This window comes from Streptomyces sp. NPDC028928, from assembly GCF_055564915.1.
Window position 1 is genome coordinate 96351 of record NZ_JBVHVI010000016.1, and the last position, 55193, is coordinate 151543.

At 71.3% G+C, this 55193-nt stretch carries 54 protein-coding genes and 1 tRNA gene (1 of these 55 only partly in view); 26 read left to right on the plus strand and 29 right to left on the minus strand.

Features of this window, described 5'->3' with window-relative positions:
• Positions 1-143: 143 nt before the first annotated feature.
• Positions 144-527, minus strand: a complete 384-nt coding sequence (locus tag ACZ4U1_RS33105) for a peptidase inhibitor family I36 protein (protein ID WP_467907863.1) — start codon at positions 525-527, stop codon at positions 144-146.
• Between the two features lie 391 nt (positions 528-918).
• On the opposite strand from ACZ4U1_RS33105, the gene proP reads away from it, so the two are divergent.
• The 3 genes from proP (at position 919) to ACZ4U1_RS33120 (ending at position 4267) form a co-directional block, all read left to right on the plus strand.
• Positions 919-2292, plus strand: coding sequence for a glycine betaine/L-proline transporter ProP (proP, locus tag ACZ4U1_RS33110; RefSeq protein ID WP_467907864.1), 1374 nt, complete (start codon positions 919-921; stop codon positions 2290-2292).
• A gap of 216 nt (positions 2293-2508) precedes the next feature.
• Positions 2509-3555: a DUF2330 domain-containing protein gene (locus ACZ4U1_RS33115; RefSeq protein WP_467907931.1), complete on the plus strand. Its 1047-nt coding sequence runs from the start codon at positions 2509-2511 to the stop codon at positions 3553-3555.
• 40 nt (positions 3556-3595) lie between these two features.
• Positions 3596-4267, plus strand: a complete 672-nt coding sequence (locus ACZ4U1_RS33120) for an O-methyltransferase (protein ID WP_467907865.1) — start codon at positions 3596-3598, stop codon at positions 4265-4267.
• Between the two features lie 25 nt (positions 4268-4292).
• Here the strand turns inward: ACZ4U1_RS33120 and ACZ4U1_RS33125 are convergent, their stop codons facing one another.
• Positions 4293-4685 carry a hypothetical protein gene (locus ACZ4U1_RS33125; RefSeq protein ID WP_467907866.1) on the minus strand — a complete coding sequence of 131 codons (393 nt, stop codon included), beginning with the start codon at positions 4683-4685 and terminating at the stop codon, positions 4293-4295.
• Between the two features lie 112 nt (positions 4686-4797).
• Between ACZ4U1_RS33125 and ACZ4U1_RS33130 the strand changes: the two genes are divergently transcribed.
• Complete coding sequence (locus ACZ4U1_RS33130; protein WP_467907867.1) at positions 4798-5247, plus strand: DnaJ family domain-containing protein; 450 nt, start codon at positions 4798-4800, stop codon at positions 5245-5247.
• Here the strand turns inward: ACZ4U1_RS33130 and ACZ4U1_RS33135 are convergent.
• A complete protein-coding gene (locus ACZ4U1_RS33135) occupies positions 5236-6249 on the minus strand; it encodes a hypothetical protein (protein ID WP_467907868.1) in 1014 nt (337 codons plus the stop codon). The genes ACZ4U1_RS33130 and ACZ4U1_RS33135 overlap by 12 nt on opposite strands.
• Positions 6250-6254: 5 nt before the next feature.
• Complete coding sequence (locus ACZ4U1_RS33140; RefSeq protein ID WP_467907869.1) at positions 6255-6935, minus strand: hypothetical protein; 681 nt, start codon at positions 6933-6935, stop codon at positions 6255-6257.
• A gap of 145 nt (positions 6936-7080) precedes the next feature.
• Here ACZ4U1_RS33140 and ACZ4U1_RS33145 point away from each other — a divergent pair, with 145 nt between their 5' ends.
• On the plus strand, positions 7081-7590 hold the full coding sequence (locus ACZ4U1_RS33145) for a GNAT family N-acetyltransferase (protein WP_467907870.1): 510 nt from the start codon (positions 7081-7083) through the stop codon (positions 7588-7590).
• On the opposite strand, the gene ACZ4U1_RS33150 is transcribed toward ACZ4U1_RS33145, so the two are convergent.
• Positions 7583-9622, minus strand: a complete 2040-nt coding sequence (locus ACZ4U1_RS33150) for a DHA2 family efflux MFS transporter permease subunit (RefSeq protein ID WP_467907871.1) — start codon at positions 9620-9622, stop codon at positions 7583-7585. The genes ACZ4U1_RS33145 and ACZ4U1_RS33150 overlap by 8 nt on opposite strands.
• Before the next feature lie 130 nt (positions 9623-9752).
• Here ACZ4U1_RS33150 and ACZ4U1_RS33155 point away from each other — a divergent pair, with 130 nt between their 5' ends.
• Complete coding sequence (locus tag ACZ4U1_RS33155) at positions 9753-10625, plus strand: peptidoglycan-binding domain-containing protein (RefSeq protein WP_467907872.1); 873 nt, start codon at positions 9753-9755, stop codon at positions 10623-10625.
• Between the two features lie 29 nt (positions 10626-10654).
• On the opposite strand, the gene ACZ4U1_RS33160 is transcribed toward ACZ4U1_RS33155, so the two are convergent.
• Positions 10655-11323: an HAD family hydrolase gene (locus tag ACZ4U1_RS33160; RefSeq protein ID WP_467907873.1), complete on the minus strand. Its 669-nt coding sequence runs from the start codon at positions 11321-11323 to the stop codon at positions 10655-10657.
• Positions 11324-11493: 170 nt separating this feature from the next.
• Positions 11494-12075 carry a TMEM165/GDT1 family protein gene (locus tag ACZ4U1_RS33165; RefSeq protein WP_467907874.1) on the minus strand — a complete coding sequence of 194 codons (582 nt, stop codon included), beginning with the start codon at positions 12073-12075 and terminating at the stop codon, positions 11494-11496.
• Positions 12076-12453: 378 nt separating this feature from the next.
• Between ACZ4U1_RS33165 and ACZ4U1_RS33170 the strand changes: the two genes are divergently transcribed.
• On the plus strand, positions 12454-13098 hold the full coding sequence (locus tag ACZ4U1_RS33170) for an HNH endonuclease family protein (RefSeq protein WP_467907875.1): 645 nt from the start codon (positions 12454-12456) through the stop codon (positions 13096-13098).
• A 17-nt stretch (positions 13099-13115) separates the two neighbouring features.
• On the opposite strand, the gene ACZ4U1_RS33175 is transcribed toward ACZ4U1_RS33170, so the two are convergent.
• The 3 genes from ACZ4U1_RS33175 to ACZ4U1_RS33185 form a co-directional block, all read right to left on the minus strand.
• Positions 13116-13730, minus strand: a complete 615-nt coding sequence (locus tag ACZ4U1_RS33175) for a DedA family protein (protein WP_467907876.1) — start codon at positions 13728-13730, stop codon at positions 13116-13118.
• 158 nt (positions 13731-13888) lie between these two features.
• A complete protein-coding gene (locus tag ACZ4U1_RS33180) occupies positions 13889-14344 on the minus strand; it encodes a DoxX family protein (RefSeq protein WP_467907877.1) in 456 nt (151 codons plus the stop codon).
• A gap of 249 nt (positions 14345-14593) precedes the next feature.
• Complete coding sequence (locus ACZ4U1_RS33185) at positions 14594-14824, minus strand: DUF2277 domain-containing protein (protein WP_467907878.1); 231 nt, start codon at positions 14822-14824, stop codon at positions 14594-14596.
• A gap of 93 nt (positions 14825-14917) precedes the next feature.
• Here ACZ4U1_RS33185 and ACZ4U1_RS33190 point away from each other — a divergent pair, with 93 nt between their 5' ends.
• Together ACZ4U1_RS33190 and ACZ4U1_RS33195 are read left to right on the plus strand one after the other, a co-directional pair.
• Positions 14918-15817 (plus strand): ketopantoate reductase family protein, encoded by a 900-nt coding sequence (locus ACZ4U1_RS33190; RefSeq protein WP_467907879.1) that lies wholly within the window; start codon positions 14918-14920, stop codon positions 15815-15817.
• 85 nt (positions 15818-15902) lie between these two features.
• On the plus strand, positions 15903-16244 hold the full coding sequence (locus tag ACZ4U1_RS33195; RefSeq protein WP_467907880.1) for a hypothetical protein: 342 nt from the start codon (positions 15903-15905) through the stop codon (positions 16242-16244).
• Between the two features lie 45 nt (positions 16245-16289).
• Here the strand turns inward: ACZ4U1_RS33195 and ACZ4U1_RS33200 are convergent.
• Positions 16290-16361: transfer RNA gene (locus ACZ4U1_RS33200), tRNA-Val, on the minus strand.
• A 174-nt stretch (positions 16362-16535) separates the two neighbouring features.
• Between ACZ4U1_RS33200 and ACZ4U1_RS33205 the strand changes: the two genes are divergently transcribed.
• Positions 16536-17930, plus strand: coding sequence for a hypothetical protein (locus tag ACZ4U1_RS33205; RefSeq protein ID WP_467907881.1), 1395 nt, complete (start codon positions 16536-16538; stop codon positions 17928-17930).
• A gap of 88 nt (positions 17931-18018) precedes the next feature.
• Positions 18019-18630, plus strand: coding sequence for a DUF4383 domain-containing protein (locus ACZ4U1_RS33210; protein WP_467907882.1), 612 nt, complete (start codon positions 18019-18021; stop codon positions 18628-18630).
• Here ACZ4U1_RS33210 and ACZ4U1_RS33215 read toward each other — a convergent pair.
• The 3 genes from ACZ4U1_RS33215 to ACZ4U1_RS33225 form a co-directional block, all read right to left on the minus strand.
• Positions 18618-19754 (minus strand): amidase domain-containing protein, encoded by a 1137-nt coding sequence (locus ACZ4U1_RS33215; protein WP_467907883.1) that lies wholly within the window; start codon positions 19752-19754, stop codon positions 18618-18620. The two genes, ACZ4U1_RS33210 and ACZ4U1_RS33215, sit on opposite strands and share 13 nt — an antisense overlap.
• Before the next feature lie 154 nt (positions 19755-19908).
• Positions 19909-21201: a polysaccharide deacetylase family protein gene (locus tag ACZ4U1_RS33220; RefSeq protein WP_467907884.1), complete on the minus strand. Its 1293-nt coding sequence runs from the start codon at positions 21199-21201 to the stop codon at positions 19909-19911.
• Positions 21202-21244: 43 nt separating this feature from the next.
• The gene (locus tag ACZ4U1_RS33225) at positions 21245-23188 is read right to left on the minus strand and encodes a transglycosylase domain-containing protein (RefSeq protein WP_467907932.1); all 1944 of its coding nucleotides are present in this window, start codon (positions 23186-23188) and stop codon (positions 21245-21247) included.
• Positions 23189-23674: 486 nt separating this feature from the next.
• On the opposite strand from ACZ4U1_RS33225, the gene ACZ4U1_RS33230 reads away from it, so the two are divergent.
• Entirely contained in the window at positions 23675-23890 is a 216-nt protein-coding gene (locus ACZ4U1_RS33230) for an FmdB family zinc ribbon protein (protein ID WP_467907885.1), read from the plus strand.
• A gap of 18 nt (positions 23891-23908) precedes the next feature.
• On the opposite strand, the gene ACZ4U1_RS33235 is transcribed toward ACZ4U1_RS33230, so the two are convergent.
• From ACZ4U1_RS33235 to ACZ4U1_RS33245, 3 genes are read right to left on the minus strand one after another with little or no spacing between them, the layout of a single operon-like run.
• Positions 23909-24721, minus strand: a complete 813-nt coding sequence (locus ACZ4U1_RS33235; protein WP_467907886.1) for an HAD family hydrolase — start codon at positions 24719-24721, stop codon at positions 23909-23911.
• The gene (locus ACZ4U1_RS33240) at positions 24721-27198 is read right to left on the minus strand and encodes a phosphoribosyltransferase (protein ID WP_467907887.1); all 2478 of its coding nucleotides are present in this window, start codon (positions 27196-27198) and stop codon (positions 24721-24723) included. The genes ACZ4U1_RS33235 and ACZ4U1_RS33240 overlap by 1 nt, the downstream gene beginning before the upstream one ends.
• A 27-nt stretch (positions 27199-27225) precedes the next feature.
• On the minus strand, positions 27226-28392 hold the full coding sequence (locus tag ACZ4U1_RS33245) for an HpcH/HpaI aldolase/citrate lyase family protein (protein WP_467907888.1): 1167 nt from the start codon (positions 28390-28392) through the stop codon (positions 27226-27228).
• A 176-nt stretch (positions 28393-28568) separates the two neighbouring features.
• Between ACZ4U1_RS33245 and ACZ4U1_RS33250 the strand changes: the two genes are divergently transcribed.
• Positions 28569-29288: a TerD family protein gene (locus ACZ4U1_RS33250; RefSeq protein WP_467907889.1), complete on the plus strand. Its 720-nt coding sequence runs from the start codon at positions 28569-28571 to the stop codon at positions 29286-29288.
• Positions 29289-29306: 18 nt separating this feature from the next.
• Here the strand turns inward: ACZ4U1_RS33250 and ACZ4U1_RS33255 are convergent, their stop codons facing one another.
• From ACZ4U1_RS33255 to ACZ4U1_RS33280, 6 genes are all read right to left on the minus strand, one after another.
• Positions 29307-30044 (minus strand): TerD family protein, encoded by a 738-nt coding sequence (locus ACZ4U1_RS33255; RefSeq protein ID WP_467907890.1) that lies wholly within the window; start codon positions 30042-30044, stop codon positions 29307-29309.
• Between the two features lie 88 nt (positions 30045-30132).
• Positions 30133-31272: a DUF475 domain-containing protein gene (locus tag ACZ4U1_RS33260; RefSeq protein WP_467907891.1), complete on the minus strand. Its 1140-nt coding sequence runs from the start codon at positions 31270-31272 to the stop codon at positions 30133-30135.
• A gap of 50 nt (positions 31273-31322) precedes the next feature.
• Entirely contained in the window at positions 31323-31901 is a 579-nt protein-coding gene (locus ACZ4U1_RS33265; protein ID WP_189294074.1) for a TerD family protein, read from the minus strand.
• 110 nt (positions 31902-32011) lie between these two features.
• Positions 32012-32587, minus strand: a complete 576-nt coding sequence (locus tag ACZ4U1_RS33270) for a TerD family protein (RefSeq protein ID WP_014672465.1) — start codon at positions 32585-32587, stop codon at positions 32012-32014.
• 137 nt (positions 32588-32724) lie between these two features.
• Positions 32725-33183, minus strand: a complete 459-nt coding sequence (locus ACZ4U1_RS33275) for a peroxiredoxin (protein WP_467907892.1) — start codon at positions 33181-33183, stop codon at positions 32725-32727.
• A gap of 129 nt (positions 33184-33312) precedes the next feature.
• Positions 33313-33750 carry a DUF3052 domain-containing protein gene (locus ACZ4U1_RS33280; RefSeq protein WP_059249203.1) on the minus strand — a complete coding sequence of 146 codons (438 nt, stop codon included), beginning with the start codon at positions 33748-33750 and terminating at the stop codon, positions 33313-33315.
• A 381-nt stretch (positions 33751-34131) separates the two neighbouring features.
• Here ACZ4U1_RS33280 and aceE point away from each other — a divergent pair, with 381 nt between their 5' ends.
• Positions 34132-36879: a pyruvate dehydrogenase (acetyl-transferring), homodimeric type gene (aceE, locus tag ACZ4U1_RS33285; RefSeq protein WP_467907893.1), complete on the plus strand. Its 2748-nt coding sequence runs from the start codon at positions 34132-34134 to the stop codon at positions 36877-36879.
• A gap of 71 nt (positions 36880-36950) precedes the next feature.
• Positions 36951-37808 (plus strand): potassium channel family protein, encoded by an 858-nt coding sequence (locus ACZ4U1_RS33290; protein WP_467907894.1) that lies wholly within the window; start codon positions 36951-36953, stop codon positions 37806-37808.
• On the opposite strand, the gene ACZ4U1_RS33295 is transcribed toward ACZ4U1_RS33290, so the two are convergent.
• Together ACZ4U1_RS33295 and ACZ4U1_RS33300 are read right to left on the minus strand one after the other, a co-directional pair.
• Positions 37762-38067 carry a small hydrophobic protein gene (locus ACZ4U1_RS33295; protein WP_189294080.1) on the minus strand — a complete coding sequence of 102 codons (306 nt, stop codon included), beginning with the start codon at positions 38065-38067 and terminating at the stop codon, positions 37762-37764. The two genes, ACZ4U1_RS33290 and ACZ4U1_RS33295, sit on opposite strands and share 47 nt — an antisense overlap.
• 218 nt (positions 38068-38285) lie before the next feature.
• A complete protein-coding gene (locus ACZ4U1_RS33300) occupies positions 38286-39905 on the minus strand; it encodes an MFS transporter (protein ID WP_467907895.1) in 1620 nt (539 codons plus the stop codon).
• Between the two features lie 90 nt (positions 39906-39995).
• Between ACZ4U1_RS33300 and ACZ4U1_RS33305 the strand changes: the two genes are divergently transcribed.
• The 3 genes from ACZ4U1_RS33305 to ACZ4U1_RS33315 all read left to right on the plus strand — a co-directional run bounded on the left by ACZ4U1_RS33305 (position 39996) and on the right by ACZ4U1_RS33315 (position 42859).
• Positions 39996-40622, plus strand: a complete 627-nt coding sequence (locus tag ACZ4U1_RS33305; protein WP_467907896.1) for a TetR family transcriptional regulator — start codon at positions 39996-39998, stop codon at positions 40620-40622.
• 104 nt (positions 40623-40726) lie between these two features.
• Positions 40727-41944, plus strand: a complete 1218-nt coding sequence (locus tag ACZ4U1_RS33310; RefSeq protein WP_467907897.1) for an alpha/beta hydrolase — start codon at positions 40727-40729, stop codon at positions 41942-41944.
• Between the two features lie 66 nt (positions 41945-42010).
• On the plus strand, positions 42011-42859 hold the full coding sequence (locus tag ACZ4U1_RS33315) for a DUF4429 domain-containing protein (RefSeq protein ID WP_467907898.1): 849 nt from the start codon (positions 42011-42013) through the stop codon (positions 42857-42859).
• Positions 42860-42866: 7 nt separating this feature from the next.
• On the opposite strand, the gene ACZ4U1_RS33320 is transcribed toward ACZ4U1_RS33315, so the two are convergent.
• Positions 42867-43322 carry a MerR family transcriptional regulator gene (locus tag ACZ4U1_RS33320; RefSeq protein ID WP_467907899.1) on the minus strand — a complete coding sequence of 152 codons (456 nt, stop codon included), beginning with the start codon at positions 43320-43322 and terminating at the stop codon, positions 42867-42869.
• Positions 43323-43554: 232 nt separating this feature from the next.
• On the opposite strand from ACZ4U1_RS33320, the gene ACZ4U1_RS33325 reads away from it, so the two are divergent.
• A complete protein-coding gene (locus ACZ4U1_RS33325; RefSeq protein ID WP_467907900.1) occupies positions 43555-44376 on the plus strand; it encodes a serine hydrolase domain-containing protein in 822 nt (273 codons plus the stop codon).
• A 73-nt stretch (positions 44377-44449) separates the two neighbouring features.
• On the opposite strand, the gene ACZ4U1_RS33330 is transcribed toward ACZ4U1_RS33325, so the two are convergent.
• Positions 44450-45103 carry a pirin family protein gene (locus ACZ4U1_RS33330; protein WP_467907933.1) on the minus strand — a complete coding sequence of 218 codons (654 nt, stop codon included), beginning with the start codon at positions 45101-45103 and terminating at the stop codon, positions 44450-44452.
• Positions 45104-45177: 74 nt separating this feature from the next.
• On the opposite strand from ACZ4U1_RS33330, the gene ACZ4U1_RS33335 reads away from it, so the two are divergent.
• The 5 genes from ACZ4U1_RS33335 (at position 45178) to fabF (ending at position 50146) form a co-directional block, all read left to right on the plus strand.
• The gene (locus ACZ4U1_RS33335) at positions 45178-46383 is read left to right on the plus strand and encodes a PucR family transcriptional regulator (protein WP_467907901.1); all 1206 of its coding nucleotides are present in this window, start codon (positions 45178-45180) and stop codon (positions 46381-46383) included.
• Between the two features lie 89 nt (positions 46384-46472).
• Positions 46473-47399 (plus strand): ACP S-malonyltransferase, encoded by a 927-nt coding sequence (locus ACZ4U1_RS33340; protein ID WP_467907902.1) that lies wholly within the window; start codon positions 46473-46475, stop codon positions 47397-47399.
• Positions 47400-47412: 13 nt separating this feature from the next.
• Entirely contained in the window at positions 47413-48444 is a 1032-nt protein-coding gene (locus tag ACZ4U1_RS33345) for a beta-ketoacyl-ACP synthase 3 (protein ID WP_467907903.1), read from the plus strand.
• Between the two features lie 81 nt (positions 48445-48525).
• Positions 48526-48774 carry an acyl carrier protein gene (locus tag ACZ4U1_RS33350; protein WP_030341284.1) on the plus strand — a complete coding sequence of 83 codons (249 nt, stop codon included), beginning with the start codon at positions 48526-48528 and terminating at the stop codon, positions 48772-48774.
• A 109-nt stretch (positions 48775-48883) separates the two neighbouring features.
• On the plus strand, positions 48884-50146 hold the full coding sequence (gene fabF, locus ACZ4U1_RS33355) for a beta-ketoacyl-ACP synthase II (protein ID WP_467907904.1): 1263 nt from the start codon (positions 48884-48886) through the stop codon (positions 50144-50146).
• 66 nt (positions 50147-50212) lie between these two features.
• On the opposite strand, the gene ACZ4U1_RS33360 is transcribed toward fabF, so the two are convergent.
• Positions 50213-50707 carry a DUF3145 domain-containing protein gene (locus tag ACZ4U1_RS33360; protein WP_189294093.1) on the minus strand — a complete coding sequence of 165 codons (495 nt, stop codon included), beginning with the start codon at positions 50705-50707 and terminating at the stop codon, positions 50213-50215.
• 255 nt (positions 50708-50962) lie between these two features.
• Between ACZ4U1_RS33360 and ACZ4U1_RS33365 the strand changes: the two genes are divergently transcribed.
• Both ACZ4U1_RS33365 and ACZ4U1_RS33370 read left to right on the plus strand, forming a co-directional pair.
• Positions 50963-51847, plus strand: a complete 885-nt coding sequence (locus ACZ4U1_RS33365) for an SGNH/GDSL hydrolase family protein (RefSeq protein WP_467907905.1) — start codon at positions 50963-50965, stop codon at positions 51845-51847.
• Between the two features lie 15 nt (positions 51848-51862).
• The gene (locus tag ACZ4U1_RS33370; RefSeq protein ID WP_467907906.1) at positions 51863-52840 is read left to right on the plus strand and encodes an aldose epimerase family protein; all 978 of its coding nucleotides are present in this window, start codon (positions 51863-51865) and stop codon (positions 52838-52840) included.
• 1132 nt (positions 52841-53972) lie between these two features.
• Here ACZ4U1_RS33370 and ACZ4U1_RS33375 read toward each other — a convergent pair.
• Positions 53973-55193, minus strand: the 3' portion of a protein-coding gene (locus tag ACZ4U1_RS33375; protein WP_467907907.1) for a beta-glucosidase H. It continues 1221 nt past the right edge of the window; 1221 of the gene's 2442 nt are visible here — the last part of the coding sequence; the start codon falls outside the window, past its right edge; it ends in the stop codon at positions 53973-53975.

Here is a 55193-nt window from a genome sequence, read left to right on the forward strand (position 1 = left end):
GTTTCATAAACAGGTGGAGGAGAACAGAAGGTACGGGGTTCCCCGTGGGCTGTCGTTCCCCTCCCCCCCCCCGGCAAACCCTTCGTCGAACCCCTGGGGAAGGGGGGGGTGGGCCCGGGGAGCCCCCCCCCACCCCGAGGGCGTCAGAGGAAGACGACGCAGCTGGCGTCGTTGTCGAAGCCGTTGTTGCTGAAGTCGCTGTCGACGCTGTGCGGCTTGGCGTTGTAGTTGTCGCCCGTGCACGAGGTGCCCTTGTCCCACAGGCCGACGTACGAACCGGTGTTGTTGCGCATCGAGCTGGCGCCGTTGTTCATGACCTGGTGGGTGCCGGCCCAGTACTTGTTGTTCAGCTCCTTGTCGGTGCCGGAGAACTCGGCGTAGTTACCGGCGTAGTTGTCGTGCTGGTAGAGAACGAAGACGGCGGCCTGCGCCCCCGTCTCCGCCGCCGACGCCGTGGGCGCGAGACCGATCCCGGCACCCGCGCACAGGGCCAGGGCACCGAGCGTGACAGCGAGCTTGCGCTTCATTTCCGTCCTCCCGTTTCGACAGTCCGGCGGGGGTCGATCCGCCACCGACAGTCCATACGAGTCCGGACGCGACGAACAGGTGTTTCGACAAGGCTCGAATACGACCCGCGGAAGGCAGGAGAAGGCGGGCCGGACGGGCCGCCCCGCGTGCGCGGATGCGCGTCGAACGGGGGGTGCGGACGCGACAAGGATCACAGTGAGCAGCAGGAATGGCCGTGTGTGAGCGGGCAGACGTACCTGCGTATCCACCCTTTAGCTGCACTCTGCAGCTAAGTGCATACACCACGTAAGGGGCAGAAGTCCCCCTATGGTCGTTTTTCGGCCCGTCGTACGTCACCGCCGCCGTCCGGGTCCCGTACCTGTCCCCGTCGAAAGGTAGGCGAGCCCCGTTTTGGCGACCGCCACAGCCGTCATCCCGCATCAGAAGACCCGGCGGGCCACCAAGGCCCACGACGTCACCGTCACCGACCCCGCGCTCGTCAGGCGCGCCGTGAAGGCGGCGGCGCTCGGCAACGCGATGGAGTGGTTCGACTTCGGTGTCTACAGCTACATCGCGGTCACCCTGGGCAAGGTCTTCTTCCCGTCCGGCAACCCGACCGCGCAGCTGCTGTCCACCTTCGGCGCCTTCGCGGCGGCCTTCCTGGTCCGCCCGCTCGGCGGCCTCGTCTTCGGCCCGCTCGGCGACCGGGTGGGCCGGCAGAAGGTCCTCGCCCTGACCATGATCATGATGGCGGCGGGTACGTTCGCGATCGGTCTGATCCCGTCCTACGCCACGATCGGCGTCGGCGCGCCGCTGATGCTGCTGGCCGCCCGGCTGGTGCAGGGCTTCTCGACCGGCGGTGAGTACGCGGGTGCGTCCACGTTCATCGCCGAGTACGCGCCGGACAAGAAGCGCGGCTTCTTCGGCAGCTGGCTGGAGTTCGGCACGCTCGCCGGCTACATCGGCGGCGCGGGCCTGGTCACCCTGATGACGGCCCTGCTGTCGACGGACGACCTCACCTCCTGGGGCTGGCGCATCCCGTTCCTGATCGCCGGTCCGATGGGCATCATCGGCCTGTACCTGCGGATGCGGCTGGAGGAGACCCCGGCGTTCGCGGCGGAGGTCGAGAAGGCCGAGGCCGCCCGGCCGAAGGTGCCGCTGCGCGAGATGGTCACCGGCCAGTGGAAGTCCCTGCTGCTGTGCATGGGCCTGGTGCTGGTCTTCAACGTCACCGACTACATGCTGCTGTCGTACATGCCGAGCTACCTCACCAGTGAGCTGAAGTACGACGAGACGCACGGGCTGCTGGTCGTGCTCGCCGTGATGGTCCTGATGATGATCGTCCAGCCGTTCGCCGGCGCGCTGACCGACCGGGTCGGCCGGCGTCCGGTGATCGCGGCGGGCTGCGCGGGGTTCCTGTTCCTGTCCGTCCCGGCGCTGCTGCTGATCCGCGACGGCAGCCTGCTGGCCGTCGGGCTGGGCATGGGCGCGCTGGGTCTGCTCCTGGTCTGCTTCACGGCCGCCATGCCGGCCGCCCTGCCCGCGCTCTTCCCGACCCGGGTCCGCTACGGCTCCCTGTCCATCGGGTTCAACGTCTCGGTGTCCCTGTTCGGCGGGACGACTCCGCTGGTCGTGACCGCGCTGATCGGGGCGACGGGGAACATGATGATGCCCGCGTACTACATGATGGCCGCGGCTGTCGTGGGCGGTGTCGCGGTGTGGCGGATGTCGGAGTCGGCGGGGCTCCCGCTCCCCGGCTCCGCGCCGTCCGTGGAAGGCCGGTAAGCGCCCAAGGGGTGCGGGCCGGGTGCCGGGTGCGGGCGCGCGGGGGCTGATCGCGCAGCTCCCCGCGCCGCTTCGGGGCGCTCCTGGCTGCGGGCCGCCCCCGGCCGGCACCGGGACCGGAACCATGTACACGCCGGCACCGTCTGTAGCCCCGTGAAACGCGCCCGGATACTCACCGTCGTCCTCGCACTGCTCGGTATACAGCTCGGCTGGCTGATGGCCCCGGCCTACGCCTGCGGGTGCGGTGCCATGGTTCCCGACCCCGCGACCCGTATCGCCGTCTCCGACGAGCAGTCGGTGCTGCGCTGGGACGGCCGGCGGGAGCAGATCGTGATGCGGCTGACGGTGAACGGCGACGCCGAGCACGCCGCGTGGATCATGCCGGTCCCGCACCGGGCGACCGTCCGCCTCGGCGACCCGGCCCTCTTCGACCAGCTGGCCGAGGCCGTCGCCCCGGTCCACCGCACCCGGTACCACTTCTGGCCGCGCAACGGCGAGTGGCCCTTCGACGACCGCACCCTGGCCGGCGACGGCGCCCCGCCCCCGGCCGCCGGCGGCACCGGCGTCGGTGTCGTCGGCCGCCAGCGGCTCGGCCCCTTCGACGTGGCCCGGCTGACCGCCACCGACCCGGCCGCCCTGCGGGACTGGCTCCGCGACCACGGCTTCGCCCTGCCCGGCCGGCTGAAGACCGCCCTCCAGCCGTACGTCGACCGGCACTGGGAGTACGTCGCCGTCCGCCTCGCCCCGGACACTCGCGGCACTCCGCTGCACGGCGCCCTCGACCCGCTCCACCTCACCTTCGCCGCCGACCGCCCGGTCTACCCGATGCGCCTGTCCCGGCTGGCGAGCACCCCTCAGTCGCTCGGCCTGTACGTCCTCGCCGCGCACCGCATGGAGACGCGGTCGACGATCGGCGGCACGCCGCCCGACGTGCTGTTCGCCGGGCGGGTCCGCACCCGGCGGGGCGCCCTGGGCGAGCTGGCCGACGGCACCCCGTACCTGACGGCGCTCACCCAGGTCTTCCCGGAGCCCGCCCTCATCTCCGGCGACCACGAGCTGCGCCGGGCCGCCGCCGACACACCGGTGCAGCCGGTGATCTACGAGGACGAGCTGCGCCGGGTCGCCGGGATCCCCGCCTGGGCGCTGACGGTCGGCGGCACGCTGGCGGTACTCGTCGCGGCGGCCGCCCTGATCGTCGTACGCCGCTCACGCCGGCCGGTGACTCCGCCGCCGCCGGTCTCCCCGCCCGCGCCGCTCGGCTGAGATCATCGAGACAGGACACTCGGGAAAGGCAGCAGACGCTATGAGCGGGCAGCAGCACTGGGACGACGTCGACGACTACTTCATCAGCAACCTCTCCCCGGACGACGAGGCGCTGCGCGCGGCCCTGCGGGACAGTGATGCCGCCGGGCTGCCCCCCATCGCCGTCACCGCGGCGCAGGGCAAGTTCCTCCAGCTGCTCGCCCAGTTGCAGGGGGCCCGGAACATCCTGGAGATCGGCACGCTCGCCGGGTACAGCACGATCTGGCTGGCCCGTGCCCTGCCCGAGGACGGCAGGCTGATCTCGCTGGAGTACAGCGCCAAGCACGCCGAGGTGGCCGTGCGGAACATCGCCCGCGCGGGCCTGGACCGGGTCGCGGAGGTGCGGGTGGGACCGGCCCTGGAGTCGCTGCCCAAGCTCGCCGACGAGAACCCGGCCCCCTTCGACCTGGTCTTCATCGACGCGGACAAGGTCAACAACCCGCACTACGTGGAGTGGGCGCTCAGGCTCACCCGGGCGGGCAGCGTGATCGTCCTGGACAACGTGGTGCGCGGCGGCCGGGTGGCCGACCCGGGCAACACCGAGCCGGACGTGGTCGGCACCCGGGCCGCGATCGAACTGATCGCCACCCACCCGCGGTTGACCGGTACGGCGCTGCAGACGGTCGGCAGCAAGGGCTACGACGGGTTCGCGCTGGCCCGGGTGCTCGGCTGAGGCCGTGCCCGGCGGGGGAACCGGCTCAGAGTTCGTGGTAGAAGCCGACGTTGACGCTGCGCGGCGCGGTGCGGTCCTGGATGACGATCTCGCCGGACCCGCCGTGCGGCAGCGCGACGGTCGCGCCGTAGCCGACGGGCTGCACGTGCGGTCCGACGGTGAGCCGGACCTCGGACGCCGGGTCGGGCTGGGAGCCGCGCAGCCAGGTCAGCTGCCAGGTGCCGTCCGGGCCGCACACGAACTCCAGGTGGACGCGCGAGACGAACAGCCAGTCGTCGGGGGTGGCCAGCCGGCACATCCCCCCGTCGCGGCCGACCCGCAGGACGGCTCCGGGCTCGCTGGGAGCCTCGGCCATCGTCATGCCGGCGGTGGCGCCCGTGTCGGCCCCGGAGACGGCGGCCATGGTGAGTTCGAGCACGAGCGTTCCCCCTGAAACGTCCTGGTGCGGTGGGTGGGTCGCGGCGGCGGGGTGCCGTACCGACGCCGCATGATAAAACGCCCGGCGGGGCCGCGTCCGGCACAATGGGTTCATGACCGAGCGAAAGCCACCGGGTGTGCCGTTCGAGTCCTGGGTGGACAAGCAGATCCGCGACGCGCAGGGGCGCGGGGAGTTCGACCGGCTGCCGGGGGCGGGGGCGCCGCTGCCGGCGGACGTGGAGTCCACGTACGACGAACTGTGGTGGGTCAAGCGGAAGTTGGCGCGAGAGGGGCTGGCCGTGCTGCCGCCCGCGCTGGCGCTGCGCAAGGAGGCGGAGGACGCGCTGGAGGCGGCGTACGCGGCGCCCTCGGAGCGGATCGCCCGGAAGATCATCGAGGACGTCAACGTCCGGATCAAGGACATGATGTTCAAGCCGCCGCCCGGTCCGCCGCTGGGGAAGAAGCCGTACGACGTCGAGCAGGTCGTACGGGAATGGCGGCAGCGCAGGGCTGCCGCCAGGGGTGCCAAGAGTGACGGGGGCGCGGCGGGGTCAGCCGTGTAGCAGACGCCCGGCCAGCTCCCGGTAGTCCCGCAGGGCCAGCCGCAGCTGTTCGGTGTCGGCCTCGGCGGCGGGCCCGCGTCCCTCGGTGCCCTCCCAGGACATCCGCAGGGTACGGCGGCGGCGGGTGACGGCCTCGGTGAACCGCCTGGCGATCTCCTCCACCGTCCGGTCGGCCTGCTCGACGGCCTCCCTGGGCTGCTCCACGAACCCGGCGGTCACCTCGCGCAGCCGCCGCTCCCACCGGTCCGTCTCCTCGTGCGGCAGCAGCGGGGCGCCGGTGCCGGAGGGGGCGGTGGTGGTCTCCCCGACGGTGCCGGGTGCGGCCGGGCTGCCCGGCGCCGTCGGCCATGCGTCCGGCGCCCGCCCCTCGGTCGTACGGGCCTCACGCCAGCTGACCCCGCCGACCGCCGGAGCCCCGAGGCCGTTGTCGGGCATCTGCCCGTCCTCCTCCCACTCCTCCCGCTCCTCCACCGGAGCCTGCCGCCCGGCCGCGCCCGTGCTATGCGGCCTGTTGTCCTCCGCACCGGGCGTCTGCGATCCCAGGTCCTCGGTACCGGGCCGCAGTCCCTCGGAACCGTGCTGCGGGCCCGGAGCCGGCTCGGCCCGGCCGGCCGCTGCGGACTCGGTCACCCCTGCCGGACCCGGCGGCGGCTGCGGGCTGTCCTCCGGCGTACGGTCGTCCCCCGTCAGCCCTTCCCGCCCGGGACCGACCGCCCCCGGACGCCGAGCCCGCGCGTCCTCGCCCCGAGGCCGGTCGCCGGCGCCCTCGCCCGGGAGCCGACCGCCCGTACCCTCCCTGTGCGGGCGCTCGCCCGGTGCGGGTTCGCCCGGCAGGCGTTCCTCCGGCCGGGGTTTCCTCGGCACCCGGCGACCCGGGGCCGCGTCGCCGGGGGCCCACTCGTCTCTCTCCACCGACTCCTGCTCCGGCGTCCACTCGTCCCCGCGGGAGAGGCGTTCCGTGCGGTGGCGGTCGCCGCCGGGGCCGCTCGTCCTGTCCGTCATGGCGTTCAGCTCTCCTTCGGTCGGCTCCGGTGCGGAGCCCACGGCGCGTGGGAGCGGGCGTGGGAGCGGCTCGGGGTGGCCGGTGCCGGCCGGTCCGTGCCGGCGGCGGCCCGGTGCCGGCCGGGCTCGGTGCTGGTCAGGTCCTCGAAGAGGGCGCGGGCGCCGAGCAGCGCCGACCGCAGTTCCTCGGTCCCCGCACCGGTCTCGCTCGTCCCGCCGGCGCCCGCGCGGGCCAGCCGGTGCACGTGCCGGTAGCCGTCGACGTGGTCGGCGTGGTGCACGGACAGCGCGGCGAGCTGTTCCTCGTACCGCCCGCCGTCCGGGTAGCCGCGCCGCGCCGCGAGTTCCCCGAGCAGCCGGTCGGCCTCGGCCACCGCCTCCCGGGGCGATTCGACGAAGTGTTCCTGCACGGCCGTCCAGCGGTCCGCGTACCCCTGCCGCTCGGTGCCGTCCAGTGGCCGTTCCTGCAGGTCACCGTGGCGTTCGAGGCGTTCGGCGAGTTCGCGTTCGGCGGCCTTGGTGTCCCCGTCGTGCAGGGCGACGGCCCGCTCGTACTCGGGCCCGAAGCGCCGCTTCAGGCTGGGCCCGCCGCGCCTGCCGCGCCCGCGCACGACCAGGGCTGCGGCTGCGCCGAGGACCACGACCGCCGCGATCACGATCAACAGAATGATCAGGCCTGTGGACATGCTTGCCCTCCGGTCCGACCGGCCCCGCTGGCCGGTTCACCGTCCGGGTGACCCGGAAGCCCGTCCACAAACGGCGCCCGGTCCCGCGGCAGGCCCGCCAAATCGGGTTGCGCAAGGTGGCGTGCGGCTCCGGACAATGGCCGGCATGACGTGGACGATCGCTCCGGAACCGTACGACTCCCCGGCCGCCGCCGCCCTGTGGCGGGCGTACTACACGGAGGTCAGCGACCGCTGGTACCTGCTGCACGAGGGGCACCCCACCGACCCGGAGGAGCTGGAGCGGGAGATCGCCGCGCACTCGGGCGCCGACCTCGCGCCGCCGGGCGGCCGGTTGCTCGTCGGCCGGTACGACGGCACGCCGGCCGGTTCGGCGGGCGTACGGCTGCTGGACGCGGACACCGCCGAGCTGACCCGGGTGTTCGTGCTGCCGGGGATGCGTGGCCGGGGCGGGGCCGCGCTGCTGGTGGCCGCCGCCGAGGAGGCCGCGCGAGCGCTGGGCGCCCGGCGGCTCGTCCTGGACACCCGCAGCGACCTGGTCGAGGCCCGCGCCCTGTACACCCGCCTCGGCTACACGGAGACCGGCCCGCACAACAGCGACCCGTACGCCGAACACTGGTTCCGCAAGGAGCTGGTGCCGGCCAAGGCCGTCAACTGACCTTGGCGACCGTGCCGTTGTGCGGACGTTCGCGTTCGGCGCCGCAGAGTTCGCCGGTGAGGTCGTGGACCAGGCGCATGAGGTCGGTGGAGCGGCCGGGCTGCCACCAGTCGCCGAGCAGTTCGGCCAGGGACTCCTCGCGGGCCGTGGCGAGCCGTTCGGCGACCTCGCGCCCGGCGTCGGTCAGGACGAGGTCCAGGCCCTGGCGTTCGGCGAGCCGCCGTTCCTCGACCTGACGGGCGGCGGCCATGACGGCCTGGAGCGGGACGGGGCTGCGCTCGGCGAGCACCGCCGGTTCGACGGAGCCGTAGCGGCGGATGCGCAGCAGCATCCAGCTGGCGGCGGGCAGCAGGTCGTACCCGGCCCGTTCGGTGATCTTCCGGTAGATCTCGCGGCGGCCCTCGCGGGTGCCGAGGACGGACAGGGCGCGGCACACCTCGTCGTAGGAGGAGCGCTCGACGGGGTTGGGCGGGATGGTCTCGGAGGCGTCCGGTGCGGTGACCGAGCCGCGCAGCCGGTCCTCCTTCAGGAACCAGGCCAGCAGGAAGCCGAGGAGGGCGACGGGCGCGGCGTAGAGGAAGACGTCGGTGATGGCGGACGCGTACGCGTGCAGGGCCGCCGGGCGCAGTGCGGGCGGCAGGGCGGCGATGCCCCGCGGGTCGGCCTTCAGCGCGTCGGTGGTGGCGCCGGGCGGCAGGCGTACGCCGCGGAAGGCGTCGGCGAGTTCGTCGCCGAGGCGGCTCGTGAAGACGGTGCCGAAGACGGCCACGCCGAAGGAGGCGCCGATGGAGCGGAAGAAGGTGGCGCCGGAGGTGGCGACGCCGAGGTCCTCGTAGGAGACGGCGTTCTGCACGATGAGCACCAGGACCTGCATGACCAGGCCGAGGCCGAGGCCGAACACGAAGAAGTAGGCGCTCATCACGGCGGTCGCGCTGTGCTCGTCGAGGCGGTGCAGGAGCAGCAGGCCGAGGGCGGTGACGGCGGTCCCGGTGACGGGGAAGACCTTCCAGCGGCCGGTGCGGCTGACGATCTGCCCGGAGACCGTGGAGGACAGCAGCAGGCCGGCCACCATCGGCAGCATGTGCACGCCGGACAGGGTCGGGGAGATGCCGTGCACGACCTGCAGGAAGGTCGGCAGGTAGGTCAGCGCGCCGAACATGGCGAAGCCGACGATGAAGCTGATGACGGCGGCCAGGGTGAAGGTGCGGATGCCGAACAGCCTGAGCGGCAGGACCGGTTCGGCGGCCCGGCGCTCGACGGCGACGAACGCCACGGCGAGCAGGACGCCGAGCACGGCGAGCCCGATGATCTGCGTCGAGTCCCAGGCCCAGGTGGTGCCGCCGAGCGAGGCGACCAGCACCAGGCAGGTGGCGACGGCGGCGATCAGGAAGGTGCCGAGGTAGTCGATGACGTGCCGGGCGGTGTGGCGCGGGATGTGCAGGGCGGCGGCGATCACGGCGAGCGCGACGACACCGACGGGCAGGTTGACGTAGAACACCCAGCGCCAGCTGAGGTGCTCGGTGAACAGCCCGCCGAGCAGCGGTCCGAGCACACTGGTCGCGCCGAACACGGCCCCGAACAGGCCCTGGTAGCGGCCGCGTTCACGGGGCGGCACGAGATCGCCGACGATCGCCATGGACAGCACCATCAGCCCGCCGCCGCCGAGGCCCTGCAGGGCCCGGAAGGCGATGAGCTGGGGCATGTCCTGCGCCATGCCGCACAGCGCCGAGCCGATCAGGAAGATCACGATGGCCGTCTGGAACAACCTCTTCCGCCCGTACTGGTCGCCGAGCTTGCCCCACAGCGGGGTCGCGGCGGTCGAGGCCAGCAGATAGGCGGTGACGACCCAGGAGAGGTGCTCCAGGCCGCCGAGGTCGCTGACGATCGTCGGCAGCGCGGTCGACACGATGGTCTGGTCGAGGGCGGCGAGCAGGAGTCCGAGCAGCAGCGCGCCGATCGGCACCAGCACACTGCCCGGAACGTGTTCGCCGCTGCCCACGTCCTTCGCCGCGCCGTGCGTGTCCAGGGCCATGGAGACCTCCCGGGGCTCGGGTGCACCTCTTCCATCGTGATCGGTGTCACCACTTATGGCCTGTTGAGTCCTGCGGATGTGAAGGGGATCCGCATAATCTCTGAAGTTCCCGAGGGGAGGGGACACGGGCGTGACGGAAGAGCGGGGCACCACGTGCCCGGAGTGCGGTGCGCCGAGGGGGCCGGACAACACCCCGTCCTGCGACTGCACCGAGCGGGCCTCGAAGGCACTGCGCGAGGCCCGTACGGCCGAGGCGGCAGCGGCGGAGGACTTCGATCCACTGCGGATACGACCGTATGTGGAGGTTTCCGACACGGGTACGGCACCGGCCGCGCCGCTCCCCCCGGTTACCGGCCCGGACGGTCCCCGCCCGGCACCGCCGGCCCCGCCCGCCGAGGACCTTCCGCCCGCACCCGAGGCCGCCCCACCCCGGCACCGCTCCCGCCGCACCCTGCCGCTGGCCGCCGCGGGCGCGGGGCTGACGATCCTCACGGCGGCCGCTTTCGCCCTGCTCTCCTACCAGACACCGGCCCGGGAGCGGGCGGTCCAGGAGGTCAGGGAGAGCATCCCGGAAGCGACGACCCGGACACCCGCCACACCGCCGGCACCGGCACCCCCGGTCCGCCCCCGCCCACCGGCTCCCTCCCCCTCGGCAACGGCCGGCCCGAGCCCTTCCGCCGGCTCGGCTTCCCCGTCGCCGACCCCCACGGCCTCCGCCAGCGCCTCCCCGACCCCGTCCGCAACGGCATCCGCCACCCCGCAGACCACCCCCGCCCTGGCCCCGGTACTGCGACGCGGCGACACCGGCCCGGAGGTCACCGAACTCCAGCAGCGGCTACGCCGGCTGAACCTCTACGGCGACCGGATCGACGGCGTCTTCACCCGCCCTGTGGAGGACGCGGTGCGCAACTACCAGCTGGCGCGGGGCATCGGGGGCGACGAGCCGGGGACGTACGGCCCGGCCACGAGGAGAAGCCTGGAGGCGGAGACACCGCAACCGTAGGGCGCCGGGGAGCGGGCCGGACCGCCCCGTCAGCCGATGTGCAGCCGGATCCCGCCGTCGGCCAGTGCCTCGACCTTCACGTGGGTGAGGTCCGGTACGACGACATCGGGCCCGTGGGAACGGGCCCGCGCCCCCACCCCCACGACCCGCATCCCCGCGGAGCGCCCCGCCGCGATTCCCGCCCCGGAGTCCTCGAAGACCACACAGTCGGCCGGGTCGACGCCCAGTTCGGCGGCGCCCTTGAGGAACCCCTCGGGATCCGGCTTGCTCGCGCCGACCGACTCGGCGGTGACACGGACGGCCGGCAGGGGCAGCCCCGCCGCGTTCATGCGGGCGGTGGACAGGGCGACGTCGGCGGAGGTGACCAGGGCGTGCGGGAGCCCGGCCAGCGCGGCAAGGAAGGCACTCGCGCCGGGGATCTCCACGACGCCGTCCGTGTCGGCGGTCTCCTCGGCGAGCATGCGGGCGTTGTCGGCGAGGTTCTGCTCGACGGGGCGGCCGGGCAGCAGAACGGCCATGGAGGCGTGGCCCTGCCGGCCGTGCACGACCTTCATCACCTCGTCGCCGTCCAGCCCGTGCCGCTCGGCCCAGCGCCGCCAGATGCGCTCGACCACGGCGTCGGAGTTGACGAGGGTGCCGTCCATGTCGAGCAGGAGGGCGCGGGCGGTGAGGACGGTGGGCGTGACGGTGGCCGGCATCGGCAGCTCCAGGAACGAAAAGACCCCGTGTCGGGTGGGACGTCGGGAGGGACAAGGCGGCCCCGCCCGCCGGTCAGGGAAAACGGGCGGGAGCCACTTTGTTTCTCCACGGTACAAAACCCGGCCGTGATTGCGCCACCACCCCCGGCGGGCATTCACCCGCCGTTCGCTCAGCCGCTCACGGCCTCCCACAGGCTCCACACGCCGAGCGCCAGCATCAGCAGCGCCGCGACCTGCGTGATCAGCCGCAGCGGTACGCGCTTCATCAGGGCCTTTCCGCCGACGATGCCGAGTCCGGCGACGGCCCACAGGCCGAGGACCGCGCCGAGGCCGACGGAGACCGGGTCGTCGTAGCGGGCGGCCAGGTTGGCGGTCATGATCTGGGTGAGATCGCCGAACTCGGCGACGAGGATGAGCATGAAGCCCGTACCCGCGACCCTCCAGAAGGACTGGTCGGCGGGCTTCTCGATCTCCTCTTCGTCCTCGTCCCTCTTCAGCAGCAGCATCGCGGCCCCACCGAGGAAGAGGACGCCGGTGAGGGCGTGCACGATCTGCCGCGGGAGCAGGGTGAGCACGCTGCCGGCCGCGACGGCGAGCACGACGTGCAGCAGGAAGGCGGCGGCGACGCCCGCGAAGACGTACGAGGCGCGGTAGCGGGTGCCGAGGACGAGGCCGGCGAGCGCGGTCTTGTCCGGCAGCTCGGCGAGGAAGACGACGCCGAAGACGAGCGCCGTCACGGTGATGCTGATCAAGGTTCCTCAATCGGTCGGGGCTGCCCCGCCGAGAGTGCGGTACGTCACGCGATGACACCTCGGCACGGCAGCGCACTCGGCGCCCGCGCCAGGGGGCACGGGCGTGCACTGCTTGCCGAAGGTCTCGCTGGCGGCCTCCGCAAGGTCCGCCTCCGGGCGCCGGCTCAGGCTCGCTGAGCAGTATGTCGACGGTCCGGCGAAGAGCTACTCCCCTTCTGCGCTCCCCATCGTACGGGATGTGAAGGTTCCGCCGTAAACCTTGTCGTGACATGTGCACGTCACTAACTTCTTACCGAGCGCTCACCCCCCGGCAACACCACACCGCGAGCATTCCCTCGCTCGCGCACCAACACCCCGACCCCACAAGGGAGTTCACGCATGTCGAAGTTCTACGCGCGTCGACGTACGAGCATACTCGCGGCGCTCACCGGCCTGATAGCCTCCGTCGCCCTGTTCAACTCCCCGAACGCCTCCGCCGCCCTCCCCACGCCGGTCAGCGCCGGCACCGCCCGCACCTACCTCTCCCAGCTCACCGTGGCCACCGAGAACCGCACCGGCTACAGCCGCGACCTCTTCCCGCACTGGATCACCATCAGCGGCGCCTGCAACACCCGGGAGACGGTCCTCAAGCGGGACGGCACGAACGTCGTCACCGACTCCTCCTGCGCCGCCACCAGCGGCAGCTGGTACTCCCCGTACGACGGCGCCACCTGGACCGCCGCGTCCGACCTCGACATCGACCACCTCGTCCCGCTGGCCGAGGCCTGGGACTCCGGCGCGAGCAAGTGGACCACCGCACAGCGGCAGGCCTTCGCCAACGACCTGACCCGGCCGCAGCTGATCGCCGTGACCGACGACGTCAACCAGGCCAAGGGCGACCAGGACCCGGCGACGTGGGTGCCGTCGCGGTCGGCGTACCTGTGCACGTACGTGCGGGCGTGGGTGCAGGTGAAGTACTACTACAACCTGTCGGTGGACTCGGCGGAGAAGAGCGCGCTGACGAACTACCTGGCCGGCTGCTGAGTCTTCCGGACAGCCGGTCAGGAAGCCGGGCGGCGGCGCACCAGGAAGCCCGCCGCCGCTCCCGCGCCGAACAGCGCGGCCACCGAGACCCCGGTCGCCAGCCAGGTCGCGCCCAGCCACTGCGCGCCGTAGTAGCCGAGGGCCACGCTGTACGCGGCCCAGGACAGGCCGGCCAGGGCGGACCAGGGCAGGAAGTCGCGGGCGCGGCGGTGGGCGGCACCCGCGCAGAAGGAGACGACCGAGCGGCCGGCGGGAGCGAAGCGGGCGAGGACGACCAGCGCGCCGCCGCCCCGGGCGAGGGCCTCGCCGAGACGTTCCTGCGCGGTGGTCAGCCGCCGGGAGCGGGCTATCGCCCGGTCCAGCCGCTCCCCGCCCCGCCAGGCGAGGCGGTAGGCCACCAGGTCACCGAGGACGGAAGCGGTCGCGGCGGACAGGATCAGGGCCAGGATGTCCGGCACGTCGTGCGGGACCCCGCCCGCCGCCGCGCCGGTGCCGGCCGCCGCCGCGGTGGCGGCGGTGATGACGAGCACCCCGCTCGGCAGGACCGGCAGGAACACGTCGAGCAGCACCGAGAGGGCCACGACGGCATAGATCCACGGTCCGGCCGCCAGCGACCCCACGCTCTCCAACACGACGACTCCTGTCACTCCCCCATTGACAGCCATACAGCGTACGCGGGGGGTGTGACAGGAGGTTCGCGGGGGTTAGGCGGGTTGCACGGGTTCAGCGGGTTGCACGGGTTCGTCGGGTTGAGCGGATTCCGCGGGTTCGCCGGCTTCCCGGGCCGGGGTCAGACCGCCAGCGGCTGCTTCTCCCCCGTGGGCTCGCCGTCCGCCGCGGTGCGCCGGCCGAAGAGCCGGTCCAGACCGAAGGCGCCGGAGCCGGTGAAGACCAGCAGGAAGAAGCCCCAGCAGAACAGCACCGACAGCTCGCCGCCGTTCTGTATGGGCCACAGGGCGGCCTGCTGGTGGACGTCGAAGTAGGCGTACGCCATCGAGCCGGAGGCGATCAGCGCGGCTCCGCGGGTGCCGAGGCCGAGCAGCACCAGACCGCCGGCGACCAGCTGGATCACGGCCGCGTACCAGCCGGGCCAGGTGCCGGCCGCGATCGTGCCGCCGTTGGTACCGGCGGCGCCACCGAGGACACCGAACAGGGAGGCGGCACCGTGCACCGCGAAGAGCAGGCCGAGGACGACGCGGAAGAGCCCGATGACATAGGGCTGAGCGGAATTGAGACGTGCGGACATGAGGGGATTTCTCCTCTTCGGTGTCGGTCGGGCCGGCCGGGGACTGAGCAGGCCGGTCGTGGGGGCGGCGGTACCGAATGGGAGACCAGGTTAGGCGAACCTAATCATTGCTTGCAAGTTCAACATCTAAGCCTCGGCGCATGCCACGACCGCCCGGCACGCCCGCACGGGGGCACACCGGACGCGAACAACCTTGCGGACGACTCTCACTTGACGGAATGTCAGACGACCCGGGCGATACGCAGGGCCCTACCCCGCGCGCCTCACCGACCGCCCCCGCACCTCCAAGTCCCCGAGCAGCTCGGCCGTCGCCTCCGCCACCGCGGCCACCGCCCGGTCGAAGGCCTCGCGGTTGTGGGCGGCGGGGGCGCGGAAGCCCGAGATCTTGCGGACGTACTGCAGCGCGGCCGCGTGGATGTCCTCGTCCGTGGCCTCACCGGGCAGCGCGGGCGGGCGCAGGGTCTTGATGCTTCGGCACATGAGACAAGTCTGGCGCGGGAAGGCGGCGCGCTGCCATGATCGTCTCGAAGGCGGCCACCGACACCCGGGGCCGACCGTCGGAAGGACAACTCCATGACGCACCCCCTCACCGTGGCCGTCCTCGGCCCCGGCGGCACCGGCGGCCTGCTCGCCGCCCTGCTGTCCCGCTCCGGTCACCGCGTGATCTGCCTGGCCGGGGAAACCACGGCCGACACCCTGCGCCGTACCGGCATCACCGTCCGCAGCCGGCAGTTCGGCGACTTCACAGCCGCCGTGGACGCGGACACCGAGCTGCGCGAACCGGTGGACGCCTGCCTGGTCACCGTGAAGCACACCACGCTCGACGCCGCCCTCACCCGGATCCCGCCCGCCGCCCTCGGCGACGCCCTGATCGTGCCGCTGCTGAACGGCGTCGAACACCCCGCCGCCCTCCGCTCCCGCTACCGCCCCGAACTGGTGGCCCCGGCCGTGATCCGGGTGGAGTCGACGCGGATCGCCCCGGGCGTGATCGAACACGGAAGCCCGTTCACCGAGATCGACCTCGCCGGGGACGCCGTACCCCGCGCCCGCCTCGACGAGCTCGCCGGCCACCTCTCGGCCTCGGGTACGACCGCCCGGGTGGCCGGGGACGAGACGGCGGCGCTGTGGGCGAAGATGGCGTTCCTCGCCCCGTTCGCCCTGCTCACCACCCGCCACGGCGTCCCGCTCGGCACGGCCCGCACCCGGCACCGGGACGAGCTGGAGGCGCTGGTCGCCGAGACGGCCGCGGTCAGCCGAGCCTGCGGCGCCCCCGCCGACCCGGCCCAGGCCCTGGCCCGGTACGACGCCTTCCCGGCCGCGACCAAGTCGTCCATGCAGCGGGACGCCGGGGCGGGCCGTCCGCTCGAACTCGACGCCATCGGCGGGGCGTTGCTGCGCGCGGCCGAGCGGCACGGCGTTCCGGTGCCGGTGACGGAACGGCTGGTGCGGGAGCTGAGGGCCGCCGGCCACTGACCCCCGGCCACTCGTTCGACTGAACCTCCGCCCCACCCCTCATCCGACCTCGCACCTGAAAATCGAACAGGCGTAGCATTGCCGCGTGGCTACGACCTATGAATTCCCCAGTGACCTCCTCGCCGGTCAGGAGGAGCTGCATCAGGTCCGGGCCGAGCTGTCGGCCCTGCTCAAGCGGCTGCCCTGGTCGGTCGAGCCGATGGACGGCTTCAGCGACGACACCGGCTGGCGCAAGGTGGAGCGGCCCGCGTCCCCGGGCTGGACGGAGGACGAACAGGCCGAGGTGGAGAAGCTGCGCCGACGCGAGCACGAACTCGCGGTCTTCGTCAGCACCCACCGCTTCTGGGCCGAGGTCGCGGCAGCGGACCGCACGGAGGCCCGCTCCCGGCTGAAGCACGCCCACGAGCGGGCGGCGGAAGAGGAGTAAGAACACGAACGGCCCCTCGGAGAACTCTCCGAGGGGCCGGACCGGTGGGCGCGGACGGTTTCGAACCGCCGACATCCTGCTTGTAAGGCAGGCGCTCTACCCCTGAGCTACGCACCCGGACAGGTCGACAGCCTACATTGCCCGAGCGGCTGCGCTGCAAACCAGACTCCCGGGTTCCCCGCACACCGCCGATCCGACGCCCCCCACGGCGAACTGACCGCCCCGTGTGTTCGTCCTACCCGGGTGGGAGAATGTCACCACCCAGCGCGAAGCACAGCACGGGAGAGGGATGTGACGGCGACACCGGGCACGCCAGCGAGACAGCCGTACCCGCCGTCGTCCGCCGCAGGTGCCCGGCGTGGGGTCTCGCCGCTGTGGGACGCCGTGGTGCTGATGGGCCTGCCGGTGCTGGCCGTGCTCGCGGTGCCCGCCGCGTTCGCCGGTGGTGGTACCCGGCGCTGGTTCGGCGGGCGGGCGGAGAGTCAGCGGGCCGAGGCGCAGGCCGCGAAGGACGCGGCGGCGACGGCGTTCTACGAACTCGACACCGCGCAGCGGGACCTGCGGATCTCGATCGAGACGATCTCGGCGGTGGACGACTCCCCCGCCGCCCGGCGTGCCGTCGCGGACTTCGCGGCGCTCGGGCAGCGGATCGACGAGGCCAGCCGGCAGTACATCCAGGCCGTGGACGCGCATGATCTGGACCGGCACGATCTGGAGGCCTCCGCGGCGGTCCGGGCGCGGACGGAGCTGACGGCGGCCAAGGACGAGCTGGTGCGGGTCCGGCAGGAGCTGGACCGGTTCGGCGGTTCGCTCGGTCCGTTGCTCGGCAAGGCGGAGACGCAGCTGGCCCGGCTGGCGCCCGCCGTGGAGCGGGCCCGGCAGTCGCTGCTGGCCGCGAGCAACGCGCTGGACGCCGTACGGGAGAAGGGTCTGCGGGCGGAGGAGCCGGCGGCGCGGCTGGCGGCCCTGGCGCCGGAGCTGACCCGGCTGAACCAGGGTGCGGGGCAGCACGGGGTGCAGGCGACGCTGGAGCGGGCCGAGCGGGTGCAGCGGGAGGCCGGGGCGATCCGGGCGGAGGCCGAGCGGCTGCCGGAGCGGGCGGCCGAGATCGATCACCGGTTGGTGAGCCTGCGTACCCGGGCGCAGGCGCTGACCACGCGGGCGGGGCAGGTGGAGCCGGTGCTGAGCGAGCTGCGGCGCCGGTTCGCCGCGGCCTGCTGGCAGGATCTGCAACAGGTGCCCGCGCTGGCGGCGGAGAATGTGCGGCAGGCGGAGCTGAAGCTGCGGGAGGCGCAGGCGGCGCGGGACGCGCAGCGCTGGCCGGACGCCGTCTCGCTGCTGTCGACGGTGCGGGCGCTGCTGAACGCCACGGACGACGCGGTGTCGGCGGCCGGTGACCGGCTGGGCCGGCTGAACGCGGTGCAGAAGGATCCGCAGGCGGAGATCGAGCGGACCCGGTTCGCGATCCGGGACGCGCAGCGGCTGGCGATGACGGGCCGTACGACTCCTGATCCGCGGCACGCCCGGCCGCTGGACGACGCGGTGGCGCGGCTGGAGCGGGCGGTCGGCACGCTGGAGGGGCGGCATCCGGACTACTGGCACTTCCTGACCGAGACGGAGGGGGTGCGGCAGACGGTGGCGGGGGTGGTGGCGCAGATCCGTGAGGAGCGCGGTGCCGGGCACTGAGCCGTGGCCTGTGTGTGTTGCCGGGGGTGCGGGGCAAGCGGATATTGAAGAGGACGGATGGCCTCCGCTAGCGCCCGAGGAGGCGGACATGGCCACACACGCAGTGCATTCGAGGAAGGCCGAGGAGCGGCGGCGTCCCCGGCTGGACGACCATCTGCCGGTGGATCACCGGCTGAACACGGTCTACCGGATCGGCGCGGGCCTGATCGGCACGTTCCTGGTCGTCTTCGGCGTTCTCGGCGTGATCGACCACATCGGCTTCTTCAACACCGGCGGTGACACGGTCGCCGGGCTGAACACCAACGGCGCGCTCAGTGTGCTGTCGATCTGCATCGGCGCGATCCTGCTGGCCGGCATGGTGATCGGCGGGAACTTCGCGTCGACGCTGAACATGGTGCTCGGGGTGCTGTTCCTGCTGAACGGCTTCCTGTTCCTCGGCCTGCTGGACACCGACAGCAACTTCCTGGCCTTCAGGATCCAGAACGTCTTCTTCAGCTTCATCGTGGGTCTGTTGCTGATGACGTTCGGCATGTACGGCCGGGTCGGCCATGCCCTGCCGCACGACAACCCGTACTGGCGGGCCCGCCACCCGGAGGCCTCCCCGCAGGAGCGGCGGATGCGGCAGGAGCAGCAGCCGGGGCCGGGGGAGGTCGAGGGGCGGCAGGGCCCGCGTCAGCCGGGACGGGGTCAGGTCCTGTAGGCGTGGAACGCCGCGTTCGAGTACGAGGCGACGAGGCTGGCCACCGACCGGTTGTAGGTGTTGGTGGAGTGGTAGCTCACGTACGGCACGCCCCGGCGGTCCCGGTAGGTGACGATCATCGAGTGGTCCTTGGACCCGTCGCGGTTGAAGTCCATCTGCAGCACGTCGCCGAGGTCCATCTGGTAGACGTTGGCGAGGCTGGTGGCCCGCTTGGAGGACAGGGCGAACCAGGAGAACTCGTTGACGCCGACGAAAGAGTCGGACTGGATCTCGGAGTTCCCGAACCACTTGTGGAAGTCGTACGTGTAGCCGGGTACGTGCTTCCAGCCGCCGGCCTTCAGGGCCTGGCTGACGAAGTTGGTGCAGTCGCCGCCGGCGCCCTGCCCGTTGAAGTCGGGGTAGGCGGGGTTGTAGTTGTTCCAGTACTTCTGGGCGTACGCCACCATGGCCTTGTAGTCGTAGCCGGTCGCGGAGAAGTTCTTCGCGTTGGCGGGTGCGGGCCAGGTGGTGGCGGCGCGGGCCGCGGAGGGCGGGCCGTCGTCGTCGCCGGCGGTCTTGACCTTGGCGACGGTGGGCTTGGCGACCTGGTTGACGGCGAGGTAGCCGTCGTCGGTGTCGCGGATGCCGGTGAGCTGCCAGGTGCCGTGCCGGTCGGCCTGGAAGGTCAGCTCGTGGTGGGCCTGGAACCCGGTGGTCTTCGGGCTCTTGCCGGTGGTCTTGTCGTAGGTCAGCGTCGTGGTCTCGGTGACGGCGACCTTGGCGTGGCGGCCCTTGACCTGGGTGGCGTCGAGCGTGACCTTGGTGCTGCCCGCGCGGTACGTCTCGCCCAGGCGGGCGAGGCGGCTGCGGCGGTCGCGCAGCGCGTCGAGCGCGGACTTCTCCTCGCGGGTCTGCCCGCCGGACAGGCGCACGGAGCCGGAGAAGCCGGACGTGTGCCGGGTCTGCTGCTTGCCGGCGCCCTCCACGAGGGCCTGCGTGCGGTCGGTGAAGACCGCGTCGGCCAGCCGCTGGAAGGTCGCCTTGGTGGCCGCGTCCACCGTCGGGTCGTCGGTCACGGCCGCGCCCGCGCTCCAGTTGGGCACCAGGGCCACGCCGGCGACCACGGAGGCAGCCGCGGCGGTCACTATGGCCGTACGGCGCCGCCCACGGCTCAGTCTTCTAGATTTCAATGATGTTCCCCTCTACGCCGGTACACCTACCGGGCGAGGGGCATCTTGCCATGACGGATGCGGCGGTTGTGAAGGGGGTTGCACAAGTGGAATGCCCTGCCCGTACTTGTCACTTGACGACCGCGGACCAGTCCGGCGACTGGGCGGGGTCCAGGCTGCGCAGGGCGGCCAGGGTCTGCGGCTTCTGCACGTCGAGCCAGTCGGCCAGTTCCTTGAAGGAGACGCACTTGACGCCCTTCTTGGTGCAGACGTTCTTGACGACCTGGTCGACGGATTTCATGTAGATGCCGCCGTTCCAGTCCTCGAAGTGGTTGCCGATGAACAGCGGGGCCCGGCTGCCGTAGTAGACGCGGTTGAAGCCCTTCATGTACGAGTCGACGGTCATCTGCTCCCACTCGGCGAACTTGGCGGGGTCGCCCTGGGTCTCGCCGTCGGACTGGTTGTAGAGGAAGTTGAAGTCCATGGACAGGGCCTGGACGTCGTCCGTGTACGGCAGCAGCTGCAGCGGGAAGTCCCAGATGCCGTTCTTCTTGCTGGGCCATATCTGGAAGTCGCCCGGGGAACTGGCGTCGTAGCGCCAGCCGTAGCTCTTGATGGCCTTCAGCAGGTTGGGCTGGCCCTCCAGGCAGGGCGCGCGGCCGCCGACGACCTCCTTCTTGAAGTCGAAGGGCAGCGCGGGTACGTCCTTCCAGCCGGTGTTGGTCTTCCAGTGCTCCACGAAGGAGTAGAACTGGTCGATCTCGCTCTTCCACTCCTGCACGCTCCAGTCGCCGCCGCCCTTGGCGCCGCAGAAGTGGCCGTTGAAGTGGGTGCCGATCTCGTTGCCGTCCTCGTAGGCCTTGCCCAGTTGCTCCAGTGTGGTGCGGATGTGGTCGTCGGTGGCGTAGTCGATCGCGGCGTCGCCCGGGGAGTGCATGGGGCCGTGGTACTGGGCCTTCTTGCTCTTGGGCAGCAGGTAGATGCCGGTGAGGAAGAAGGTCATGTGGGCGTTGTACTCCTTGGCCAGCTCCCGGTAGTGCGAGAACAGCTGGTCGCTGCCCTGCAGCGCGCCGTCCCAGGAGAAGACCACGAACTGCGGGGGCTTCTCGCCGGGCTTGAGCGGCTTCGGCTTCAGCTGCCCCTTCTGGGGCCCGGTGTAGGAGGTGGAGCCGTCGCCGAGGATCTTCGTCTTGCCGTCCCATTCCGGGGTCGGGGAGGCCTTCGGCGCGGTCGTGGGCTTCTTGCCGGCCGCGGCGGCCGGGGTGCTGCTGCTGTCCGTGCCGGACAGCGCCAGGAACCCGGCCACGAGCGAGGCCACGACGAGGAGGGCGGCCAGCGTCAGGACCTGCGGCCGGGTGGCGCGGGGCGCACCGCGGCGGCGAGGGGCTCGACGGCGGCCTGACGACGACATCTTGCGGGGCATGCGCGGCTCATTCTGCGGAAGGGGAGGGTGCACGGGTCCCGGCTCAGCCGAGGCCCGTCGCTGCCGACCAGAGGGCATACGGGACGCTGTTGGCGGATGTGCCGGCCAGGCCCTTGAGCGGCAGTGGCTCCAGGGACTTGGCCAGGTCGATCCGGTAGACGACGATCGCGGTGGACACGGAGTCGGCCGTGCCGACGTACCAGGCGGCGGTGTCCTTCTCGGTGGTGCCGGCCTTTCCGGAGACCCCGGGGCGGCCGGCCGCCGCCTCGGGGTGGGCGGTGCGGAAGGAGTCGGTGAGCGCCTCGGTGACCTCCTCGGCCACCTGGGCCCCGACGGCGCGCTTGGGGTGCGGGGTGGCCAGCGGGACCGGGGAGCCGTTGCGGGTGATGCGGCGCACCGAGTACGGCTCGGTGTGGTTGCCTTGGGCGGCGAAGGTGGCGTAGCCGCTGGCCATCCGGATCGCGCTGGGCGTGGAGTTGCCCATCGACAGGGCGGGCACCTGGGGGCCCATGCTGGAGGACAGCAGTCCGGAGGCCACGGCGGTCTGGCGCACCTGGTCCAGGCCGGTGTCCATGCCGAGCTGCATGAACGGGGTGTTCACCGATTTCGCCATCGCCTCGCGCAGGGTGATCTGTCCGTAGGACTTGCCGCCGTCGTTGTGCGCGGCGACCTTCTTGCCGCTGCGGTCCCAGTACGGCCCCTCGGGGGTGGTGACGGGCACGCCGTCGTCGCCGTTGTAGACGCTGTCCGGGGTGACCGGGGTTGCGGGTCCCACGCGTGTCTTGTGCACACCGTGTTCGAGTCCGGCGGCGTAGACGAACGGCGTGAACGCGGTGCCGGCCGGGACGGTGGTCGCGTTGGACTCGTTGTAGCCCTGCTTACGGTGGTCCGGGCCGCCGTAGACGGCGAGGATCCGGCCGTCCGCGGTCACCGAGGCGGCGCCGTAGTGGCCGTTCTTCGCCGCCTGCGGATCGTCCTTCTTCGCCTGCTTGCGGGCCTTGGTGACGGCGTCGGTGAGGGCCTTCTCCCGCTTGCGGTCGAAGGTCGTGTAGATCTGGTAGCCGCCGAGGTCGAACTGCTTGTCCGTCAGGTGCGCGGCCTTCTTGGCGTACTGCGACGCCAGCTCCACCAGGTAGTCGCTCTGCGCACCCGTGTTGTACAGCGGGTTGCTTCTCAGCGGCTCGGGGAACGTGGTGTACTCGGCCCGCTCCTGCGGCGACAGCTTGCCGATGGTGACCATGCGGTCCAGGATCCAGGACCAGCGCTCCACGGCCCGCGCGTGGTTGGCCTTGTTGAGGGTGGGGTCGTACAGGCCGGCGCCCTTGAGCAGGGAGGCGAGCATGGCCGCCTCGGAGGCGTTGAGCTTGCCGACGTCCTTGCCGTAGTAGGCCTGGGCGGCGCGCTGGATGCCGTAGCTGCCACGGCCGAACCAGCTGGTGTTGAGATAGCCCTCCAGGATCTGGTCCTTGCTCATCTTGTTGTCGAGCTTGAGGGCGATCATCGCCTCGGTGAATTTACGGCTGATCGTCTGGTTCTGTGTCAGGTAGACGTTTTTCACGTACTGCTGGGTGATGGTCGATCCGCCCTCGGTGTCCCCCTGCCCCAGCGTGCGGAACACCGCCCGGGTGATGCCTTTGGCGGATATGCCCGGGTCCGAGTAGAAACTCTCGTTCTCCGCCGCGAGCACCGCCCAGCGGACGTCCGGGGGTATGTCCTTCAGCGGCATCGCCTGCCGCTGCACCCAGCCCGTACGGGCCATGGGGGTGCCGTCGGACCAGAAGTAGACGTTGTCCTGCTGTGTCGCGTACGAGTTGAGGTTGTCCGGTATGTCCGTCATCGCGTACGCGGTGACGAGGAACGCGCTGAGCAGACCGAACGAGGTCAGGGTGGCGCCGAGCCACTGGCGCCAGGAGGGTATCCAGCGCCGCCAGCCGGTGCGGCCGGGGCGCGGATAGACCGGCTTCAGCCGGCGGGCGTACGGGGCCATGCGGCGCGCGTACGGGGCCAGCGGCCCGAGCAGGCGGCCGAGCGGCCCGAGCACGCGGCCGAGCGCGGCCGTGACCGCGTCCGCCGCCGCGGTGCGCTCCCGTCCGGCGGAGCGCGCGCCGCGGCGGCGCTCGGCCCGGCCGCCGCCCGGAGCGGCTGGCTCCGGTGGCGGGGGAACGCGCAACTGCATGGTCTCGTCCGCCCTGAGGGCGTCGACTCTCAGATGCAGGGTCTCGTCGGCTCCCGACGGCTTCTTCTCGCCACGGCCACCCCCCATGGGGCCGCCCTCCCCCTGCGACGCATCGGTCACGCCTGCGTCTCCCTCCGCACTCGGTCTTGCTCGCGCGGGTGAGCTGAGCATCCTCGCAACGGCGTTCACAAATTATCAGTAACGTTTTCGAATGACCTGCACATATGCCGGATGAAAAGCAACACTCAGGAAACATTGAGATGCCCCCGGCCAGGCCTTGACGGCTAACCTGGGCCCATGCCTCGTTACGAGTACCGCTGCCGGACCTGCGGCGACACGTTCGAACTCAACCGGCCCATGGCTCAGTCGGCCGCCCCCGCGACGTGCCCCGCCGGGCACGACGACACGGTCAAGCTTTTGTCGACGGTTGCCGTGGGCGGCGTGTCGCAGGCCTCCACGCCCGCTCCGGCCCCGCGGGCGGGCGGGTGCTGCGGCGGAGGGTGCTGCGGGTAGCCGCCTACGGGGCGTCCCCTACGTCGGCTGCCGCACCGCTCTCAGGAACTCCCGCAGGATCCGCTCCCCCGCCAGGACCCCCCTTTCCGGCAGTGCGCTGATCTCCGGGGCCGTCCAGCCCGTGTCCGCCAGTTCGCCGTGGCCCGGGCGCCAGCCCCTGTCGGCGGCCAGGAGCAGGTCGGCGTCGAGGAGGGAGTCGCCGGCGGCCAGCGTCAGCTCCGCGCCGGTGCGCCGGGCGACCTCGCGGACGGCCGCGCTCTTGGTGAGCGGCTTCGGGACGGCGTAGATCTTGCGGCCCTGCAGGGACACCGTCCAGCCGCGGTTCTCCGCCCACACCGCCAGCTCCTTCACCCAGTCCGCGGGCAGCAGCTCGCGCTCCACCACCAGATAGGCGAACAGGTCCTCGGCGATCCGGTGCTTGCGCACCCACACCGGGTCGGCGGACCGCAGCAGGTGCTCGCTGACCTCTTCCAGCGGCGCGCACTCGTCCGCGAGCCGCGCCAGTACGCGCGCGTGCCAGTCGGCGTCCGTGACCCCGTCCACCAGCAGGTGCCCGCCGTTGGCGCAGATCGCGTAGGCGGGCGGCGGGCCCGGCAGGTTGATGCGCTGGTACTGCTTGCGCGTCCGGGTCGTCGTCGGCACGAACACGGCCGTGTCCCCGAGGTCGGTCAGCAGCTGGGCCGCGGTCTCCGTCATGTAGGAGAGCGGCTTGGCTTCGTGCACCTCCACGCACAGCAGCCGGGGCGCCCGCGCATCGGGCATGGTCAGCGCCAGGGCCGCCGAGGAGTAGATCAGCGTACGGTCGAGGTCGCTCGCCACCAGCACCGGCATCAGACGTTCACCGCCTTGCCGTCGGCGCCCGTCGCGCCCCGCGTGTACTTGGGGTGGATGAGGCCGACGCAGGTGTACGGCAGGTCACCGACCTCCTCGACCGGCACCCCGCGCTGCTCGGCGAGCAGCCGCACATGGTCCAGGTCGGCGCCGGCGCCCTCACGCGCGAGGATCTTCCACGGCACCCGGCGCAGCAGCACCCGGGTGGTCTCGCCGACGCCCGGCTTGACCAGGTTGACGTCGTGGATGCCGTACTCCTCGCTGATCCGCTCCACCGCCCGCCAGCCCGCCCAGGTGGGGGTGCGGTCGGCGGCCAGCAGCTCCTTGACCGCGCCCTCTACGGCGTCGGCGACCTCCGGGAAGCGGGCGGAGACGGCGTCGAGGAAGGCCACGGAGACGTCGGCGCCGGCCAGTTCCCGGTAGAACTTGGCGCCGTGGAAGTCGTGCGGGCCGACCAGGTCGGCGCGCAGCACCGTACGGGAGATCAGCCCGGAGACGGTCGAGTTCAGGCAGGCGGAGGGGATGAGGAAGTCCTCGCGGGTGCCGTAGGTGCGCACGCAGGAGCCGGGGTCGGCGAGGACGGCGATCTCCGGGTCGAACCCGGTGACCCCCTCGGCGGCCTCGAACGCCTCGACGGCCTGGGCGAGTTCCCGGGTGATCGCGCCCTTGCCGGTCCAGCCGTCGACGAAGACGACGTCCCGGGGGTCGTGACGGTCGGCGAGCCAGCGCAGGGCGTTGGCGTCGATGCCCCGGCCGCGCACGATCGACACGGCGTAGTGCGGAAGGTCCAGGCCGTGCCGGAACTGCGCCCACCGGCGCATCAGGATCCCGACCGGGGTGCCCGCGCGGGCCAGGGAGACCAGCACCGGCCGGGGCGACCGCTCGGTGATGACGGTCTCGGTCACCACACCGACGGCCTGCGCGATCCGGGCCGCCGACGCGTCGAGCGCCGCGTGGAACAGCTCCTGGTACTGCGCGCTGGGCTGGTACTCCACCGGCAGCGACTCGGCGTAGTGCGCACCGCCGCTCTGGATGGCCTCCTCCCGCTCCTCGGTCGGCGCCTCCAGGGTCACGGCGGACAGGTCCTGGAGCAGCCAGCCGACCTCCTCCGGCGCGTACGAGGAGAATGCGGGGCCGCGGAGGGGCTCGGGCAGCATGACCGGCCTTTCGGGAGCGTGCGGGACGTACGAGGGTACGACCGCGAGCAGGACGTGCGGGACGTGCGCGGCGAGGGCGGCCAGCAGGCCGTCGGGCGCGTGCAGGGCGGGGGTGTCGGCGACGGAGTCGACCACGGTGACGACGGCGTCGAAACCGGCGCCGGCCACGTTGTAGGCGTACCGCTCGCCGGGCCCGTCGGCCGGGTCGTCGTGGGCCGGGAAGACCAGCCGGGTACGGATCGCATAGCCCGGGTCGTCCACCGCGAGCACGGGTGACCGCGTGGTGGTGGAGAACCGCACCTCGGCGTCCATGTCCCGCTCCAGCTCACGGGCGAGCCGCAGCGGGGCGTACATCAGCTCCTCGGAGCCGAGGACGAGCACGCGCCGGGCGCCGGCGGGGAGGGCGTCGCGCAGGCGGGCGGCCATGCCGGGCAGGGCGGCTTCGAGACGGGCGCGGTGGGCGGGGGTGAACCCGTGCCGACCGCCGTCGGGGAGGCCGGAAGGCCAGTGCAGGTCGACCCTTACGACCTGGTCCGACTGAGGCGCCCTTCCAGGGGCGCGGGGAACCGCGCGACCAGCCACAACGGTCCCGCACCCGGCGGACTCACATTCCGCGACCAGTCGCCGCCCCTTCTCCAGCACACCCTCCGGCAGCCGCACGACCCCGGACGCGGCGGCAACCAGATCCACCCGCGCCCCGATCTCCTCCGCGAACCGCTCCAACCGGCCGGAATCCTCGGCCGAGCGCATATCGACCAGAGCGACCACCACATACCGCTTCCGCGGATACCGCACATGCAGGTCACGAATGGTGTTCAACACGGTGTTACCGGTGGAGAACTCATCGTCCACCAGCACCAGCGGCCCGTCCCCGGCCAGTAGACCGGGGTCCTCCGGCAGCAGCAGATGCGACGTGGCGTGCGAGTGCGACTCCTCGAACCCGCCCGCCAGGGCGACCCCGGCCACCGGCCGCCGCGTGGAGTGCAGATACGGCGCTGAACCGAGCCCGTCAGCCACCGCATGGCCGAGCCCGGTCGCGGTCTCCGCATAACCGAGGACTACAGCAGCCGCCGCCTCAGCCTCGCCGAGCAGCGCAGCGACCCGTCGGCCCAGCCGGACCCCGTACTCGTACACCACGGCCGGCGACTGCGGCACGTGCTTGCCGAGGACGTTCGAGACCAGCAGGTGGGCCCGCTTGGGGTTGCGCCGCAGGGCCAGTCCGAGCAGCGCCGGAAGCTCGTCGTCGCCCACGAGTCCGACCCCGAGCCGCTCGGCGACCCAGCTGCCGGACCAGACCCCGTCGTTCACTGCGTTGTTCATGCGTTCCTTGGAGAGGTGGAGAAAGGTTCAGCCGGGTATGCCGGCGGCGAGCAGTTCCACGAAGCCGACGTCCTCGTTGGCGACGCCGAACACCTCGGCGCGCAGCAGGGTCCGCTCGGCCCAGGCGCGGTGCGGTTTCACTTCGTTCATCTTGTTCGTGTAGGCCGACCGGAGTACACCCCCGCCGCCGCGTTCCGGCCGCAGGATGTCCTGGGCGTCGCTGAACTCCTCGTGGCTGACCACGGAGAGTGCGTGGACGGGCAGGACGTGCGAGGGGTGGATGCAGGTCTTGCCGAGCAGGCCGTTGGCCTGGTCGAGGGAGATCTCCCGGAGCAGTCCGTCCATGGCGTGTTCGATCAGCTTCGCGCGCAGCTCGGCGGCCTGCACCTCCACGAAGGGGCTCTGCCTCAGCTGCGGCTTGAACATGCGTTCGGAAACGCGGAAGTACTCCCAGACCGGGCCGGTGACGGTGAAGCCGGTGCCGTCGGCGCGGCCGAGCATGTTCACGACGTCGGCGATCACGGAGGCGACGATCTGCACGTCGTAGGCCGTCATGTCGGGGGCGCGGCGCAGGCCGTAGGAGGAGCAGAAATCGGTCACGCCGAGGCGGAGGGCCAGCACCCGGTTGCGGTACTTGTCGACCGCGCGGAAGATCCCCTCCAGGGTCTCCACGCGGGACTCGCGGTAGAGCAGCTCCGGGGACTCCAGGACGGGCATGGCGAAGAGCCGCCGGCCGCAGGCCTTCTCGGCCGTGGTGAGGGCCTCCAGGAAGGGGATGCCGCGTTCCTCGGTGAACTTGGGCAGCACGAACCCGGACAGCAGGGGCACGGACGGGCCGAGGCGGCGGACCAGGTCCGGTATCTGCTCGGGGGCGCGGACCCGGATGAACAGCAGGGGCGGCTCCACGCCGGGCCGGGCGGCCAGCTCGGCGAACTGCCGGACCAGGTTCTCCTCCCCCGCGCCGACGTCCGCGTCGTCGATCGAGTCCTCCAGGCACAGCACCATCGAGACCACGCCGTTGCCGGCCTGTTTGACGATGTCGTCGGCGAGCCGGGGCCGGGTGGCCGGGCTGTACAGCGTGGCGCCCAGGGCCGCGGAGAGCAGCCGGGCCGGGGAGTCGGCGGTGAACGCGCACGGCTCCTGATGGAAGAGGCGCTGTCGCACCTCGGGGGCGATGTGCCCGAAATGACGCATAGGACTCCCTCAGGGTGCGGGTCAGGCCTGTGGGTTCGGCAAAGGGTGGCCGGTAATAGTACGTAGGGATCCATGTCGGGGGTTCCCGGCGGGCATGAATTTCCGGTAACTCGCCCATGTCGGCGCCGCCACCCCCCGCATTGTCGTGACCAGGACCGAGAGGGCAGGATGACCGCATGACGCACGCGATGCTGAAGGGGTCGAACGTCCCGCTGGAGGCCACCACGGTGCGCGCCGTGCTGCGCTGGACGCCCGGGCAGGGCGTACCGGACGTGGATGTGTCGGCGCTGCTGCTGGGCCCCGACGGCCGTGTGCGCTCCGACGAGGACTTCGTCTTCTACAACCAGCCCCGGCACCCCTCCGGGAAGGTGTGGCGGCTCGGCAAGAAGCGGATCGCCGAGGGGCTCACGGACACGATCCAGACAGACCTCTCCGGTGTGGAGCCGGGTGTCGGCCGGATCGTGCTGGTGGCCTCCGCGGACGGGGTCGCCTTCGACCAGGTGCCGGCGCTGTGCATCCTGCTGTACGACGCGGCGGTGGCCGACGGGGAGCCGCTGGCCCGCTTCGAGATCAAGCCGGAGACCGGCGCGGAGACGGCGCTGATCTGCGGTGAGCTGTACCGGCGCGGGGAGGGCTGGAAGTTCCGGGCGCTGGGCGAGGGCTACTCGAACGGGCTGAAGGGGCTCGCCACGGACTTCGGTATCTCGGTGGACGAGTCCGAGATGGAGGAGGAGCCGGCCTCGTCCCAGCCGTTGCCTCCGGAGCAGCCGACGGCCGCGGTTCCGGCGCAGCCGCCCGCCTATGGCTACCCCCAGCCGATGCCGGCGCCGGCGGCTGTGGCGGGGGACGGTTACTTCCGGCTGCCTCCGCAGGGGCCGCAGTTCATCGGGCGGTAGTGCGCGGGTTCAGCGCGTTCACCTGTCCACCTTCGTCTTGTAACCCCTGCCCCACTGCAGCCCCCACCCGTACAGGCGGTCCAGTTCGCCCTGGAAGCCGTAGACGAACTTGACCTCGCGGCGGACCATCAGTTCGCCCTTGATGTTCTCGATCATGACCACGGCGCAGGAGCGGGCCTGGGGGTGGCGTTCGTCGAGGCCTATCTCGATGCGGGGGCCGTTGCTCGGGTAGAGGGTGACGACGGCGTGGGTACGGTCGAAGGCGGGCGTCTGGTCGTAGATGTAGACGAAGACCAGCAGGCGTTTGAGGGCGTCGCGGTGGTCGAGGTTGACGTACATGGTCTCGCCGGACGCCGAGCCGAACCGGTCGTCGCCGCTGAGTTTGATGTACGGCGGTGCGTTGACGTCGCCCAGGTAGCCGCCGAGCGGCTGTACGACGCCCTTGGTGCCGTCGGCCAGCTCGTAGAGGCAGCCGAGGTCGAGGTCGACGTTGACCATGCTCTGCCCGTGGCCCAGGACCTCCGGCGGCTTCAGCGCCTTGAAGGGGTGCCGGAACAGGCTGGTCCGCTGGATCCCGTCGAAGTCCGAGGTGCGCATCCGCCAGGAGAGGTTGATGCGCAGGTGGCCGGTGGCCGCTTCCTGCTTGGTGAGGGACACCGTCTGGTGCCGTTTGGTCAGTTCGATGGCGTTGCTCGAGGCGTTGCCCGAGTCGAAGTCGGCCGCGCGCCCGCCCAGCAGTCCGTCGAAGAAACCCATTCCCGCCCCCAGGTACCTGTTGTGACGCCGACGGGGCGGCCGACCGTGTCGGCCGCCCCGCTCAGAGCGTTCCTCACCCGCCGGGGTGTCACACCCCGGAGGAGACCTCGGCCTTGTCGTCGCTGCCCTCGCCGGCCGCGGCCAGGGCGCGGTTGCGGCGGACGGAGGAGAAGAAGGACCAGGCGATCAGGACGACACCGACCAGGCCGGTGATGACCTCGTTGATCTCGTACTGGATGGTGATCATGAGGATCACGGCGAGGGCGCCGATGGCGTAGTGGGCGCCGTGCTCCAGGTAGACGTACTCGTCGAGGGTGCCCTGGCGGACCAGGTAGACCGTGAGCGACCGGACGTACATCGCGCCGATGCCCAGGCCGAGGGCCATCAGGACGATGTCGTTGGTGATGGCGAAGGCGCCGATCACACCGTCGAAGGAGAAGGACGCGTCCAGGACCTCCAGGTAGAGGAACATGAAGAACGCGGCCTGGCCGGCCAGGACGATCGCGGGCTTCTGCTTGCCGGTGCGGGCGGCCTCTTCCTCCTCCTCGTGCTCGCGCTCCTCCTCTTCCTCCAGCTTGTCCTCGAAGTAGCCGGAGAGACCGCCGACGACCATGTAGGTGATCAGACCGGCGATACCGGCGATCAGGACCGTCTGCGCCTTGTCGACGTGCGCGCCGCCGTGCTGGTGGGCGTGGGTGGCGAAGGTGAAGGAGGTGATCAGCAGGACGATCAGGGCGATGCAGACCGACAGCATGTCGACCTTGCCGAGCTTGGCCAGGGGCCGCTCGATCCAGCGCAGCCACTGGATGTCCCGGTCCTCGAAGATGAAGTCGAGGAAGATCATCAGCAGGAACATGCCACCGAACGCGGCGATCGCCGGGTGGGCGTCGGTGACCAGCTCCTGGTAGCGGTCCTTGTTGTTGAGCGCGAGGTCGACCGCCTCGATCGGGCCCAGCTTGGCGCTGATCGCGACGATGACGACGGGGAAGACCAGCCGCATGCCGAAGACGGCGATGAGGACACCGACCGTGAGGAAGATCTTCTGCCAGAAGGCGTTCATCTTCTTCAGGATTCCGGCGTTGACCACCGCGTTGTCGAAGGACAGCGAGATCTCCAGGATGGCCAGGATCGCCACGAGCCCGAAGGCGGTCCACCCCCCGTAGAACGCCGCCGCGACCAGACCGAGCGCGGTGACCGCGAACGACCAGCCGAAGGTTTTCAGAAGCACTGGCTACCCCATCGTGGTGTGTACGGGTCTCCCCCGAGCCGTACCGAGTTTTACGAAACGTTGACTCCGAAGTCTAGAGCGATCCCCCTGAGCCCCGACGCGTACCCCTGACCGACTGCACGGAATTTCCACTCACCCTGGTAGCGGTACAGCTCGCCGAAGATCATCGCGGTCTCGGTGGAGGCGTCCTCGCTGAGGTCGTAGCGGGCCAGTTCCTGGCCGTCGGCCTGGTTGACCACGCGGATGAAGGCGTTGGAGACCTGGCCGAAGGTCTGGCCGCGCTCGTCCGCCATGTGGATGGAGACGGGGAAGATGATCTTCTCGCACTGGGGCGGCACCTTGGCGAGGTCCACCAGGACGGACTCGTCGTCGCCCTCGCCCTCACCGGTGAGGTTGTCACCGGTGTGCTCCACGGAGCCGTCGGGGCTCTTGAGCTGGTTGTAGAAGACGAACCACTCGTCGCCCAGCACCCGGTTGCCGGCCCCGCACAGCAGCGCGCTGGCGTCCAGGTCGAAGGGGGCGCCGGTGGTGGACCGCGCGTCCCAGCCGAGCCCGATCATGACGTTGGTGAGGTTCGGTGCGGCCTTCGAGAGGGAGACGTTGCCCCCCTTGGCGAGTGTGACGCCCATGATGCTGGTCCTCCCCTGGTGGTGCTTCCCTGGTTGTCCTGCGCGTCCGGCGCCGCCCCTAAACGGAGCGGCGCCGGTCTCAAGGGCTTTCGGTCCTCACACGCCTGTCGTCAGACGTTGACGCCGAAGTCCTGCGCGATACCACGAAGACCCGAGGCGTAGCCCTGGCCGATCGCGCGGAACTTCCACTCCGCGCCGTGCCGGTACAGCTCACCGAAGACCATGGCGGTCTCGGTGGAGGCGTCCTCGCTCAGGTCGTAGCGGGCGATCTCCTGGCCGCCGGCCTGGTTCACGACGCGGATGAACGCGTTGCGGACCTGGCCGAAGGACTGCTGGCGGTTCTCGGCGTCGTAGATCGACACCGGGAACACGATCTTGTCGACGTCGGCCGGCACGCCGGCCAGGTTGACCTTGATCTGCTCGTCGTCGCCCTCGCCCTCACCGGTGAGGTTGTCACCGGTGTGCTCGACCGAGCCGTCGGGGCTCTTGAGGTTGTTGAAGAAGACGAAGTGCTGGTCGCTGATGACCTTGCCGGAGTTGTTCAGCAGCAGCGCGCTGGCGTCGAGGTCGAAGTCCGTGCCGGTCGTGGTGCGCACGTCCCACCCCAGGCCGACGATGACGGCGGTCAGGCCCGGGGCCTCCTTCGTCAGCGATACGTTGCCGCCCTTGCTGAGGCTGACTCCCACGGGTCCTCCATGTGGTGTCCAGGGGCGGGGAGCCCCGTCGTGCTTCGGATATGGGATCAACGTGCCGATCCTAGTGACGGGTTCCCGCCCCCCGCAGACCCTGGAGCCGAACCGTCACAGGTGTCGGCCCGCACGGCTCACAGAGTGTCGAGCGCCTTCACGTAGTCGTCGAGGTCACGGGCGTCCGGCAGGCCGTTGACCACGGTCCACCGCACGACGCCCTCCTTGTCGATGATGAAGGTGCCCCGGACGGCGCAGCCCTTGTCCTCGTCGAAGACGCCGTACGCGCGCGAGACGTTGCCGTGCGGCCAGAAGTCGCTCAGCAGGGGGTACTCGAGGCCCTCCTGCTCGGCGAAGACGCGCAGGGTGTGGATGGAGTCGTTGGAGACGGCGAGCAGCTGGGTGTCGCGGTCCGCGAACTTCGGCAGGTTGTCGCGCAGCTCGCACAGCTCGCCGGTGCACACGCCGGTGAAGGCGAAGGGGTAGAAGAGCAGGACCACGTTCTTCTCGCCGCGGAAGTCCGAGAGCTTCACGCTCCGGCCGTGGTTGTCCTTCAGTTCGAAGTCGGGCGCCTTGTCGCCGACCTGGATCGCCATCGTCGTGTATCCCTTCGGTGGGCTGATCGGGTGAGAGCACAGCAAACGCTGGACCCCACCCTACGCAGCGATCACCGGGGACCGCGGACGGGCCGATTCGGGGCCGGCCCGTCCGGGGGCGGACTCAGGTCACTTCTTGGGCTTGGTCGCCTTCGGCGTCGCCAGCCGCGAGCCGCTCCAGTCCTTGCCCACGCTGACGCTCTTGGCGGCCGTCAGACCGGCCGTCTTGGCGGCGTCCTGGATGTCGCTCGGCTCCACGTACCCCGCACGTCCGGTCTTCGGCGTGAGGAGCAGGATCGAGCCGCCCTCTTCGATGTACGTGGTGGCATCGACCAGCGCATCCGTCAGGTCGCCGTCGTCGTCACGGAACCACAGCACAACGGCGTCGGCCACGTCGTCGTAGTCCTCATCCATCAGGTCGCCTTCGACGGCTTCCTCGATGGCCTCGCGGAGCTCCTGATCGACGTCGTCGTCGTAGCCGATCTCCTGGACCACCTGCCCGGGCTGGAACCCCAGCCTGGCGGCAGGGTTCGTCCGCTCCTCCGCGTGGTCCGCGGTCGCGCTCACGGGTTGCCTCCTGATCATGTCTTGGTAAGTATCTCAGCCACGCGCGTGCGCGAAGCATTGGCCGTAGTCCACACGGGCGGGACGGATCGCGCAAGTACCCGGCCGTCGGGACCGTCGAAACGGTGACGATCCCGGCCGTGTCGCCGCAACTCCTGGCAGCGTATCCCGGTTCCACGCCAGCCACATCACACCGATGTGCCCGGTTTGCGCGGTTCGGAATCATCCGGGGTTACGTCGCTCGAACAACTTTGCCAAGCACGTCACACCCCGGGCGTATCGTTGCGTTTTGACCGGTACAGATGACGTACGCCGTCCCGAGGTACACGATGGGGAACGGTGTAGGCAGGTGCAGAACTGGCCCTCTGACAGGTAAGGAACAGCGTGGCTTCCGGATCCGATCGCAACCCGATCATCATTGGCGGCCTTCCGAGTCAGGTTCCTGACTTCGATCCCGAAGAAACCCAGGAGTGGCTCGACTCCCTGGACGCCGCCGTCGACGAGCGCGGCCGGGAGCGGGCCCGCTATCTCATGCTGCGCCTCATCGAGCGGGCCCGCGAGAAGCGCGTGGCCGTGCCCGAGATGCGCAGCACGGACTACGTCAACACGATCCCCACCAAGAGCGAGCCGTTCTTCCCGGGCAACGAGGAGATCGAGCGCAGGATCCTGAACGCGACCCGCTGGAACGCGGCCGTGATGGTCTCGCGCGCCCAGCGCCCGGGCATCGGCGTCGGCGGCCACATCGCCACCTTCGCCTCCTCCGCCTCGCTCTACGACGTCGGCTTCAACCACTTCTTCCGCGGCAAGGACGAGGGCGACGGCGGCGACCAGGTCTTCTTCCAGGGCCACGCCTCCCCTGGCATCTACGCGCGCGCGTACCTGCTCGACCGGCTCACCGAGCAGCAGCTCGACGGCTTCCGCCAGGAGAAGTCGAAGTACCCGAACGCCCTGTCCAGCTACCCGCACCCGCGCTCGATGCCGGACTTCTGGGAGTTCCCGACGGTCTCCATGGGCCTCGGCCCGCTCGGCGCGATCTACCAGGCGCGGATGAACCGCTACATGCAGGCGCGCGGCATCGCCGACACCTCGAAGTCGCACGTGTGGGCCTTCCTCGGCGACGGCGAGATGGACGAGCCGGAGTCGCTCGGCCAGCTCACCCTGGCCGCCCGTGAGGGCCTGGACAACCTGACCTTCGTGGTCAACTGCAACCTCCAGCGGCTGGACGGCCCGGTGCGCGGCAACGGCAAGATCATCCAGGAGCTGGAGTCGGTCTTCCGGGGCGCCGGCTGGAACGTGATCAAGCTGATCTGGGACCGCACCTGGGACCCGCTGCTCGCGCAGGACCGGGACGGGATCCTGGTCAACAAGATGAACATCACGCCGGACGGCCAGTTCCAGACGTACGCCACCGAGACCGGCGCGTACATCCGCGAGCACTTCTTCGGCGACGACCACCGGCTGCGCGCGATGGTCGAGAACATGACCGACGACCAGATCCTGCACCTGGGCCGCGGCGGCCACGACCACCGCAAGATCTACGCGGCGTTCAAGGCGGCCAAGGAGCACAAGGGACAGCCGACGGTCATCCTGGCCAAGACGATCAAGGGCTGGACGCTGGGCCCGAACTTCGAGGGCCGCAACGCCACGCACCAGATGAAGAAGCTGACGGTCGACGACCTGAAGCGCTTCCGGGACCGCCTGCACCTGCCGATCTCCGACAAGGAGCTGGAGTCCGGCCTGCCGCCGTACTACCACCCGGGCCGGAACTCGGAGGAGATCCAGTACATGCACGACCGCCGCAAGTCGCTCGGCGGTTACGTCCCGACCCGCGTCGTCCGCGCGAAGCCGCTCGCCCTGCCGGACGACAAGGCGTACGCGACCGTGAAGAAGGGCACGGGCCAGCAGTCCATCGCGACGACCATGGCCTTTGTGCGCCTCCTCAAGGACCTCATGCGGGACAAGGAGATCGGCAAGCGGTTCGTGCTGATCGCGCCGGACGAGTACCGCACGTTCGGCATGGACTCCTTCTTCCCGAGCGCGAAGATCTACAACCCGCTCGGCCAGCAGTACGAGGCGGTGGACCGCGATCTGCTGCTCGCCTACAAGGAGTCGCCGACCGGCCAGATGCTGCACGACGGCATCTCCGAGGCGGGCTGCACGGCCTCGCTGATCGCGGCGGGCTCGGCGTACGCCACCCACGGCGAACCGCTCATCCCGGTCTACGTCTTCTACTCGATGTTCGGTTTCCAGCGCACGGGTGACCAGTTCTGGCAGATGGCCGACCAGCTGGCGCGTGGATTCGTCCTGGGCGCGACCGCCGGCCGTACGACCCTGACCGGCGAGGGCCTCCAGCACGCGGACGGCCACTCCCAGCTGCTGGCGTCCACCAACCCGGCGTGCGTGGCGTACGACCCGGCGTACGCCTACGAGATCGCGCACATCGTGCAGGACGGCCTGCGCCGGATGTACGGCGGCTCGGCCGAGCACCCGCACGGCGAGGACGTCTTCTACTACCTCACCGTCTACAACGAGCCCATCCAGCACCCGGCCGAGCCGGCGAACGTGGACGTCGAGGGCATCGTCAAGGGCGTCCACCGGATCAGCGAGGGCACCGGCGGCTCCATCCCGGCGCAGATCATGGCGTCGGGCGTGGCGGTCCCGTGGGCCCTGGAGGCCCAGCGGATCCTCGCCGAGGAGTGGAACGTCAAGGCGGACGTGTGGTCCGCGACCTCCTGGAACGAGCTGCGCCGCGAGGCCGTGGAGTGCGAGGAGCACAACCTGCTGCATCCGGAGGAGGAGCAGCGGGTGCCGTACGTGACACGGAAGCTCAGCGGTGCCGAGGGTCCGTTCGTGGCCGTGTCCGACTGGATGCGATCGGTTCCGGACCAGATCGCGCGCTGGGTGCCCGGCACGTACCAGTCCCTCGGCGCCGACGGCTTCGGCTTCGCCGACACCCGGGGCGCCGCGCGCCGCTTCTTCCACATCGACGCGCAGTCGATCGTGGTGGCGGTGCTGACGGAGCTGGCACGCGAGGGCAAGGTCGACCGCTCCGCGCTGAAGCAGGCCATCGACCGGTACCAGTTGCTGGACGTGTCGGCGGCGGATCCGGGGGCGGCGGGCGGCGACGCGTAGCCCACGCGCTCGGCTCAGGGCGATGGAGCTTGATTCTCCATCGCCCTTACTCTTTCTTTACGATTGCCGGCATGGAGCAACTGTCGGCGCAGGCGCGGTGGGAGCGGCACACCCAGCGGCCGCTGTTGGCGCTCGCGGTGGCCTTCGCCCTCGCGTACGCGGTGCCGATCGTGGACGCCTCCGCCGGTCACTCCCTGACGGCCGTCTGCACGGCGGTGGAGTGGGTGGTGTGGGGGGCGTTCGCCCTCGACTACGTGGTCCGGCTGGCCCTCGCCCCGCACCGGAAGCAGTTCGTACGACGGCACTGGCTCGACCTGTGCGCGGTGGTCCTGCCGCTGCTGCAGCCGCTCCGGCTGCTGCGGCTGGTGTCGACGCTGATGCTGGTGGGCCGGCGGGCGCGGATGGCTCCGCAGATCCGGCTGACCACGTATGTCGTCGGGGCCGTGGTCGGCTTGCTGATGTTCGGGTCGCTGGCCGTGCTGTCCGTGGAGCGGGAGTCACCGCACGGGAACATCCGGACGCTGGGTGACGCGGTGTGGTGGTCGTTCACCACGATGACGACCGTCGGGTACGGCGATCACGCGCCGACGACCGGGCTCGGGCGGATGATCGCGGTCGGGCTGATGCTCTCGGGGATCGCCCTGCTGGGTGTGGTCACCGCGAACATCGCCGCGTGGTTCATCTCCCGCTTCGACAAGGACGACGTGGAGGAGCGGCGGCAGACGGAGGCGATCAGCGCTCTGACCGAGGAGGTACGGCTGCTCCGGGCCGAAGTGGCTCGCCTGGCCGAGCGCCCCGAGCAGGGGCGGGCAGCCGCGCGGTCGGCAACCACGCAGCCGCCGCCGCTGGAGCACCTTCCGCTGGGCGGAGAGGGGCTGTCGGCTACAGGAGACCGTGGCCCCAGGTCGCCGCGCCCGCCAGGGCGATGATGGCCAGCAGCGTGTCGATCGCGCCCAGGATCAGGGCCACCAGAGCGGGGACGTCGCGGTCGTTCGACCACGTGCGGCCCATCGCCTGCCAACCGCAGAACATCGCCACCGGGCCCAGCACGATGCCCAGCGCGAAGAAGCCGGCCACCGCGCAGATCGTGCCGATGATCCCGAGCGTCGCACGGTCCGGCCCTGTCCGTTGCCACGTCCGGCCACGTGACCGGGGGTACCCGCGCGTTCCGTGCCCGAAGCCTGCCATCATCAACTCCCTGATGTCTGCGGACAGTTCGGCTTCGGTCTGCGGGTACCCCGGTTTCGCCGGGACAGACGTGCGCGCGCTGCCCCCCTCCAGCAGCGCGCGCCGCTGCCCGTCCGTCCTCCCATGCCCTGCGGAGGACTTGACCCACTGTGACCTGCGGCGCGTGCCGAGAGCGAGGGATCTTTAGCGGAGTCACCCTGATAGGGGAACTCCGCCGCTCAGATGTGGCCCACGCCCGCGCCCGCCTCCGCGTTCGTGCCCCGCTTGGTGAGCAGCGCGACGAGGACGGCGACCAGCGCGACACCGGCCGCGACCAGGGAGGCGAGGCTCATACCGGAGAGGAACGTGTCGTGCGCGACGGTGGTGATCTTCGCGGCGACCCGCTCCTGCATGTCCTTCGTCACCGGCGCCACACCGACCTGGACCGCCTCGGAGGCCTTGTCCAGCTGTCCGGGGGTCAGCTTCGGCAGCCCCGCGTCCGCCCACTTGCCCGGCAGCACGCTGTCGACCTTGGAGGCCATCACGGCACCCAGCACCGCCGTACCGAGGCTGCTGCCGATCTGCATGGCCGCCTGCTGGAGGCCGCCCGCCACGCCGGACAGCTCCATGGGGGCGTTGCCGACGATGACCTCGGTGGCGCCGACCATGACCGGCGCGAGCCCGAGGCCGAGCAGGGCGAACCAGAGGGACATCACACCGCTGCCGGTGTCGGCCTCCAGCGTCGACATGCCGTACAGCGCGACCGCGGTCACGGCCATGCCGAAGGCGAGCGGGATGCGCGGGCCGAGCTTGGTGATCGCGGTGCCGGCGAGCGGCGAGCCGATGATCATCATGCCGGTGAGCGGCAGCAGGTGCGCGCCCGCCTTGACCGGGCTCATCCCGTGGACGTTCTGCAGATAGAACGTCACGAAGAACAGGCCGCCCATGAAGGCGATGGCCATCAGGACCATCAGCACGACACCCGCCGACAGCGCGACCGAGCGGAACAGGCCCAGCGGGATCAGCGGTTCGGCGACCTTGGTCTCCCAGAAGGAGAAGACGGCGAAGAGCACCACGGACGCCGCGATGAACAGCCACGTCTTGCTGTCGCCCCAGCCCCAGGCCGGGGCCTTGATGAGGGCCCAGACCAGGCAGAACATCGCCCCGGACAGCAGGGCGATGCCGAGCAGGTCGAAGGAGCGCGGGGCGTTCTCGGCCCGGTGGTCGAGCAGGATCAGCGCGCCGAGGAGCAGCGCGAGGGCACCGACCGGCACGTTGATGAAGAACACCGACTGCCAGTTGACGTGCTCGACGAGGACACCGCCGAGGATCGGGCCGCCCGCGGTGGACGCGCCGATCACCATGCCCCACACGCCGATGGCCATGTTCAGCTTCTCGGCCGGGAAGGTGGCCCGCAGCACGCCGAGCGCGGCCGGCATCAGCAGCGCGCCGAACAGGCCCTGGAACACCCGGAAGGTGACGACCGCGGCGATGCTGCCGGACAGCCCGATCGCGCCGGAGGCGGCGGCGAAGCCGGTCACACCGATGAGGAAGGTCTGCCGGTGGCCGAAGCGGTCACCGAGCTTGCCCGCGGTGATCAGGGTGACCGCGAGGGCGAGGAAGTAGGCGTTGGAGACCCATTGCACGTCGGCGAAGGACGCGTTCAGGTCGTCCCGGATGGCCGGGTTGGCGATGGCCACGATGGTGCCGTCGAGGGCCACCATCATGACCCCTACGGCGACGGTGATGAGGGTGAGCCACGGATGGCCGCGCAGGCCGGCGGCCGGCCGCGGTCCCGACGGAGCAGCCGGTGCTTCGTCCCCCGGCCCCGTCGCGTCGACGGTGGTCTGACTAGTCATACACTCAGGCTAGTGACAGCCACTGACAGTTGACAAACGAGTTCACTAGTCGGTTACTGACACGACATCCCCGGACAGGAGAGAGAGGCCATGGAGACGCTGCGGGAACGCAAGAAGCGGCATACGCGGGAGTCGCTGCTGCGGGCCGCTCTCGAACTGTTCACCAGCCAGGGCTACGAGCGGACCACCATCGACGAGATCGCCGAGGCCGTCGACGTCTCCCAGCGCACCTTCTTCCGCTACTTCGCGGGCAAGGAGGACGTGGCCCTCACGGTGCAGAAGATGACGGAGGCGGCCTTCGTCGCGGCCGTACGCGCGCGTCCGCCGCACGAGGCGCCGATGAAGGCCCTGCGGCAGGCGTTCCTGGAGGGCTGGGACACGATCCGCGAGACCGTCGAGTCGGTCGTCCCGGTCGAGCTGCACCTGCGCATGTACCGGACCATCGAGTCCACGCCCGCGCTGCTCGCCGCCCATCTGCGCCGGTCGGCGGCGACGGAGGAGACCATCGCGCGCGTGCTGGCCGAACGGGAGGGCGTCGACGTGGACACCGACCCGCGGCCCCGGCTGGCGGTGGCCGTCTTCGGCGCTGTGATCCGCGTCTCGGAACGGCGGTGGTGCACGAGCGAGGACTTCGGCCTGGAATCGATCCGCACGCTCACCGCGGAGTACCTCGATCAGGTGGGTTCGGCGCTCACGGGAAACTGGCGCACCGGCTGAGATCGTTGGGCAGATCACCGAGACCGTGTTCGGTAACCGACGAAACGTGATCCCTGTCACTCGGTTACCGCGAGACCCTCCCGTTCTCCTAGTGTGTCCTCCCAGTGACTTCCTTCGACACCTCCCCGCAATTGAACGTCTGGCGCGCACTGCTGGCGCTGGCCGTCGTGTTCGTGATGCTCGCGACCACCGGCTGGACCGCCCTGCGCAGTCACCGGGAGTCGACAGCCCTGCAGGCCTCGCTCACCAAGTGGGAGCACGGCCACATCCACGGTCTGCGCCTGCCGGACCCCGAGGCCGCCCCGGCGCGCCTCGCCCGCTTCTTCGCCTCGCTCACCCCGCGCGAGCGCGACCGCCTCGCCCACCGCTACCCGCTCGCGGTCGGCAACATGAACGGCGCCCCCGTCTCCCTGCGCTACCGGGCCAACCGCATCGCGCTGGACCAGGCCCGCAAGGTCGAGCGCACCCGCATGCACGACAGCCGGCTCAGCACCGCGGGCCAGCAGGACGCGGGCCGCCGGATGCACCGCTACGAGTCCCTGCTGAACCCCCGCCGGCAGATCCTGGCCTTCGACCCCGAGGGTTCGGGCCGGATCGCCGAGGTCTTCGGCAACCTCACCAAGGCCCAGCGGATCTCGGTCGTCGTCCCCGGCGTCGACACCGACCTGCTCACCTTCCAGCGGACGAACCGCAGGTACAGCGCCCCGGTCGGCATGGCCAAGGCGCTGTACGCGGCCGAGCGCAAGGCGAGCCCCGCGACCCGTACGGCGGTGATCGCCTGGGCCGACTACACCTCCCCGGACGGTCTCGGGGTGGACGCGGCCACCGGCCTGCGCGCCGAGGAGGGCGCCGTACGGCTGAACGCGCTGCTGCGCGCCCTGCCCGGCCGGTCCCCGGTGTCGATGTTCTGTCACAGCTACGGCTCGGTGGTCTGCGGTGTCGCCGCGCGCGGGATGCCCCGCCGGGTCGCCGACCTGGCGGTGGCCGCGAGCCCCGGCATGCGCGCCGCCAGCGCCTCCCGCCTGGGCACCTCGGCCCGGGTGTGGGCCATGCGGGACGCCAGCGACTGGGTGCGGGACGTTCCGTACCTGGAGCTGGGCGGCCTCGGCCACGGCGCCGACCCGGTGTCCTCGGCGTTCGGGGCGCGGGTGCTGTCGGCCCGGGACGCCCAGGGCCACAGCGGTTACTTCCAGCCCGGCACGGACAGCCTGCGCAACCTCGCCGACATCGGCGTGGGGGCGTACGACGAGGTGACGTGCGCCCGGGAGAACGATGCGTGCCGGTCCGGTCTGTCCGGCACGACGACGGCCGGACGCGCGTAGAAACAGCAGGAAGTGCGGTCTGCGCGGGTGGCGACGGAGGAGCACGTGCCGCATACGATGAGCCGCATGGGTGACGTACTGGCGGGTTTTCATGCCGTCTGGGAGTTCGAGTCCGACTCCGTGCTCATCCGTTACGAACGGGGGATTCGAACACCGAAGCTGTTCCAGGCGCTCGGTGAGCGCCGGATTCCGCTGTCCGCGGTCGAGGGGGTGAGCCTCGCCCCGGGCAGGCGCGGCACGGTCGTGCTGCGCCTGGAGCCGCGTCCCGGCGCGGATCCGCTGATGGAGGCGGCCGACGGCCAGCTGAAGGAGGGCGCGGACCCGTACCGGCTGGTGCTGCCGGCCGAGCGGGAGACCCTCGCCGAGTACTACGCCGACGAGCTGAAGGGGCTGCTGACCGAGTCCGGTCCGGCCGAGCGGCACCTGGTGGCGGCGCCCGACGCTCCGCTGCAGTTCAAGGCGTACGACGGGAAGGCGTCCTTCGACGGCACGTCCGTGCAGTTCCGCTGGTCCTGGACCGGGGCGTCCTCGGCGAAGTGGAAGGCCGGCGACCAGAGCTTCCCGGTGGCCGAGCTGAGCGGGGTGGAGTGGCGGTCGCCGGAACTCTTCGAGGGACATCTGCGCCTGCTGCCCCGCGATCCGGGCTCCGCCCGCTCCGCGCAGCCGGACCAGGACCCGGCGTCGGTGGTGTTCGGGCTGGGGTACGGCCCGGTGCACGAGTCCCTGCCGTTCGCCGCGGCGGTGCTGGCGGCGGTGCGGACGCGTGGGCCGGTACCCGTGGCACCGGCCGTGTCCCGACGCGACCCGGCCGACATCGCCGAGCGGATCCGTCATCTCGGGGAGCTGCACCAGGCCGGGCTGGTCACCGATGAGGAGTTCTCCTCGAAGAAGGCCGAACTGCTGGCGGAGCTTTAGCGCGTGCTTACGCCTCCGCCGCGTAGAAGCTGATCTTCCGGTCGAGGACGCCGAGGGTGTCGTGGAGTTCCGCGATGCGGTTCAGCACGTCCCTGCGGGTCGACTCCAGCAGTTGCCGGCGTTCGGCGAAGGTGTGGTCGCCCTCTCTGACCAGTTCCGCGTACCGGACCATGTCCGCGACCGGCATGCCGGTCAGCCGGAGCTTGGTCACGAAGTCCAGCCAGTCCAGGTCGCGGTTGCTGTAGCGGCGCTGGCCCGTGTGCGAGCGGTCCACGTGCGGCATCAGGCCGATCCGCTCGTACCAGCGCAGTGTGTGCGCGGTCAGGCCGGTGAACGCGACGACCTCGCTGATCGTGTAGCGGTCCTGGCCGTCGGGGCGCGGATGGCGCCGGGGCGGGGCGGAGCAGATGTCGGCGGGGGTGGCGCGCTCGGTGGCCGCTGGCGTGGTCTGCATCACCGTCATGGACCCCACGCTATGGCCTTCGAGTGCACTCCAAGCAAGCCGGTTCGGTAAGAAATCGGCAGGACGACGCCCGGGGCGGCTGACTCCCCGAGGAGGACGGGGACTTCGCCGCGTTCGTCGTGGAGCGTCCCGGGCGGCCCGGAGCGCCGGCCGCTGTGCACCCCGCTCGGCTTCGCACAAGATCCCGACCCGTCGATGCGGCCGCCGCTGTGAGCCGCATAGGCTCGGACGCATGTCGTTGCAGAGCCTGGCGCTGATCGAGAACTGGCCCGTCCCCACCGCCGCGGCGGGTGTCGTACGAGCCGACGGGACCGTCCTCGGGACGCACGGTCCCGTCGGGCACCGCTTTCCCCTCGCCTCCGTCACCAAGCCGCTGGCGGCCTACGCCGCGCTCGTGGCGTACGAGGAGGGCGCGGTCGAGCTGGACGAGCCGGCCGGTCCGCCCGGGTCGACGGTCCGGCATCTGCTCGCGCACACCTCCGGGCTGGCCTTCGACGAGCACCGGGTGACGGCTGCGCCCGGGGAGCGGCGGCTGTACTCCAACGCCGGGTTCGAGCAGCTCGGGGACCACATCGCCAAGGCGACGGACATTCCGTTCGCCGAGTATCTGCGACAGGCCGTGCTGGAGCCGCTGGGCATGGCGTCGACGTCGCTGGAGGGGTCGCCGGCGAAGGACGGGGTCTCGACGGTCGAGGATCTGCTGCGGTTCGCGGCGGAGGTGCAGGCGCCGCGACTGCTGGATGCGCGGACGGTGGCGGCGGCGATGACCGTGCAGTACCCCGGGACGAAGGGCGTCCTGCCGGGGTACGGCCACCAGAACCCGAACGACTGGGGCCTGGGCTTCGAGATCCGTGACGGGAAGTCGCCGCACTGGACGGGGAGTTCCTCGTCGGCCCGGACGTTCGGGCATTTCGGTCAGTCCGGTACGTTCCTGTGGATCGACCCTGATGCGGGGGTCGCCGGTGTCGCCCTGACGGACCGGGCGTTCGGCCCCTGGGCGATCGAGGCGTGGCCGGCGTTCACGGACGCGGTGCTGGCGGAACTCCGGGGCTGAGGCAGCGCCCCGAAGGGTCGCGGGGAACTGCGCGACCAGCCCCCACCGGCCCGCGGCCGAACGACGGCCGGAACTACGGTGCCATCTCCCACAGCAGCAGTTCCGTCGAGGTCAGCCCCGCCGCCGTCAGTCCCCGGGCCTCCGTGATCCGGGCCGAGTCGCCGGGGTGCAGGTCCTCCCCCGCCAGGTGGACCTCGCCCCGGACCACGTGCACGTACACGTACGCCGCCTCGGGGATCGCGGTGCGCTCGCCCGGGTCCAGGCGCCGTACGTGCAGCACCGCCCCCGCCGCCGGTACCGCGTACGGCGTCGCGTCGGCGATGCCCGGGACGAGGGCGTAGGCGGGGTCGCCGCCGGGCTCGCGTGGTGTCAGCCACATCTGGACGAAGGTCAGCGACACCGCCCCGTCGTTGCGTTCCACGTGCCGGACGCCCGCCGCCGCGCTGAGGTGCTGGACGTCCCCGGGGCGGACCCGCGTCTCGTGGCCGGCCGAGTCGCGGTGGGTCAGCTCGCCCTCGACGACCCAGGTGACGATCTCGGTGTGGCTGTGCGGGTGTTCGTCGAAGCCGGCGCCGGGGGCGAGCCGCTCCTCGTTGCAGGCGATCACCGCGCCGAAGCGGAGATTGTCCGGGTCGTAGTGCGGGCCGAAGGAGAAGGCGTGCCGGGTGTCGATCCCGGCCTTGAGGTCCCCTCCGCGATAGCGCTCACCGGCGCGCCGTACATCGATCACGGGCACCACCGTAGACCTCATCCGTGACCCGGCGGCGCACGGGCCCGTCCCGATAAGGCAGTCTTGTCCCCGTGCCCGAACCCGAATCCCACAACGGCGATCCCGCAGCCCACGACATCCACGCGCACGCCGCGACCCTGAAGCGACTGGAGAAGTCCTCCGGGAGGCTCGCCGCGCAGGCGATCGCGCGGATGGACGAGACCCTGCCGTGGTACCGGGCCATGCCCCCGGAGAACCGTTCCTGGATCGGTCTCGTCGCCCAGGCGGGAATCGCGGCCTTCACCGAGTGGTTCCGGCGCCCGGACGCACCCCAGGCGATCTCCACGGACGTCTTCGGCACCGCCCCGCGTGAGCTGACCCGGGCCATCACGCTGCGGCAGACCGTGGAGATGGTGCGGACCACCATCGAGGTCATGGAGAGCGCCATCGACGAGGTGGCCGCTCCCGGCGACGAGAGTGTGTTGCGCGAGGCGCTGCTGGTGTACGCCCGGGAGATCGCCTTCGCCACCGCCCAGGTGTACGCCCAGGCCGCCGAGGCACGCGGTGCCTGGGACGCGCGGCTGGAGTCGCTGGTCGTGAACGCCGTACTGAGCGGGGAGGCGGACGAGGGGGCGGTCAGCCGGGCCGCCGCGCTGGGCTGGAACTCGCCCGAACATGTGTGCGTGGTGCTCGGGACCGCGCCCGACGGGGACAGCGAGCTGACGGTCGAGGCGATCCGGCGGGCGTCCCGGCACGCCAAGGTCCAGGTGCTCACCGGGGTGCTCGGGGACCGGCTCGTCGTCATCGCGGGCGGCAGCGACAATCCGCTCGCCGTCGCCAAGTCGCTGATCGGGCCGTTCGCCGCCGGACCGGTGGTCGCGGGTCCGGTCGTACCCGATCTGCTGGCCGCCACCCGGTCCGCGCAGGCCGCCGCCGCCGGGCTGAAAGCCTGTTCCGCCTGGCAGGACGCGCCACGGCCGGTGCTCGCCGACGACCTCCTGCCGGAGCGGGCCATCGCGGGCGATCCGAGCGCCCGCGAGCAGCTGGTGGAGGAGATCTACAGACCGCTGGAGGAGGCCGGCTCGGCACTCCTGGAAACCCTGAGTGTCTACCTGGAGCAGGCGAGCAGCCTGGAAGGCGCGGCGAGGATGCTCTTCGTTCACCCGAACACCGTGCGCTACCGGCTCCGACGTGTGACTGACGTCACCGGATGGTCGCCTTCGGATGTACGATCCGCGTTCACACTGCGGATCGCGCTCATCCTGGGGCGTCTGGCCGACGCCGAACCCCAGGCATAGGGTTTTGTCGGAGGCCCACAAAAGCCCTTCGTGTTCTTCGTCCTTGTCCCCACGGGCGGCCGCGCCCGTCCCCAAGAGAGAGTGTGAGAGTGCTCGTACTCGTCGCTCCCGGCCAGGGCGCTCAGACGCCCGGCTTCCTGACCCCCTGGCTCGAACTGCCCGGCGCCGCCGACCGCGTCGCCGCCTGGTCGGACGCCATCGGACTGGACCTGGTCCACTACGGCACCCAGGCCGACGCCGACGCCATCCGTGACACCGCGGTGGCCCAGCCGCTCCTCGTGGCCGCCGGCATCCTGTCCGCCGCGGCACTGGGTGACATCTCCGAGATCGCCCCGGGCGCGGTCGCGGGTCACAGCGTCGGTGAGATCACCGCCGCCGCCTTCGCCGGTGTGCTGGACGACACGTCCGCCCTTAGTCTCGTCCGCAAGCGGGGTCTGGCGATGGCCGACGCCGCCGCGGTCACCGAGACCGGCATGGCGGCGCTGCTCGGCGGCGACCCGGAGACCTCCGTCGCGCACCTGGAGAAGCTGGGCCTGACCCCGGCGAACATCAACGGTGCGGGGCAGATCGTCGCCGCCGGCACGCTGGAGCAGCTGGCCGCGCTGGCCGACGACAAGCCCGAGGGCGTCCGCAAGGTCGTCGCGCTGAAGGTGGCCGGCGCCTTCCACACCCGGCACATGGCGCCCGCGGTGGAGACCCTGGCCAAGGCCGCGGCGGAGCTGTCGCCGGCCGACCCGAAGATTCCTTACGTCTCCAACAAGGACGGCCAGGTCGTCGCGTCCGGTGCCGAGGTGCTGGAGCGGCTGGTCGGCCAGGTCGCCAACCCGGTCCGCTGGGACCTGTGCATGGAGACGTTCAAGGAGCTGGGCGTCACCGCGGTCGTCGAGGTGTGCCCGGGCGGCACCCTGACCGGCCTGGCCAAGCGGGCCCTGTCCGGTGTGAAGACCCTCGCCCTGAAGACCCCCGACGACCTCGACGCGGCTCGCGAGCTCATCGCAGAGCACGCCGGCGCCTAAGGAGCCCGAGAGCATGTCGAAGATCAAGCCCAGCAACGGCGCCCCGTATGCGCGCATCCTCGGCGTCGGCGGCTACCGGCCGACCCGGGTGGTGCCGAACGAGGTGATCCTCGAAAGGATCGACTCGTCCGACGAGTGGATCCGCTCGCGCTCCGGCATCGAGACCCGGCACTGGGCGGGTCCCGAGGAGACCGTGGCCGCGATGGCGATCGAGGCCTCCGGCAAGGCGATCGCGGACGCCGGCATCGACGCCGAGCAGATCGGCGCGGTCGTCGTGTCGACCGTCTCGCACTTCAGCCAGACCCCGGCCGTCGCCACCGAGATCGCCGACAAGCTCGGCACCGACAAGGCCGCCGCCTTCGACATCTCGGCGGGCTGCGCGGGCTTCGGCTACGGCCTGACGCTCGCCAAGGGCATGGTGGTGGAAGGTTCCGCCGAGTACGTGCTCGTCATCGGCGTGGAGCGGCTGAGCGACCTGACCGACCTCGAGGACCGGGCGACCGCCTTCCTGTTCGGTGACGGCGCCGGCGCGGTCGTGGTCGGCCCCTCGAAGGAGCCGGCGATCGGTCCGACGGTGTGGGGCTCGGAGGGCGACAAGTCCGAGACCATCAAGCAGACCGTCCCGTGGGACCGCTTCCGGATCGGCGACGTCTCTCAGCTGCCCCTCGACAGCGAGGGCAACATCAAGTTCCCTGCGATCACGCAGGAGGGCCAGGCGGTGTTCCGCTGGGCCGTGTTCGAGATGGCGAAGGTCGCCCAGCAGGCGCTGGACGCGGCCGGAATCACCCCGGACGACCTGGACGTCTTCATTCCGCACCAGGCCAACGTGCGGATCATCGACTCGATGGTGAAGACGCTGAAGCTGCCGGAGCACGTCACGGTCGCCCGTGACATCCGCACCACCGGCAACACCTCGGCCGCCTCGATCCCGCTCGCGATGGAGCGGCTCCTGGCGACCGGGGAGGCGAAGAGCGGCGACACCGCGCTCGTCATCGGATTCGGGGCGGGTCTCGTCTACGCCGCCACGGTCGTTACCCTCCCCTAGGCACTCCGTGCCGGATCGTGCGATCCGAAACGGGGACAACTGCCACAAACCGTCTGGAATATCTAAGAAGGAGCGCCTGACATGGCCGCCACCCAGGAAGAGATCGTCGCCGGTCTCGCCGAAATCGTGAACGAGATCGCCGGCATCCCGGTTGAGGACGTCCAGCTGGACAAGTCCTTCACCGACGACCTGGACGTCGACTCGCTGTCCATGGTCGAGGTCGTCGTCGCCGCCGAGGAGCGCTTCGACGTGAAGATCCCGGACGAGGACGTCAAGAACCTCAAGACCGTCGGCGACGCGACCGACTACATCCTCAAGCACCAGGCCTGAGCCGTCCCGTAGGCCGCAGGCTGCAAGGCCCCGCCACCCGGCGGTGGCGCCGTAATCCCCGCTGAGGCGGGGGTAGTCCTCCCGCTATTCCGTTGGAGAAAGAATTCCCGTGAGCCCGACCAATCGCACCGTGGTCGTCACCGGTATCGGCGCAACCACACCGCTGGGTGGCGACGCAGCCTCGACCTGGGAGGCCCTCGTCGCCGGCAAGTCCGGTGTCAGCCTGCTCGAGCAGGAGTGGGCGGCCCAGCTGCCGGTCCGGATCGCCGCGCAGATCGCCGTGGAGCCGGGCGAGATCATCCCGCGCCCGCAGGCCCGCAAGCTGGACCGGTCCGCGCAGTTCGCGCTGATCGCGGCTCAGGAGGCCTGGAAGGACGCCGGTTTCACCGCCAGGGCCGGTGAGGACGCGTCCGTGAACCCCGATCGTCTCGGCGCGGTCATCGCCTCCGGCATCGGCGGCGTGACGACCCTGCTGGACCAGTACGACATCCTCAAGGAGAAGGGCGTACGCCGCGTCTCCCCGCACACCGTGCCGATGCTGATGCCCAACTCCCCGGCGGCCAACGTCGGTATCGAGCTGGGTGCCCGCGCCGGTGTGCACACCCCGGTCTCGGCCTGCGCCTCGGGCGCGGAGGCCATCGGGTACGCGATCGAGATGATCCGCACCGGGCGTGCGGACGTGGTCGTGGCCGGTGGTACCGAGGCCGCCATCCACCCGCTGCCCATCGCCGCGTTCGGCAACATGATGGCGATGTCCAAGAACAACGACGACCCGCAGGGCGCCTCGCGTCCCTACGACGCCGGCCGGGACGGCTTCGTGCTCGGCGAGGGTGCCGGTGTGATCGTCCTGGAGTCCGAGGAGCACGCGAAGGCACGCGGCGCCCGGATCTACGCCGAGGCGGTCGGGCAGGGCGTCTCCGCCGACGCCCACCACATCACGCAGCCGGAGCCGTCCGGCAACGGCATCGCGCACGCGCTGCAGAACCTGCTGGACAACACCGACCTGAAGCCGGCCGAGATCGTGCACGTGAACGCGCACGCCACCTCGACGCCGCAGGGTGACGTCGCCGAGATCAAGGCGCTGCGGAAGGTGTTCGGCGACGACGTCGACCACATGGCGATCTCCGCGACCAAGTCGATGACCGGTCACCTGCTCGGTGGCGCCGGCGGTGTCGAGACCGTCGCGTCGATCCTGGCGCTGGTGAACCGTACGGCTCCGCCGACCATCAACGTGGAGAACCTCGACCCCGAGGTCAACGCGGACGTGGTGGTCGGTGAGGCCCGTCAGCTGCCCGAGGGCCGTATCGCCGCGCTGAACGACTCGTTCGGGTTCGGCGGGCACAACGTGGTCCTGGCGTTCAGGACCGTCTGAGAGACGTAGGCGAAGGGCCCTCACCGGCTGGTGAGGGCCCTTCGGCATGCCCGGCGGGGCACGGACTCACACGACCTGGTGCAGCCAGCGGACCGGGGCACCCTCGCCCGCGTAGCGGAACGGCTCCAGTTCGTCGTCCCACGGCTTGCCCAGGAGCTTGGCGATCTCCGCCTCCAGGTCGGTCTCCCCCTGCCTGGACCGCGTCAGCGCGGCGCGCAGGCGGTCCTCGGGAATCAGGATGTCGCCGTGGATGCCGGTGACGGCGTGGAAGATGCCGAGGTCGGGGGTGCAGCTGTAGCGCTCGCCCTCCGCGGTCGGGCAGGGCTCGGCGGTGACCTCGAAGCGCAGCAGATGCCAACCGCGCAGCGCGGAGGCGAGCTTGGAGGCGGTGCCCGCCTCGCCCTGCCAGGAGAACTCCGAACGCCAGGTGCCGGGGGCCGCGGGCTGCCGGATCCAGTCGAGGTTGACGCGCGTGCCGAGCACCCCGGCGACGGCCCACTCGACGTGCGGGCACAGCGCGCGCGGCGCGGAGTGCACGTACAGAACTCCACGTGTCGTCACCGGAACCTCCGGGCAGAGCGGGACATCTTGCGGACTGGCTGGGCGGCAGTGGCGCGACGGCCGCGTTGATGGCGAGGCTACCCTGCGGCGGGGCAAGGAGTGTGACGTACCGTCGGTCCCGGTGCCAGGAAACCGCCGCCATTCACCCAGGGGGACGCTTGTACGGGGGTGCGCCGTTCCCGGGCGCCGGACCGGGAACCCTCGCACGTTGTTATGGGAGACAGTGCCGACCGTCGAGCGAGGAGAACACCAGGGATGCGGAAGCGAAGCCACCGTGTGCGGGCCGTTCTCGCCGTCATGGCGGCCGTCCTGCTGGGAGCCGCCGGATGCGCCGGCGGGGACGGGCGTTCACCGGCGCCCCACAGCACCACGGCGCGCGCGGCCCGGCCCCCGGTGTGGGACCGCAGCCCGGACTCCATCGCCGCGGTGGGCGACTCCATCACGCGCGGCTTCGACGCGTGCACGGTGCTGTCGGACTGCCCGGAGGTGTCGTGGGCGACGGGCAGCGACGCCCGGGTGGACAGCCTGGCGGTGCGGCTGCTGGGGGTGACGGGGGCGGCGGAGCGCAGCTGGAACTACGCGGTGACGGGCGCCCGCATGGCCGACCTGCCGCAGCAGATGGAACAGGCGGTGGCCCGCCGCCCGGAGTTGGTGACGGTGATGGTGGGGGCGAACGACGCCTGCCGGTCCTCGGCGTCGGCGATGACCCCGGTGGCCGACTTCCGCGCGGACTTCGAGGAGGCGCTGGACACGCTGCGCTCGGCGCTGCCGAAGACGCAGGTGTACGTGTCGAGCGTGCCGAACCTGAAGCGGCTGTGGTCCGAGGGCCGGTCGAACCAGCTGGGCAAGCAGGTGTGGAAGCTGGGCATCTGCCCCTCGATGCTGGGTGACGCGGACGATCTGACCAGCGCGGCGATGCTGCGCCGGGACACCGTGCAGCAGCGGGTCGTGGCGTACAACAAGGTGCTGGCGGAGGTCTGCGCCAAGGACCGCCGCTGCCGCTTCGACGGCAACGCCGTGCACGACTACCGCTTCGGCACGGACCAGCTCAGTCACTGGGACTGGTTCCACCCCAGCAAGGACGGCCAGGCGCGGCTGGCGGAGATCGCGTACCGCCGGATCACAGCGCGGAACCCGTGACCTAGGGTTTCCCACATGAACGAACTTTTCGGCACACTTTCCGACGGCACTCCGGTGCACCGGTGGACGCTGGAGCGCGGCGGGGTGCGGGTGCGGGTGCTGTCGTACGGCGGGATCGTGCAGTCGTTCGAGGTTCCGGACGGGGCCGGCCGGCCGGCGGACGTGGTGCTGGGGTTCCCGGCTCTCGACGGCTATCTGGCCCACCCGGAGCCCTATCTGGGCGCCGTGATCGGCCGGTACGCGAACCGGATCGCGGGCGGCCGGTTCCGCCTGGACGACCGGACGTACACCCTGGCGCGGAACAACGGCCCGAACTCGCTGCACGGCGGTGAGCGCGGTTTCGACAAGCGGGTGTGGGACGTGACGCCGGTGGACCACGGCCTGCGCCTGAGCCGGGTGAGCCCGGACGGCGAGGAGGGCTTCCCGGGCAGGCTGGCGGTGACGGTGACGTACACGCTGTCGGAGTCCGGTGCGCTGCGGATCGTCTACGAGGCGGTCACCGACGCGCCCACGGTCGTGAACCTGACCCAGCACACGTACTGGAACCTGGGCGGCTCCAGTTCCGGCCACGCCGGCGGGCATGAGCTGCGGCTGGCCGCGTCCCGGTACACGCCGGTGGACGCGGACCTGATCCCGGCCGGGGAGCCGGCGGACGTGACGGGCACCCGCTTCGACTTCCGTACGGCCCGGAAGACCGGCTCCGGCTACGACCACAACTTCGTGCTCGACAAGGGGGTGACCGGGGCGGCCGAGGAGGTGGCCGAGCTGTACGACCCCGCCTCCGGGCGGAGGCTGAAGGTCGCGACGACCGAGCCGGGCCTCCAGCTGTACACCGCCGACCACCTCTCCGGGCCGTTCTCCCCCGGTGCCGGGATCGCCCTGGAGACGCAGCACTTCCCGGACTCCCCCAACCGGCCCGGCTTCCCGAGCACGGTGCTGCGGCCCGGCGAGGCCTACCGGTCCGAGACGGTGTACGGCATCTCGGCGCCCTGACCGGGCGCAACGCGGAAGAGGCCTCCGCGCCGGCGAGGACGGAAGTCCCACCGGCCCGAAGGCCTCGACCGTGGCGAGGAGCCAGCCCCCCACCGAACAGGCTGCGGGGCTCAGCCCCCGGCCCCGGCACCAGCACCCGCACCAGCACCGGCGCCAGCACCAGCGCCACCCCCGGCACCCGCTCCAGCACCGGCACCCGCACCAGCCCCAGCACCCGCACCGGCACCAGCACCCGCACCGGCACCAGCCCCAGCGCCCGCACCGGCGCCCGCTCCGGCGCCCGCGCCCGCTCCGGCACCAGCGCCCGCTCCGGCACCAGCGCCCGCGCCGGCTCCGGCACCCGCACCAGCACCGGCTCCGGCACCAGCACCCGCACCCGCACCCGCACCAGCACCCGCACCCGCACCCGCACCCGCACCGGCACCAGCACCAGCCCCGGCACCCGCACCAGCCCCGGCACCCGCACCAGCACCCGCACCAGCGCCCGCACCCGCACCGGCTCCGGCACCAGCACCGGCCCCGGCACCAGCACCAGCCCCAGCACCCGCACCAGCCCCAGCACCGGCGCCTGCACCAGCCCCGGCTCCAGCGCCAGCACCAGCACCAGCGCCCGCACCGGCTCCGGCACCAGCACCGGCACCAGCACCCGCACCCGCACCGGCGCCCGCACCCGCACCCGCACCCGCACCGGCGCCAGCGCCCGCACCAGCACCATTGCCCTGATGAGCCTTGTTGGGCTTATTGGGCTTGTTCTGCTTATGGGGCTTGTTGTGCTTGCCCTGGTCCAGCATCTGGGTGTGGACCGACTCCGGTGCAGCCGCCGGTGCGGCGAAAGCGGTGGTGGGGAGCAGGACGCCGCCGGCTGCCAGGGTGACCGTGGTGGCCAGCATCGCCAGGCGCTTCTTGTAGCTCTTGCGCTCGATGTTCGTCATGGGAATCCGCCTCCGTGGGGGGTTGGTGACCCGAGCTGTTCTCGGGGTGTGCTTCAACTACACCCCGGCGGTCGCGCCCGGTCAGGTTCCGGGAAGTCGTAGCTTGACGAACGGGACATAACGGTGTTAAACGCACATGAGCCCCGGCCCAGGGGTCAGGTCCCGGGCCGGGGCTGCTCACGAGGGAGACTTGTCCCGGATCAGACGTTAATCGGCGCGATCAGCCGGCGGTCGGCGATCGAGCGTCCGGCGGTGATCTCGTACGAACCCTTCACACACGACCACGCCTTCGCCGCCTCGTCCCAGACCTCGAAGGCGCGGCGCGGCAGCTCGACGGCGACCTCGGCACGCTCACCGGGCCCGGCCTCGACGGACGCGAAGCCCGCCAGCCGGCACCCCGGGCGCTCGGGGCCGGGCCCGGCCGGTGAGACGTAGACCTGGACCACCTCCCGGCCGGCCCGCTCGCCGGTGTTGCGCACCCGGACGCGGACGGTGGTGCCGTCGACCTCCAGGGACTCGTAGGCCCAGTCGGTGTACCCGAGGCCGTGGCCGAAGGGGTACGACGGGGTGCGGCCGGCCCGCTCCCACGCGCTGTAGCCGATGAACACGCCCTCGCTGTACGGCAGTTCGCCGTCGACCGGGACGACCTGGGTGACCGGGGCGTCGGCGAGGGAGCCCCAGGTGGTGGGGAGCCGGCCGCCGGGCTCGTGGACGCCGGTGAGCACGTCGGCGAGGGCGGCGCCGCCCTCCTGGCCGGGGAACCAGGTCAGCAGGACGGCGGCGACCTCCTCCCGCCAGGGCAGCTCCACCGGGGAGCCGGCGTTGACGACCACGACGGTGTTCGGGTTGGCGGCGGCGACCGCACGGACCAGGTCGTCCTGGCGGCCGGGCAGCCTCAGGTCCCGGCGGTCGAAGCCCTCGGACTCCACGCGCTCGGTGGTGGCGACCACGACCACGGCCGTGTCGGCGCCGCGGACGGCCTCGACGGCCTCGGCGATCAGTTCGTCGGGGTCGCGCTGCGGGCCGGAGTGGGCGAGCGCGAAGGCGATCACCTTCATCGGCAGGTCCTCGGGGAGCTGGACGACGTGGGTGAGGGAGACGTCGACCGGTTCGCCGGCGGTCAGCTCGGGCTGGGCACGGGGGACGGGGGCGGCGAAGAAGGCCTCGAAGGGGTCGTCCTGGGCGGGGCGCTGGACGTCGTCGTAGTACGTGGTGCCGTCGACGGTGAGGGTGAAGGGGCCCGTGCCCTTGATCCCGAAGGTGTGCGGGCCGGACTCGCGCGGAGTGAAGGTGCCGGTCAGCTCGATGGTGTGGAGGGTGTCGTGGGTGACGCCGTCGGGGAGGTCGGAGCCCATCCACTGGATCTGGCCGCCCGGGGCGGAGCGGGTGCCGATGACGTCGCCGGCGGCGTTCCGGCAGAC

What these genes read in the sequence shown, in the direction of transcription:
- ACZ4U1_RS33320 (WP_467907899.1), bottom strand. Translation starts at nt 43,322, where the DNA reads ATGACGGTGATGCAGACCACGCCAGCGGCCACCGAGCGCGCCACCCCC.
- ACZ4U1_RS33105 (WP_467907863.1), bottom strand. Translation starts at nt 527, where the DNA reads ATGAAGCGCAAGCTCGCTGTCACGCTCGGTGCCCTGGCCCTGTGCGCG.
- ACZ4U1_RS33210 (WP_467907882.1), top strand. Translation starts at nt 18,019, where the DNA reads ATGGCCACACACGCAGTGCATTCGAGGAAGGCCGAGGAGCGGCGGCGT.
- ACZ4U1_RS33170 (WP_467907875.1), top strand. Translation starts at nt 12,454, where the DNA reads ATGTCGAAGTTCTACGCGCGTCGACGTACGAGCATACTCGCGGCGCTC.
- ACZ4U1_RS33255 (WP_467907890.1), bottom strand. Translation starts at nt 30,044, where the DNA reads ATGGGTTTCTTCGACGGACTGCTGGGCGGGCGCGCGGCCGACTTCGAC.
- ACZ4U1_RS33225 (WP_467907932.1), bottom strand. Translation starts at nt 23,188, where the DNA reads ATGGCCCCGTACGCCCGCCGGCTGAAGCCGGTCTATCCGCGCCCCGGC.
- ACZ4U1_RS33365 (WP_467907905.1), top strand. Translation starts at nt 50,963, where the DNA reads ATGCGGAAGCGAAGCCACCGTGTGCGGGCCGTTCTCGCCGTCATGGCG.
- ACZ4U1_RS33240 (WP_467907887.1), bottom strand. Translation starts at nt 27,198, where the DNA reads ATGAACAACGCAGTGAACGACGGGGTCTGGTCCGGCAGCTGGGTCGCC.
- ACZ4U1_RS33370 (WP_467907906.1), top strand. Translation starts at nt 51,863, where the DNA reads ATGAACGAACTTTTCGGCACACTTTCCGACGGCACTCCGGTGCACCGG.
- ACZ4U1_RS33315 (WP_467907898.1), top strand. Translation starts at nt 42,011, where the DNA reads ATGGGTGACGTACTGGCGGGTTTTCATGCCGTCTGGGAGTTCGAGTCC.
- ACZ4U1_RS33275 (WP_467907892.1), bottom strand. Translation starts at nt 33,183, where the DNA reads ATGGCGATCCAGGTCGGCGACAAGGCGCCCGACTTCGAACTGAAGGAC.
- ACZ4U1_RS33145 (WP_467907870.1), top strand. Translation starts at nt 7,081, where the DNA reads ATGACGTGGACGATCGCTCCGGAACCGTACGACTCCCCGGCCGCCGCC.
- ACZ4U1_RS33120 (WP_467907865.1), top strand. Translation starts at nt 3,596, where the DNA reads ATGAGCGGGCAGCAGCACTGGGACGACGTCGACGACTACTTCATCAGC.
- ACZ4U1_RS33180 (WP_467907877.1), bottom strand. Translation starts at nt 14,344, where the DNA reads ATGTCCGCACGTCTCAATTCCGCTCAGCCCTATGTCATCGGGCTCTTC.
- ACZ4U1_RS33350 (WP_030341284.1), top strand. Translation starts at nt 48,526, where the DNA reads ATGGCCGCCACCCAGGAAGAGATCGTCGCCGGTCTCGCCGAAATCGTG.
- ACZ4U1_RS33295 (WP_189294080.1), bottom strand. Translation starts at nt 38,067, where the DNA reads ATGGCAGGCTTCGGGCACGGAACGCGCGGGTACCCCCGGTCACGTGGC.
- ACZ4U1_RS33135 (WP_467907868.1), bottom strand. Translation starts at nt 6,249, where the DNA reads ATGACGGACAGGACGAGCGGCCCCGGCGGCGACCGCCACCGCACGGAA.
- ACZ4U1_RS33250 (WP_467907889.1), top strand. Translation starts at nt 28,569, where the DNA reads ATGACGCACGCGATGCTGAAGGGGTCGAACGTCCCGCTGGAGGCCACC.
- ACZ4U1_RS33305 (WP_467907896.1), top strand. Translation starts at nt 39,996, where the DNA reads ATGGAGACGCTGCGGGAACGCAAGAAGCGGCATACGCGGGAGTCGCTG.
- ACZ4U1_RS33185 (WP_467907878.1), bottom strand. Translation starts at nt 14,824, where the DNA reads ATGTGCCGAAGCATCAAGACCCTGCGCCCGCCCGCGCTGCCCGGTGAG.
- ACZ4U1_RS33345 (WP_467907903.1), top strand. Translation starts at nt 47,413, where the DNA reads ATGTCGAAGATCAAGCCCAGCAACGGCGCCCCGTATGCGCGCATCCTC.
- ACZ4U1_RS33220 (WP_467907884.1), bottom strand. Translation starts at nt 21,201, where the DNA reads ATGCCCCGCAAGATGTCGTCGTCAGGCCGCCGTCGAGCCCCTCGCCGC.
- ACZ4U1_RS33300 (WP_467907895.1), bottom strand. Translation starts at nt 39,905, where the DNA reads ATGACTAGTCAGACCACCGTCGACGCGACGGGGCCGGGGGACGAAGCA.
- ACZ4U1_RS33325 (WP_467907900.1), top strand. Translation starts at nt 43,555, where the DNA reads ATGTCGTTGCAGAGCCTGGCGCTGATCGAGAACTGGCCCGTCCCCACC.
- ACZ4U1_RS33265 (WP_189294074.1), bottom strand. Translation starts at nt 31,901, where the DNA reads ATGGGCGTCACACTCGCCAAGGGGGGCAACGTCTCCCTCTCGAAGGCC.
- ACZ4U1_RS33130 (WP_467907867.1), top strand. Translation starts at nt 4,798, where the DNA reads ATGACCGAGCGAAAGCCACCGGGTGTGCCGTTCGAGTCCTGGGTGGAC.
- ACZ4U1_RS33235 (WP_467907886.1), bottom strand. Translation starts at nt 24,721, where the DNA reads ATGCCGGTGCTGGTGGCGAGCGACCTCGACCGTACGCTGATCTACTCC.
- ACZ4U1_RS33150 (WP_467907871.1), bottom strand. Translation starts at nt 9,622, where the DNA reads ATGGCCCTGGACACGCACGGCGCGGCGAAGGACGTGGGCAGCGGCGAA.
- ACZ4U1_RS33190 (WP_467907879.1), top strand. Translation starts at nt 14,918, where the DNA reads ATGACGCACCCCCTCACCGTGGCCGTCCTCGGCCCCGGCGGCACCGGC.
- ACZ4U1_RS33245 (WP_467907888.1), bottom strand. Translation starts at nt 28,392, where the DNA reads ATGCGTCATTTCGGGCACATCGCCCCCGAGGTGCGACAGCGCCTCTTC.
- ACZ4U1_RS33160 (WP_467907873.1), bottom strand. Translation starts at nt 11,323, where the DNA reads ATGCCGGCCACCGTCACGCCCACCGTCCTCACCGCCCGCGCCCTCCTG.
- ACZ4U1_RS33140 (WP_467907869.1), bottom strand. Translation starts at nt 6,935, where the DNA reads ATGTCCACAGGCCTGATCATTCTGTTGATCGTGATCGCGGCGGTCGTG.
- ACZ4U1_RS33290 (WP_467907894.1), top strand. Translation starts at nt 36,951, where the DNA reads ATGGAGCAACTGTCGGCGCAGGCGCGGTGGGAGCGGCACACCCAGCGG.
- ACZ4U1_RS33230 (WP_467907885.1), top strand. Translation starts at nt 23,675, where the DNA reads ATGCCTCGTTACGAGTACCGCTGCCGGACCTGCGGCGACACGTTCGAA.
- ACZ4U1_RS33115 (WP_467907931.1), top strand. Translation starts at nt 2,509, where the DNA reads ATGGCCCCGGCCTACGCCTGCGGGTGCGGTGCCATGGTTCCCGACCCC.